This window comes from Amycolatopsis samaneae (genome assembly GCF_039541975.1).
Classification (GTDB): Bacteria; Actinomycetota; Actinomycetes; order Mycobacteriales; family Pseudonocardiaceae; genus Amycolatopsis; species Amycolatopsis samaneae.
This window is the reverse complement of record NZ_BAABHG010000014.1, coordinates 224,961-279,921: the sequence shown is the minus strand read 5'-3', so window position 1 is coordinate 279,921 and position 54,961 is coordinate 224,961. Positions and strand designations below refer to the sequence as shown.

Here is a 54,961-nt window from a genome sequence, read left to right as displayed (position 1 = left end):
GGGTGCGGGTCACCGCCCAAAACGCGGTGGGCTCGACGGCCGCGCCGAGTACCAGCGCCGCGCCCGCGAGGAGGGTGGCGAGCAGACCGGTGACCTGGGCGTCGAGCCGGAACAGCGGCAGGGTGCAGTAGCCGCGGTCGGCGGCGGTCAGCTCGTGGTCGCCGACGGTGGCCGCGGCGGCGCGCAGGAGCCCGTGCTCGGGGATCTCGGCGGCGCCCGGCCCGGAGAACGTGAGCACCGCGCCGGGGCCGGCCGGCTCCCCGGCTCCGGGCGGCCCCGGTTCGAGCACGCGGAGCCCGAGGTTCGCGCCGTGGTTCGGCCGGTCGCTGATGATCGCGAACGCGCCGGTCAGCGCCGCGGTGCCGGTCAGCTCGTCGAGCGAGGCGGCGGGGTCGACGGGGACCGCGCACCGCCCGGCGGCGAGTACACCGAGGAAGGCCGGGGCGAACACCAGCGGGTCGGCGACGTCGAGGAGCACCCGTGCCCCGGCGGGCGCCGCGGCGGCGGTCAGCGCGGCCAGCCAGCCGGCGACCTCGTCGGCGAGACCGCGGTAGGTGACCTTGTGCGGCCCGGGCGCCTCTTCCAGATAGCCGCGTTCCCCCGCGGCGTCCGCCCGATTCCTGATGGTCGTCGCGAGAAGTCCGCTTTCCGCATCGTGCTGGCTCACGATTGCCAGACTCGACGCGCTTTCTGTGAATTTCCCATGAGGCCGCTGAGAGGGCGCTGTCCGATCTTGCTCTAGGGGCCGGCACCGTCGGTGGCGCGGACGGCGTAGAGCCGGTGGTCCAGGCTGCCGACCAGGACGTACCCGGCCGCGAGCACGGGCGAGGAGTCGTCGATGGGGCCCCGGGTCGGGAAGGTCCAGCGCGCCTGCCCGGTCGTCGTGTCGACGGCGTGCAGCCCGCGGTCCCTGCTGCCGACGTACACCGTGTCGCCGCCGACGACCGGCGAGGACCGGATGCCGTTGCCGGTGCGGTAGCGCCAGTTCGGCCGCCCGGTCGAGGCGGACACGGCGTAGAGGCTGTTGTCGTCGCTGCCGACGTAGACGGCGTCGCCCTCCCGTGCCGGGCTGGACACGATCCCGCCCTCGGCGCGGAACTGCCAGATCCACTGGCCGGTGCGGGCGTCGAGGGCGTAGAGGCTCTGGTCGTCGGAGCCGACGCACACCATGGACCCGGACACCGCCGCCGAGCAGTCGACGGTGAGCGAGGTGGTGTAGTTCCACCGGCGGGCACCGGTGGCCGCGTTCAGCGCGTAGACGTTGTGATCACGGCATCCGATGTAGACGGTGCCACCGTCCGGACCGGACGCCGGGGACACGGTGGGCGAGGAGTTGAACCAGTCCCCGCCGGCGAACCGCCAGCGCTGCGCGCCGGTCGCCGCGTCGATCGCGTAGACGTGGTGATCGCGGCTGCCGACGTAGACGGTGCCCTCGGCGACGACGGGCGAAGAGTGGATGACCGCTTCGGTGGCGAAGGTCCAGCGCTTCCGGCCGGTGGCGGCCTCGACGGCGTGCACGTTGCCGTCGTTGCAGCCGACGTACACGACACCGCCCTCGACGGCGGGCGAGGAGGTGATGGGGCCGCCCGCGGCGTAGCGCCAGCGCAGGGTGCCGGTCGCGAGGTCGACCGCGTAGAGGCCGCGGTCGGTGCTGCCGACGAACACCGTCCCGCCGTCGACCGCGGGGGAGGAGTAGATCTCGCCGCCGGTCTCGAAGAACCACGGCCGCGGGCCGTCGCCGGCCAGCAGGCGCGTCACACCCCAGGCCCCGGCCCCGGCCACCGCGGCGCCCCCGGCGGCGTAGAGCAGTGTGCGCCGGGAGAACCGGCGTCCGGGTTTTCCCGTGGGGACAAGGGGAATCCGGGCCGGGGGCGGGGTGAGGGCGGTACCGGGCGAGCGCGGGTTGTTCGCGATGACGATCCGGCCCTGGACGTCCCACTGCCATTTGCCCGGTTGCTGCTGGGGCGCGACCTCACGCATCCGGTCGTCGACGTAGTCGTAGAGCTCGTCGACGTCCACGTAGCCGTTGTCGTCGCGGTCGGCGGCGCCGGTCCGGAGCCCTTCCACGATGAGCCCGGTGAACACCGACAGCGGCCGTTCGCCGTCCTTCCGGTCCCCGTCGAAGGAGAACTGCAGCGCGTCCGACGCGGTCAGCACCGCGCGGCCGCGGGCGGCGAACCGCTCGGAGGTGTGGATCGCCGGATCGCCCTTGGCCGCCCGGCTGGTCGCGAACGCGCCGCTGTAGCAGCAGTCCAGCACCAGCACGTCGCAGCGGGAGCGGGCCCGCTCCATGACGTCGTGCAGGAACGTCGCGGCGAGCGCGGTCGCGCCGGGATAGCGGCGTTCGGTGTCGGTCATCGCGAAGTACAGCCTGCCGCGATCGTCCTTCAGCCCGTGCCCGGTGAAGTAGAACAGCAGCATGTCGTCGCGCCGCCGGTCGGCGTAAAACGCTTCCACCGCACGGGACACCTCGTGCGCGGGCCGGTTCACGCAGGTCTGGACGGCGAACCCGCCGATCGCCGGATCCCCGAGCACCCGCCGCAGCGCCTCGACGTCCTCGGCGGGCGAGACCAGCCGCGCGAGCCCCGGATCCTCGAACCGGGAACTCGCGACCAGCAGCGCGTACCGGCCGCCGCTCATGCGGTCGACTCGCTCCGCGAGGCAGCGTCCACTTCCCTTTGGCGCCTGATTTCCATGGTTCGCTCGCAAGCATCGCTCATGCAGCCGAATGCCGGGCGACGAACGCTTCGAGCAGCAGCCGCCGTTCGTCGGAGGTGACGCCCTCGACGCGGAACTCGTCCCCGTCGATCTTGACGTCGACGACGACGCCCGGCTGCCGCTGGCGCAGCAGCCAGTCCCGCACCGCGCCGATCACGGTGGTGAACACCCCGCCTGAGGCGGCGAAGGTGAGCAGCACGGTGGACAGCGTGACCGCGTCGGCCTTCGAGCCCGCCGGGGCGGGGCCGCCCTCGGCGAACCCGGCGCCGTCCACGTCGAGTTCACGCAGCTCCGCGCACAGCCGTCCGGCCAGCTCGGCGCGTTCGGCTTCGTCGGGGTCCTCCAGCAGGGTCACCTCAAGGGTGAGCTGACGCTCTTCGATGGCCATGATTTCCTCTCCTCACCGGGATTTCAGAGCGGCTTCGCGATGACGGTGAAGGTGTGCTCGCGGCGCAGCGCGTCCACCACGCCCCGGACGATCCCGATGCCCTCCCACAGCACGAACAGCGGGATCAGGACCAGGAAACGCAGGGACTCGCCGAGGCGGAGGCGGGCGTCGGCGGACGAGCGGACGTTGATGCGGTAGCCCTCCCAGTAGAGCCACCAGCTGAACGCGGCGTTGAGCGCCCACAGCGGGGCGATCACCGGGGTCACCGGCGCGGCGTGGCCGTCGACCACCGCGTCGAGCGCGAGGACCACCGCCGGGTGCTGGGCTGGGCCGCACAGCCACACCGCGACGCTGTGCAGCAGCGGAAGCCGGTGACGCAACGGGATCGCGCGGCAGGCGACCAGCCGCAGCAGCCCGGAAACCCAGCGTTCGCGCTGCCGCAGGAAATCGCGCACGGTCGCCGGGGACGCGCCGTAGGAGCGACCGGCGAACCAGCCGCTGCGGCCGGGGTAACGCCGGCTGAACCGCAGGGCGAACTCGGCGTCCTCGACCGTCGAGGACGGGCCGAAGTCCCAGCCGATGGCGGCCTCGACCGAGGCACGCACGAGCAGCAGTTCGCCGTGCAGGCCGGTGCGGGGTGTCCCGCGCCCGGTGCCCGCCGCGAACAGGCTGACGTCGCAGGCGGGCCGGACGGCGTCGGCCAGCCACACCCACCGGTTCCTCGCGTGCTCGCGGGGATAGGCCAGCACGCCCTGCGCCAGGTGCAGCCCGGCCTCCCCGGCGGCGTGCTGATCGCGGACGAACCGGGCCAGGTCCGCGGCGGTGTCCGCGCCGACCCCGGTGTCGTCGTCCATGTGCAGCACCCACACGTCGGCGCGGTTCTCGCCACAGGTGGTCCGCACCAGGTGCGCGTAGTGGTTGGCGCGGGCCTTGAAGCGCGTTCCCCGCGCCGTGCGGAAGTCGGCGGGGATCTCGACGATCCGGACGAGGGGATGGCGGCCGGCGAGCGCCGCGATCGACCGGCGCGCCGCGCAGCCCTCCTCGGTCACGACGTCGATCCGCACGTCCGCGAACTCCGCCGGGAGGCGCGCGCAGCACGACGCGACGACCCGTTCGAGCGCGGGCAGGACGTCGCTTCGCCCGATGGTCGGGATCACCACGACCAGCCGCTGCGGCACGGGACCGGGCGACGGCCCGGCGGTGGGGTGTCCACGGGCCAGCAGGCCGCCGGACAGCCCGCGGAGCGTGACCGCGGTCGGCAGCGACCAGACGACGGTGGTGTACCAGGCGAGCGGTCCGGATCCGTGGCCGGGAGGCGCCACCACGACGATCGCGACGAGCACGGTGAACGGGACGAGGAAGGACACGAACCCCGGCCGGATGGTCCGGATCCGCCGGGTCCGCGCGGCGGAAACCGTCGTGGACGGCATCGCGACCTCCCCGTACTGGACTGCGCGGTATTCCCTGTGAGGAGCGCGTTCCAGCGGGCCGCTGATACAACGGCCGCGGGGGATTCACCAGAATGGCGGACCCGGTTTGTCCGTCCGGTTACCTTTTCCTGGTGTGGGCTATTCGCCGTGTGGCCGTCCGGGCGGGTCTTCGGTGATCGGATAGCCGGGGCCGGTGCGGCCGCCGGCCGAGAGCACCAGGCCCGCCGCGGTTTCGGCGATCTCGGCCATCGCCAGCAGACCGCCGAGCAGCAGTGCCGTGCCGAGGGTCCGCTCTTCGGGCGCCGGCCGTTCCAGTACGTCGTGGTCAGGCATGGGAACCCCGTCCGTGCGGATCGGGGCCGCCGGCGCGGGCGGGCCCGGTGTCGCCGCCGGGACGGCGGGCCGGATCCGGTCCGCTGCCGGTGCCCCGGCTCGTGCTCTGTGACGGGCGGCCGCGGCGCCGCTCGTCCGACGGCGTCGCGAACTGAATGCGTACACCCATGATCCCGTCGCCTCCTGTTCCCTTGCTGGGCGGACAGACCGACCGTCGGGGTCCAGAACGGCGACAGCCGGCCCGTCCGCTGCCACGGGACGGAGCCGACCGGCTACGCCCCGAATCCTAAGCCCCGGCCGGGCCCGCGTTCACCGCCGAACGGAGGCAAGCCGCGCGCGATGGGGAGGTCGCTTCGCGGATGGTGGAAAACGCGCACCGGTCGGCGGACGCGTCGCGTGCGGCGGGTCGGCCACAATGGCCCCGGTGGCCGCCGTCACCGCGACGACCCCGGAGGTGGACGCCATGCCGGACACACCGGGCGGGTCGCGTGTTTCCCGCGCCGGGGCACCCACCCGGGTGTTGCTGGTCGAGGACCACGCGATGGTCGCCGAGGCACTGACCGCGGCCTTCGCGGCGTATCCCGAAATCGAACTCGTGGGGTGCGCGCATTCCCTCGCCGAGGCGATTCCGGCGACCGCGCGGGAACGGCCCGACGTGGTGCTGCTGGACCGCAGGCTGCCCGACGGCGACGGGATCGACGCCATTCCGGTGCTGCGCGCGGAATCGCCGGGCACCAGGGTGCTGGTCTTCACCGGTGACGCGAACAGCGCGATGGCGGCGCGGATCCTCGAGGCGCGCGGGGCCGGGCTGCTGCTGAAATCCGGGCTGCTCGGGTCGCTGGTCGAGAGCATCCGCACGGTCGCCGGCGGCGAGATCGTCGTGCAGCCCGAACTGCTCGCGGACGCGCTGGCCGAGCTCGCCGGGAACTCCGGGGCGCCGGTGCTGACCGCGCGGGAACGGCAGGTGCTGACCCGGGTGGCGGAGGGGAAGGGAATCGACCACATCGCCGGGGAACTCGAGCTCGCGCGGAATACCGTGCGCAATCACGTGCAGCGAATTCTGACCAAGACCGGGACGCATTCGAAACTCGAAGCGGTCGCCGTCGCCCGGCGGGCCGGTCTCATCGAGTGATCTTTTTTCCGGTCGTTCGTTCGGCTACTCGGGTGAGAACCGGGAAAACGCCGGTGGTGCGTGGGAAAGTGCATTATGGCCACGTCATCGGGAAGGCCGGGCGCGGCGCCGCCGGACCAGGCCCTCTTCGAGCTGTTCATCCACAACGTCGTCGACTACGCCATCTTCACGACCGACGTACGTGGTTTCGTCGTCAGCTGGAACGCCGGTGCCGAACGGATCAAGGGGTATCGGGCGGACGAGATCATCGGACAGCATTTCTCGGTGTTCTATCCGCCGGAGGAAACCGCCGACGGAAAGCCCGAGGCGGAACTCGCGGCCGCGGCGGCCGAGGGCCGGTTCGAGGAGGAGGGCTGGCGGCTCCGGAAGGACGGGTCACGGTTCTGGGCCAACAGCGTGCTCACCGCCGTCCGGGACGAGCGGGGCGAGATCGTCGGATTCGGCAAGGTGGTCCGCGACCTGACACCCCGGCGGGACCGGCTGGGCAGGCAGCAGGTCTTCACCCATCTGGTGCGGGCGCAGGAAACCGAGCGACGGCGGATCGCCTGGGACGTGCACGACGACTCGATCCAGTCGATGATCGCGGTGAGCATGCACCTGCAGATGCTGGCCGCGCGCCAGCCGGAGGAGGTCCGCGCGGCGCTGGCCGAGCTGGACGAGTCCATCCAGGGCACCATCCGCAGGCTGCGCGCGCTGGTCGCCCAGCTGCGGCCGCCGGTGCACGACACCGACGACCTGGTCTCCGCGCTGCGCGGCTATCTCGACGACGTCGTCACGGGCTGGGGCCTCGAATACGGGCTGCGGCAGGACATCGACGTCACGGCGTTCACCCCGGAGGTCGTGGTCAACGTGTTCCGGATCGTCCAGGAGGCGATGGTGAACGTGCGCAAGCACGCGTCGGCCACCCGGGTCGAGGTCACCCTGACCGAACGGGACGGCGGGCTGCTCGTGCGGGTGTCCGACAACGGGGTCGGCATGGACGTCGCCGCGGCAGGCGCCGGACGCTGGGAACACGTGGGACTGTCGGCGATGCGGGAGCGGGCCGAGGCGGCACAGGGCTGGCTGACCGTGGACAGCGCGCCGGGCGCGGGCGTGACGATCGAGTTCTGGATGCCCGAATACCCGGATCGTGGCGAGAAAGGCTGATCGATGCGGAAACGCAATCGAGCTCCGCGGGGCCGGAGGCGGCCGGTCGTGGAACCATGTCGGGGAGCCCGGTCGCTGCTCAGCCAGTCCCGGCATTCCGGCGCTCCGCCCGGCGCGCGTGGAATGGACCCGTTCGTCACTCCGGCCCCCGGTGGCCCACCCCTCGGTGGTACCCGATCGCGGAGGCCCGAAATGACCACACAGCAAACAGTTCCCCGGTGCACCGGCACCCACTGGCCCGTGGTGGGCCGCGGCCGGATCGGCTGCGCGGAAGTACGGAAGGTGGAGGCGGAGACGAGGACGTTCCGCGCGCTGGACTACCGCTACGGCGGCGGCTGGTGCCGCGACGCGGTGGCCGCGCAGCTGGGCTGGGCGCTCCGGCTGCTCGACGCCGACTGCTCCGCGGCGGTACGCGCCGCGCTGTGTTCCGCGCTGGCGGATCTGGCCGGGCTGGCGGGATGGACCGCGTTCGACTCCGGACGGCCCGTCGTCGCGCACGCGTGGCTCGACCGCGCCGTGGCCCTCGCCACCGAGGGCGCCGACGACGCGCTGCTGTCCACCCTCCGCTACCGGCAGGGGCGGGTGTTCCTGCACCACGACGCCCCGCACGAGGCGCTGGAGTCCTTCGGCCGAGGGGTGGCCGCCGCCGAGTCGGGCGGGTGCGTGCTCATGCTGAGCGTGCTGGCCGCGAACCAGGCGTGGGCCCACGCCAAACTCGGCGACGTCCGGCCCGCGCTCGCCGCGCTCGGCCGCGCGGCCGACGCCTTCGAACGCGCGGACGCGGCGGACGCCCCGGCCTCGGCCCGGTTCTTCGGGGAGACCGACCTGGCCGCGATGGCGGGCACGGTGTACGTCGAACTGGCGGCCGCCGCCGACGCCGCGTACGCGGCGATGGCGGTCAGCGAGCTGACCCGGGTCGTGGCCCGGTACGGGGACGGCATGGCCCGCAGCCGGTCGCTGTGCGCGACGATGCTGGCGACGAGCCATCTGATCGCCGAGGACGTCGACGAGGCCGCCGTGACCGCCGACCGGGCGCTGACCGAGGCGATGACGCTGAACTCCCAGCGGTTCCGCGACCGGCTGGCGCCGCTCGAACGGCAGGCGCGCCTGCGGCGGGCGAACCCGGCCGCCCGTGATCTCGCCGGCCGCGTCGCGGAGTTCCGCGCCGCGGCCTGATCCGCACCGCGCGGCCACGGCGGCGCGACCACCCTGCGACACCCCTCGACCCCGGGAGCGCGCCATGGCCGAATCACGAGCGGTAAAGCGGAGCGGGACCGCGTTGGACGATCGAGGTCTGCAACGGCTGCTCGAAGGGCTGAAAGCGGTGCGGGACGGCGACTTCGGCACCCGGCTGCCCCGCGCGGAGGACGGCCTGGTGGACGAGATGGCCGCGGTGTTCAACGGGATGGTCGACCAGCTCGCGCTGTTCACCTCCGAGGTCACCCGCGTCGCGCGGGAGGTCGGCACCGACGGCAAGCTCGGCGGCCAGGCGGTGGTGCCGGAGGTTTCGGGCACCTGGAAGGACCTCACCGACTCGGTCAACGCGATGGCGGGCAACCTCACCGGTCAGGTCCGCGACATCGCCGAGGTGGCGACCGCGGTGGCGAAGGGCGACCTGTCGCAGAAGATCACCGTCGACGTCAAAGGCGAGATGCTCGAACTGAAGAACACGATCAACACGATGGTGGATCAGCTTTCGTCCTTCGCCGACGAGGTCACCCGCGTGGCCCGCGAGGTCGGCAGCGAAGGACGGCTCGGTGGGCAGGCCGAGGTGCCGGGGGTGGCGGGGACGTGGCGGGATCTGACGACGTCGGTGAACTTCATGGCGGGCAACCTCACCAACCAGGTGCGCTCGATCGCCGAGGTCACCACCGCGGTGGCGAAGGGTGATCTGTCGCAGAAGATCACCGTCGACGCGCGGGGCGAGATCCTGGAGCTGAAGAACACGATCAACACGATGGTGGATCAGCTGTCCGCGTTCGCCGACGAGGTGACGCGCGTGGCGCGCGAGGTCGGCACGGAAGGGATTCTCGGCGGCCAGGCGCAGGTGCCCGGGGTGGCGGGGACGTGGCGGGATCTGACGACGTCGGTGAACTTCATGGCGGGCAACCTCACCGCGCAGGTGCGCTCGATCGCGCAGGTCGCGACCGCGGTGGCGAAAGGGGACCTGACACAGAAGATCCGGGTGGACGCGCGGGGCGAGATCCTGGAGCTGAAGAACACCATCAACATCATGGTGGACCAGCTGTCGTCGTTCGCGGACGAGGTGACGCGGGTGGCGCGTGAGGTGGGTACGGAGGGGCGGCTGGGTGGTCAGGCGGATGTGAAGGGTGTTTCGGGGACGTGGAAGGGTTTGACGGAGTCGGTGAACGTGATGGCCGACAATCTCACCGATCAGGTCCGTTCCATCGCCGAGGTCACCACCGCCGTCGCCCGCGGCGACCTCTCGCAGAAGATCCGGGTGGACGCGCGAGGGGAGATCCTGGAACTCAAGGACACCATCAACACCATGGTCGGCCAGCTGTCGTCGTTCGCGGACGAGGTGACGCGGGTGGCGCGTGAGGTGGGTACGGAGGGGCGGCTGGGTGGTCAGGCGGATGTGAAGGGTGTTTCGGGGACGTGGAAGGGTTTGACGGAGTCGGTGAACGTGATGGCCGACAATCTCACCGACCAGGTCCGCTCCATCGCCCAGGTCGCCACCGCGGTCGCCCGCGGTGATCTGTCCCAGAAGATCACGGTCGAGGCGAAGGGCGAGGTGGCCGCGCTCGCGCAGACGATCAACACCATGGTCGACACCCTTTCGGCGTTCGCCGATGAGGTGACCCGCGTGGCACGCGAGGTCGGCACCGAAGGGATCCTCGGCGGCCAGGCCCGCGTGCCCAACGTCGCCGGGACGTGGAAGGATCTCACCGACAACGTCAACTCGATGGCGAACAACCTCACCGGCCAGGTGCGCAACATCGCGCAGGTGACCACCGCGGTGGCGCGCGGCGACCTGACCAAGAAGATCGACGTCGACGTCCGCGGCGAGATCCTGGAGCTCAAGACCACCATCAACACGATGGTGGACCAGCTGTCCGCGTTCGCCGCCGAGGTCACCAGGGTGGCGCGCGAGGTCGGCAGCGAGGGGCGGCTCGGCGGGCAGGCCGAGGTCGAGGGCGTGTCCGGCACGTGGAAGCGGCTCACCGAGAACGTGAACGAGCTCGCGGGCAACCTCACCCGGCAGGTCCGCGCCATCGCCGAGGTCACCGGCGCGGTCGCGACCGGCGACCTCACCCGGTCGATTTCCGTTGAGGCGCAAGGGGAAGTGGCCGAGCTGAAGGACAACATCAACGCGATGGTCCAGTCGCTGCGCGAGACCACCCGCGCCAACGAGGAACAGGACTGGCTCAACACCAACCTGGCGCGTATCTCCGGGCTGATCCAGGGGCATCGCGACCTGCGGGTCGTGGCCGCGCTCATCATGAACGAGCTGACCCCGCTCGTCGGCGCGCAGCACGGCACGTTCTTTCTCACCGAGCCCGCGGGGGACCGGCCGAGGCTGCGGCTGATCGCCGGGTACGGGCACAGCGAGGGCGCCGACGCCGTCACCCGGTTCGACCTCGGGCAGTCGCTGGTCGGACAGGCCGCGCAGGCCAAGAAGCCGATCGTCGTCGACCGGACGCCGCCCGAGTTCGTCAAGATCTCCTCCGGCCTCGGCTCCGCCGCGCCGGTGAACCTGATCGTGCTGCCGATCGTGTTCGAGGACCAGGCACTCGGTGTCATCGAACTGGCCTCCTTCAGCCGGTTCACCACGGTGCAGCGCGACTTCCTCGAACAGCTGATGGAGACCATCGGCGTCAACGTCAACACCATCATCGCCAACGCGCGCACCGATTCGCTGCTGGAGGAGTCGCAGCGGCTGGCGGCCGAACTCCAGGCGCGGTCGGAGGAACTCCAGGCACAGCAGGCGAAACTCCAGCGCTCCAACGCCGAACTGGAGGAGAAGGCCGAGCTGCTGGCCACGCAGAACCGCGACATCGAGGTGAAGAACTTCGAGATCGAGCAGGCGCGGCAGGAGATCGAGGAACGGGCGCAGCAGCTGGCGCTCGCGTCGAAGTACAAGTCGGAGTTCCTCGCCAACATGTCGCACGAACTGCGGACCCCGCTGACCAGCCTGCTGATCCTGGCCGGGGTGCTCGCGCAGAACTCCACCCAGAACCTGACGCCCAAGCAGGTCGAGTTCGCCAAGGTGATCCAGTCCGCGGGCACCGACCTGCTCCAGCTGATCAACGACATCCTCGACCTGTCGAAGGTCGAGGCGGGCAAGATGGACATCCACCACGAGCCGTTTCCGCTGCGGCAGCTGGTCGACTACGTGCGCACCACCTTCCAGCCGCTCACCGCGGAGAAGGGACTCGAGTTCCAGGTCACCGTGGACCAGGACGTGCCCGGCCTGCTGTTCACCGACGAGCAGCGGTTGCGCCAGGTACTGCGCAACCTGCTGTCCAACGCGGTGAAGTTCACCGAGGAGGGCGGCGTCGAACTGCGCGTCAAGCTGGCCGAGGAAGACGGGCAGGGCACGGAAAACTCCTCGCCCGCCGAGCGGGAGCTGGTCGCCTTCGCCGTGGCGGACACCGGGATCGGGATCGCGGAGGAGAACCTCGACTCCATCTTCGGCGCGTTCCAGCAGGCCGACGGGACCACCAGCCGCAAGTACGGCGGCACCGGGCTGGGCCTGTCGATCAGCCGCGAGGTCGCGTTCCTGCTCGGCGGGGAGATCCACGCGGTGAGCACCCTCGGCGAGGGCAGCACGTTCACCCTGCTCCTGCCGGTCGCGCCGTACACCACCGAGCCGAGCGTGGCGGGCCAGGACCGGTCGGGCGGCACCGACCAGCCGGGCCGTCGCCGGGTACTCGTGGTGGAGAGCCAGGAGAACAACCTGCTGACCCTGCTCGCCAGGGGCGTCGTGGCGGACCTCGCCTACACCCACGGCGCGCCGCCGGTCGTGGTGGAAGCGGTGTCCAACCCCGCCGAGGCGATCGACGCGCTGACCGCGCGCACGTTCCGCTGCATCGTGCTGGACACCAGCATGCCCGGCACCACCGCGCTGACCTTCCTCAAACGGCTGACCGAGGGGGCCGAGCCGATCGAGGTCCCGGTGCTCGCGCACGCGACCCGGAAGCTGTCCGCCGCGCAGGAACGGTTGCTGCAGGCGCATGTCCGGGTGCACCCCGTCGAGCTGCTGTCCTCTTTGGACTCCCTGCGGGAGCGGATCATGCTGCACCTGTCGGCGAACGAACTGGACGGGATTCTCCCGCTGATGCGCAGGCCGGAGACCGCGCCCGCACCGTCCACTGAGGACGAATGTGCCCCGCCCGCCACCTACCGGCTGCGTGGCCGCAAGGTCCTGCTCATCGACGACGACACGCGCAACGTGTTCGCGATCTCGGGGATGCTGGAGTTGCACGGGTTGCGGGTGGTGCACGCGCCCAACGGCCGCAAGGGCATCGAGATGCTACTGGCCGACGACGGGATCGACCTGATCCTGATGGACGTGATGATGCCGGAGATGGACGGCTACGCCACCACGGCCGCGATCCGGGAGATGCCGAGGTTCGCCGGGCTGCCGATCATCACGGTCACCGCCAAGGCGATGGAGGGCGACCGGGAGAAGAGCCTCGCCGCCGGCGCGAGCGACTACGTCACGAAACCGGTGGACACCGGTGAACTGCTCGCCTGCATGGAACGCTGGCTCAGCCGCTGACCCGCCTGCCGAGCCGCCGGATCGCGGCGATGATCTCGGTGTTGGGGCTGCCCTTGACGAGGTACTCGGTGACCCCGGCCGAGGCCATCTGCGCGATCGAGCCGCTGTCGCTGTGCGCGGAGAAGGCCATCAGCTTCAGCCCGGGGACCCGGTGGCGGAGCTCGCGCGCCATCCATGCCCCGCCACCGGGAATACGCACGTCCAGCACGGCCACCTCGGGAGCGCACCGCTGGGCGAGTTCCACCGCCTCGGTCGCGTCACCGGCGACCGCCACGACGTGCAGGTCCGGTTCGGTCTCCAGCAGCACCCGCAGCGCGTCGCGGACGATCGGGTTGTCGTCCGCGATCAGCACGCGGAGCCGGGCGTGCGGTAGTTCCTGACCCATCGGAACCCCCGGACCCGCATCAGCGGCGTAGTGGGCCGCCCACTGGCTGGACACGGCGCAGCTCAGCACGCCACGCGCCGCGGGGCCACACTCGTCTGGTCGATCAACGCCCGTGCGGCGTCGTGGATCTTGAGGTTGTGGTCGCGGCAGAAGGTCCGCAGCATGGCGAACGCCTCGTCGACGTCGATCCGGTAGCGCTCGGCGAGGATGCCCTTCGCCTGTTCGATCGGCAGCCGGTGATCCAGCGCGTACTGGAGCTGTTCCGCGCGGGTGCGGTAGTGACGCAGGTGGTGCCGCAGCGTTTCGAGCTCGCTGCCGGAGGTGTCGAGTGCCGGTGGCCGGGACTTCGTGGTGTCCATGCTCGAAGGATCACACAGGCGGCGCGGGCGGTGAAGGTGCGAAGGTCCCGGACCGGGTTGGTGCAAATGAACCTTCCGGTGCCGTGGCGCCGCCGGGTGGGCGCCCTCGCGATGGGTAGGATCGGCTGGGGTTTTCCTCTCCGGGAAGCCACTGGCATGCGGAAAGCCTGGAACAGCGTGGTTACGGTTCACGATGGAAGCAGGGACGACGCGCGGCTCACGGAACTCTGGGCTTCGCTGAGCGAACTCGCGCGGGCGCGGCACCGGCGGCTCACCGTGGAGTTCGTCTGCGAGGCCATGGCGGACCGGCTCGGGGCCGACGGCGCCTTTCTGGTGGTGGGCACCGGGACCGGCGCCGGCGAACTGCGGTGCGCGACGAGCGCGCTGGGCACGCGGCTCGCCGAGATCGAGGCGACCGTCGGCGAGGGGCCGGGGATCACGGTGCTGAGCATCGGGGCCCCGGTACTCGTCGCCGATCTCGGCGCACCGGTCAACGGCCGCCGGTGGCCGTTGTTCGCGCCGCTGGCCGTCGAGGCGGGTGTCCGCGCCTGCCACGTGCTGCCGTTGTCGGCAGGCGCGGTCCGGGCCGGAGCGCTGACGTTGCACCGTGCCGGGCCCGGTTCGCTGCCGCCCCCGGCGCTCGGCGCGGCGTTCTTGTTCGCCGAACTGGTGTGGATGCTGCTGCTCAATGAGCAGACGCGGGTACCGGATGGGATGCTGGTCGGGCCGGGCCACGGATTTCCCTTGCGGAGCCCGCAGGTGCACCAGGCGGCCGGAATGGTCGCCGCGCGGCTCGGGGTGAGCCTGGAGGACGCGTACGCCCGGTTGCGGGCACGTGCCTTCGCCGAGCACCGGGGGCTGGCGGACCTGGCGGCGGACGTGGTCGCGCGGCGGCTGAGATTCGAGCCCGGACGGGATGGCGGTTGAACCACAACGGGCGGTGGTGATCGCTGTAGGGTGTGCCGGGTGCGGAGGTGCGTGGGTCGATGCGTGACGACAGTCTGACCGAGGTACTCGTCGAACTGGCGGACACCCTGGTCGACGATTTCGACGTGCTGGACTTTCTTCATCTTCTCTCCCGGCGGTGTGTCGATCTGCTCGGGATCGACGCGGCGGGTGTGCTGCTCGCCGATCCGCGCGGCGGGCTCCGGGTGGTGGCCAGCGCGGACGAGGAACCCCGGCTGCTGGAGCTGTTCCAGCTGCAGATCGACGAGGGCCCGTGCGCCGACGCGTACCGCACGGGCGCCGCCGTCGGCCACACCGCGCTCCCCGAGGCCGAGTCGCGGTGGCCGCTGTTCGCGCCGAAGGCGGCCGCGGCCGGGTTCCAGGCCGCGTACGCGCTGCCCATGCGGCTGCGGTCGGACATCGTCGGCGTGCTGAACCTGCTGGTCGCCACCTCGGGAGAGCTCGACGGCCCGTCGATGCGCACCGCGCAGGCGATGGTGGACGTGGCCACGATCGGCCTGTTGCAGGCGCGGTCCGCGCGGCACTACGACGTCCTCATCGAACAGTTGCAGACGGCCCTGTCCAGCCGGGTGGTCATCGAGCAGGCGAAGGGTTTCATCGCCGAACGCCTCGGGCTCGACATGGGCGGGTCGTTTTCGGTGCTGCGCGGCTATTCGCGACGCAACAACCGGAAACTGACCGAGGTCGCCGCGGCGGTGGTCGCGCGTTCCGAAGACGTCCAGGATCTCTTCCGCGCCTGACACCGCGGAATTCACGTGCACGATGCGCATGCAGGATGCCGGGCGCGGATTCCCGTGCAGCGGAAAAGGCGTGCCGTGTCCGCTATCGAACGCGGTCGGTGAACACAGCGCCCGAACGGCGGATGGTCCCGCCACCCGGCTTTACTAACATCGATAAAGCTGTGGACGCCTGGATACACAGACGCGCCGTGACAGCGTATTCCCGTTCCGGTCCCCGACGGTGGTGCGATTCGTCCGGTGAAAGGCCAGGAGCGTGGAATTCATGGGATTACGGGAACAATTCGCGGGCCCGGGTGCCGGGCGAAGGCGGAATGATGGCCGCGAGCACCGATGAGGAGCCGCGGCCGGTACGGGTCGACGCGGGCGCCATCGACGACCTGGAAGCCGCGGTCGGCACGTTCCGGGCACTGGACTACCGCCTCGGTGGCGGCTACTGCCGGGACGCGCTGCGGGTGCTGAAGGTCAGCGGCCGCCTGTTGCGGCGCGGAATGGTACCGGAGCAGCTCCGGGCGAGGTTGTGCACCGCGCTCGCCGACACGCACAACCTGTTGGGCTGGACCGAATTCGACGCCGGGAACGCGCGGGCGGCCCGGCACCGGTTCGAGCGCGCGCTCGAACTGGCCACCGAGGCGGGCAACGACGACCTGGTGGCGAACATCTGCTACCGGCTCGGCAGGCTGCACCTGCACTACCACGCCGTCGGCCCGGCCATGGCCGAGTTCGCCCGTGGCCAGGAGGCCGCGCGGCGCTCCGGCTCGGCGCTCGCGCTGGCCATCCTCGCGGCCAACCAGGCGTGGGCGTTCGCGCTGTGTGGCGCCGCCGACGAAGCGATGGCGAACCTGGGCCGGGCGTCCGAGGAGTTCGCGAACGCCGGGGACGCGCCGCCCCCGCCGTGGGCCGCGTTCTTCGGGGCCACCGACCTGGCCGCGATGACCGGGACCGTGCGGACCGAGCTCGCCAGGACCGTCGACGTCCGGCACGGCGCGCGGGCGATCCCGGAGCTGACTCGGGCGATCGAGGCCTACGGCCCGGAAATGGCCCGCAGCCGCTCGTTCACGATGATCTGGCTCGCGGTGTGCCACGCGTTGCTGGGGGACGTCGACGAGGCAGGCCGCGTGGGCGCCGAGGCGATCGAGCTGGCGCGCGGGCTGCGGTCGGCGCGGGCACGGGACCGCCTGTGGCCCCTGGACGAAGCCGTCCGGCGGCAGGGGCCGAGCCCGCCCGGCAAGGAGCTGCTGGAGCGGATCGGCCGGTTCCGGGCGCCACAGGCTTCGTGATCACCGGGTGCCGAGCAGCGCGCGCTTCCGGTGCCCGGCGACCGGGACCGCCTGGCGCAGCTTGCTCAGCGCGCGGAACTGGGTGACCCGGACCGCCGCGGCGCTGGGCATGTTGAGTTTCGAGGCGGTTTCTTCGGCGGTGAACCCGAACAGCACGCGCATGCCGAGCACCTCGCGGTAGTTCCCGGGCAGCCGCTGGAGCATCCGCCTGAGCTGACGCTGCTGGTCGAGCCGTTCGACGGTGTCCTCCGTGGGGACCGGCGCCGGCGACACCACGGCGTCGGGGTCGGGCAGCGGCTCGCACCGTTCCCGGCCGCGCCGCCGGTGCAGATCGCTGATCTTGTGCGCCGCGACACCGAAAACGAAGGACAGGAAACGATCTTCACGGTAGCGGTAGCGGGGAAGCGCGACCAGTACCGCGACCAGGACCTCCTGGGTGCAGTCCTCGGCGTCGGCGCTGCCGGTTTCCTGCGTGCCGAGCCTGCTCGCGCAGTACCGCAGCACCATGGGGCGCAGCACCTCGGCGAGCGCGTTGAGTGCCGGCCGCTCGCCGGTGACCGCGGCCGTGATGAGCCGCGCGTCGGGGCGGGTGAATGTGCTCGCGGTGGGCGGAACGGGAGAAAATTTCTGGCTACTGCCGGACATTCGGGTACTCCCGGATGATGGTCGTCGGTCGGAATCCGCACGGATCACGCTCGACCATCGGGGACCGGGACAGCTCGGGCGTCGGCAGTCAACACTGCCGGAAGCGGGAGAGCTTGTCCACCACCGCGCTGCCCGGCACCCGTTTGCCCGAAAACGATGGTCGTGACCACGCTCGGCGACATTGTCTCCGCGCCGGAACCCGCGTGTGCCCGGTCGCGGGACTCGTGTTTCATTGTCCCGGCGGGAAATCCGGAATCGTGCTGGAGGGAGACCGATGGTCGGCGAGGCACTGCTCGATTCGATGATCACGGTATTGGACACGGCGGCGCCGGATTTCGACGAATCGAGATTCGGCCGTTTCTTCGTGGCACGGGCACGCGAGCTGGCGGGGGCCGACAGCGCGGTGCTGCTGCTCGCCGATGGGACCGGTCGTTTCCGGATGGTGGCGGGCATCGGCGCCCACGTGGCGCTCGCCCGGTCGTGGTCCGCGGAGTCCGCCGTGGTGCGCACGGTTCCCCTGCGCAGGAGGGCGGACACGGTGGGGCTGCTGCGCCTGGTGTGCGCGGATCGCGCGGACTCCGGCGCGCTGCGCGCCACCGCCGCGCTGGCCGACGCCGCGGCCATCGGCCTGCTGTACGAACGGCGGATCCGCGAGCGGAAGGCGCGGAGTTCTTCGCTGCAGGGACGGCTGGACCGCACGGTGGTGATCGAGCAGGCGACCGGCGTGCTCGCCGAGCGGTACCGGACCGGCCCGGCGGCCGGCCGCGCTTCGTTGCTGACCCTCGCCCGCACCCGGCGACAGCCGGTGGAGGTCGCGGCCGCCGAGGTGATCGCCTCCACGGTGCGCCGGGGGGAATGATCCGGTGACCGGGTGTGTCCTCAGTGGACTGTCGGGGGTGGATGGGCGGTGGCCAGGGCCCGTGGGGTTAGGTGTGGGTATGGAGATCTGGATCAACCCCGCGTGCTCCAAGTGCGCGTCGGCGCTGTCGCTGCTGGACGAGGCGGGCGCCACCTACACCGTGCGCCGCTACCTGGAGGAACCGCCCACCGCCGCGGAACTCGGCGAGGTGCTGCGCCGGCTCGGCCTGGAACCGTGGGACGTCGCCCGGCTGGGCGAGGAGGCGGCCGGGGCGCTGGGCCTCGGCTCCTGGGAAAGGACGGCCGCGACGCGCGAGCGCTGGATCGGCGCGCTGGTGGCGCACCCGATCCTGATCCAGCGGCCGATCATCACGGCCGACGACGGGACGGCCGTCGTCGGCCGCTCGGCGGAGGCGGTCCGCTCGGTGCTGCCCTAAGCCCGGTCTCCCGGCCTCACGGTTTGCGGCCGAGCGCGCCGAGACCGCAGGACTCGGCGGGGTTGCTCGTCAACGCCTCGGACGCGGGGGACGGCAGCTCGTCGAGGTGCCATTCCGGCAGCCAGACCAGACCGGGCTCGACGAGCTCGAACCCGGTGAAGAACCGGCCGAACTCGGTGCGGGAACGCAGATGCACGATATTGCCCGACTGGTTGTACTGCTCCCGCAGCTCGGCCCGTTTCGCCGCTTCGTCCCTCGGCGTGCCGTCTTCGGTGCCGTGTGAGGAAAGCAGGTAGGACCCGGCGGGGAGCAGGTCGCGATAGCGGCCGACGACGTCGTGCGGGCGGTCCTCGGTCGCGATGAAGTGCAGGACGGCGACGAGGATGAGCGCGATCGGCTTCGCCGGGTCGAGCACGCCGGTGTCCAGCGCGCGTTCCCAGATCTTCTCGACGTCCCGCAGGTCTCCCTGGACGACGGCGTGGCGCTCCGGGTCGCCGTGCCGCTCCAGCAGCACCTTGGCGTGCGCGACCGCGACCGGTTCGACGTCGACGTACACGCAGCGGCTGCGCGGGTTCACCCGGTCGGCGACCTCGTGCACGTTGCCCACCGTCGGGACGCCGGAGCCGAGGTCCAGGAACTGCTCGACGCCGAGGCTCGCCAGATGGTGCACGCCCCGGCCGAGGAACTCGCGGTTGGTCCTCGCCAGGATCGGCGCGAGCGGGAAGGTCTCGACCGCCTTCGCCCCGAACTCGCGGTCGATGGCCCAGTTCGCGGTGCCGCCGAGGAGCCAGTCGTAGATGCGGGCGGCGTTGGGCTTGTCGAGGTCGACCCCGTCCGGCGCGGGCTGGGAGTCGCTCATGCGGCGGCGCCCCGTCTCGGTGTCCGCGTGCCGCACTGGGTTCGCTCGCGAGCTTCGTCCATGGCGTCATCCTTCCGGCGCGGGCTGCCGTGCGGAAGCACCGGCCGGGCGTTTCGCCGGGACGGCCCTCGCGGTGTCCCCCGTACGGAGGCACCGTCCGGCGGTTTGCCCGGCGTGCCCGGCCGCTTACCCTGAGAGAGGGAAGCGCTCGGGAACCTCCGGTGCGACGCACCGGGAAGCCCCCAGACCTCGGGACCGGCGCGGGCCCAGTCGGGGAAGTCCGAGGAACGGGGAAAACCCATGCACACCTGGCACAGCGTGCTGACCGGATGGCACAAGAGCAGCTACACCCACCACGAGGAGAACGCCTGCGTCGACGTCGGCACCGGGCACGGGCTGGTCGGGGTCCGCGACACCAAGCAGGCCGCGGTACCCGAGCACCTCCGCCCGGTGCTCGTCGTCGGCGTGCCCGCGTTCGGCGCCTTCCTCGCGCACCTCAAGGCGGACCGGGCGTAACCGCCGCCGGTCAGATCCGCACCAGCACCTGGTCGAGGGACTTGCGGTGCAGGTCGGGCACGACGCAGTCCTCGGCGGGGTAGCCGACCGGGATCACCGCGAACGCCTTTTCGTTGCGGGGCCTGCCCAGCACCTCGGCGAGGAAGCGCATCGGCGACGGTGTGTGGGTCAGCGCGGAAAGCCCGGCCACCTGCAGCGCGGTGAGCAGCATGCCGACCGCGATGCCGACCGACTCGTCGACGTAGTAGTGCTTGTGCGTGCTGCCGTCCTCCAGCAGGTGATACCGCTGCTGGAACACCACGATCAGGTAAGGCGCCTCGGTGAGGTGGGGCTTGACCGCGTCCGTGCCCAGCGGGCGCAGCGCGGACAGCCACTCCTCACCGAGCCTGCCCTCGTACGAGACCCGCTCCTCCGCCTCGGCCGCGTCCCGGATCCGCTGCCGGACCTCGGGGTCGGTGACCAGGACGAACGTCCACGGCTGCTGGTGGGCACCGCTGGGCGCGGTCGACGCCGTCGCGATCGCGTCGAGCACGACCTGCTCGGGCACCGGGTCGGGGGAGAACATCCGCACGGTCCGCCGCCGCTCCATCCGGTCCCGCAGTTCGGCCGCGTGGGTGAGCGACTCGTCCTGCGGCATCCTCGACGGCCGGTAGGGGACGGGCTGGTAGGGCTCGCCGTAGTTGGGCATCCACCGCTGTGTCGTCGTCATGGCGACGATTCTGGCAACGGACGCGCCCGCGCGGAAGTCCCGGCGCCCGTTTTCTGGCACGAAGTGTCCGGATATCGAACACCTGTCGCGGCCGGTCGCTGCCCCGCCGCCGTGCTACACCGTGCCGAGGAGCGGGCCGAGCAGGTCGGCGACGTCGGCGCGGGGGAGTTCCGCCGCCAGCTTCTCCCCGGGCAGCCCGGCGGCGTTCAGCGCGTGGACGGCCTGGGGCCGTGGCAGCCGGTTCAGCCAGCGGGCGGTCAGGTCGTGCAGCGCCCGCGGGGTCGGGCGGCCGTAGAGGCGGAACCGGCCGATGCCCCCGTCGGGGTGACTGTCGATCCGGACGTGGGTGACCGGCCGGTCGCCGGCGAGCCGGAACCGGTGGGTGGTGTCTGGCTGGAGCTTCGTCTCCGGCAGCAGCGGGAACCAGGCGCCCTCGTCGTCGGGGGAGGCGGTCGCACCGTCCACACCGGACAGTGCGATCCGGTCCGGCGAGTTGCCCCGGTAGTGCGTGGTGGCCACCTCGGCCAGCAGCGGGACCGCCGCGCAGGTCAGCCCGAGCGTCGCCCAGTCGTGCCCGTCGTCGCGGCGGCGGGCGGTCTCCCAGCCGTCGGCCATGAACCGGGACTCGCCGGGCTGGAGCATGTTGGCGGGCGGGGAGAAGAAGCTGTCGCTGCACCGGAGCACGGTGCCGCCGTTGAGGGTCGCCGCGAGGTCGAAGGGAAGCACGGCCAGCTCGCGGGGGTCGGGCACCACCTCGCCGTGCACCCGCAGCCGCGCGACGCCGCCGTCGGGCAGGATGTGCAGCCGGACATGGGTGACCCGCCGGTCACTGTCCACTGTGAACACGTTGTGCGTGCCGCCGGCCAGCGGGCTTTCCGGCACCAGCTCGAACCAGTCGGCGGCCTCGAGTTCCGGGACACCGGGATAGCCCTCGACGCCGGTCGCCTCGATCCGGCAGCGCTGGGGGTAGTTGCCGAGGAAGAACGCGGTGTCGACGTCGATCGCGCGCACGGTGCCCGGGGCGCCGAGCCGGAGCAGGACCCAGTCGTGGCCCTCGGCCCTGCCGAAGCGCCTGCGGGTCTCCCAGCCGTCGTACTGCTGGCCCTTCGGGGTGAAGGTGTGCGGCTGGAAGACCGGGGTCTCGGCCTTGATGAGGTTTTCCTTGTCGGCGAAGAACTCGTCACTGGCGGCCAGCACCGTGCCGCCGTGCGGCCGGGACGCGAGGTCGGGCAGGGAGGTCGGTTCGGTGGTCATACGTTCCTCTCTCGGGACAACAGGACTCCGGTGGGCTCGCCGTCGATCTCCCGGCCGCGCAGCCAGGTCCGGTGGACCACGCCGCGCAGCCGCGCCCCGGCGTACGGCGTGATGGGGTGCCGGTGCCGCAACGTGCCCGCGTCGACGGTGAACTCCTCGTCGGGGGCGAAGGCGACGAGATCCGCGTCGTGGCCGGGGGCGATCCGGCCCTTGCGGGACAGCCCCGCGAGATCGGCGGTCGCGGACGCCATCCAGCGCACCACGGCCGCGAGCGGGTGCCCGCGCCGCCGTGCCTCGGTCCAGACCGCGGGCAGGCCCAGCTGCAGCGAGGACACCCCGCCCCACGCCTCGCCGAACCCGCCCCGCTTCAGCTCGGGCGTCGAGGGCGAGTGGTCGCTGACCACGCAGTCGACGACGCCGTCGGCCAGGCCCCGCCACAGCCGGTCCCGGTTGTCCTCGCCCCGGATCGGCGGGCAGCACTTGAACTCCGTCGCGCCGTCGGGGATCCGTTCGGCGGCCAGGGTCAGGTAGTGCGGGCAGGTTTCGGCGGTGACGCGCGCCCCGGCCGCGCGCGCCTCGGCGATCCGGGTGAGCGAGGCCGCCGAGGACAGGTGCAGCACGTGTGCCCGCGCGCGGTGCCGGGCCGCGCGGGTGAGCAGCCCGTCGATGGCCCGCGCTTCGGCGGATTCCGGGCGCGAGGCGAGGAAGTCCGGATAGGACGCGCCGGCCGCCGGTGCCGCGTCCAGCTCGGCCGCGTCCTCGGCGTGCACGATCAGCAAAGCGTCCATCGTGGACAGTGCGGCCAGCACGGCGTCGAGGCCCGGCCAGTCCAGCGGCGGGAACTCGTCGACTCCGGACGGGGAGAGGAAGCACTTGAACCCGAAGACGCCCGCCTCGTGCAGTCCGGCGAGATCGTGGAGGTTGCCGGGGATCGCCCCGCCCCAGAAGCCGACGTCCACCACGCACTGCCCGCCCGCCGCCGCGCGCTTGACTTCCAGTGCCGCCGCGGTCACCGTCGGCGGCAGGCTGTTCAGCGGCATGTCGAGGATCGTGGTGACCCCGCCCGCCGCCGCGGCCGCCGTCGCGGTGGCGAAGCCCTCCCATTCGGTGCGGCCGGGCTCGTTCACGTGCACGTGGGTGTCGACCAGGCCGGGGAGCAGGGCGAGGTCGCCGAGGTCGACGTCGCGCGCGGCGTCCACAGTGGAGGAACGGTCGAGCACGGCGGTGATCCGTCCATGGTGGACGCGGACGGCGGCGGGGCGCGGACCGTCGGGGGTGTACACCTGGTCCGAACGCACTACGAGGTCGGTCATGGGCTCCTCAACCAGTCTTCGGCCAGCCGCTTCGACACCGTGGTCAGCAGCGGTCCGGCGGCGGCGATACAGCGAGCCGGGTCCGGCTCGACGTCGGTCAGCGCGTACGCGGCCTCGAAACCCGCGTCCCGCAGCGCGCCGGGGGAGAGCAGGCAGCGGCCCGCGACCGCGACCACCGGGACGGCCGCCTTCCGCGCCTTCGCCGCGACACCCGCGGGTGCCTTGCCCCGCAGGGTCTGCTCGTCGAGCGAACCCTCCCCGGTGACGACGAGGCGGGCGTCGAGCAGCGCGTCGTCGAACCCGAGCAGTTCGGTGAGCAGCTCGATCCCCGGCCGGGACCGCGCGCCCAGCACGGCGAGCGCGGCGAACCCGACGCCGCCCGCCGCGCCCGCGCCGGGCCGGGACGCGTGCCCGGCGCCCACGATCCCGGCCCAGCGGCCGAGGCCGTCCTCCAGCGCCCGGACCGCCGCCGGGAGCGCGCCCTTCTGCGGACCGTAGACGGCGGCGGCGCCGTGCGGGCCGAGCAGCGGGCTGTCCACGTCGCAGGCCAGCTCGAAGTCCACTTCGGACAGTGCGGGATCGAGGCCGGACAGGTCGAGCCGGTCCAGGTCCCGCAGGGCGGCGCCACCGGGCGGCAGGTCGGCACCCGAGGAGTCGAGCAGCCGGGCGCCGAGCGCGGTCAGCAGGCCCGCGCCGCCGTCGGTGCAGGCACTGCCGCCGACGCCGAGCACGATCCGGCGGGCACCGGACCGCACCGCCGCGGCGATCAGGTCCCCGGTGCCCGTGCTGGACGCGGTCAACGGGGCAGGCACGTCGCCGGGAAGCCGATGCAGACCGGAGGCCTCCGCCAGCTCCACCACCGCCGTGGTGCCGGACACCGCGAACGACGCGGTGACCGGCTGCCCGGTCGGGCCGCGCGCGGGGACCTCGGCCCGGCGGAAGCCCGCGGCCACCGCCGCGGTCACGGTGCCCTCGCCGCCGTCGGCCACCGGCAGCGCGCGCACCGGGACCCCGGGCACGGCCGAGCCGATCCCGGCGGCGACGGCGTCGGCGACCTCGCCCGCGGTCAGCGAGCCCTTGAACTTGTCCGGCGCCACCAGGACATGCGGGCGGTTCACGGTTCCGTCGTGCCGGACCGGTAGGCCCGCCAGTCGCCGACCTCGGTGATGTCGGTGAGCCGGACGTGCGAGGTGTAGGGACGGCGCAGGAACATGGCGAAGGCCGAGCTGGCGTCGGCGAGTTCGACGACGCCCAGTTCCAGCTCGTGGGGCTCGCTCGGCAGGACACGGTCGCGCAGGACGTCCAGCGGGAGGTCGTACAGCTCACCGGCCACCGGCGCCCCGCCGTGCGCGACCGGGTAGAGCGCGGGGCAGGCGTCGCCGACGGAGTAGAAGCGGTACTTCGGCGCCGTCGTCGTCGCGGCGACGAGCGGGGCGCCGCCGAGCAGGTGATGCAGGGGTTCGCCACGCATGGCGCCGCCGTTGAGGAACATCAGGGCCATCTTCTCGCTCCTTACCTGAACAGGGCTTCGACGCCGGTGACGCCGAAGTAGACGCCGAAGACCAGTGCGAGCACCGTGAGCAGCCAGCCCGCCTCGCGCCAGCGGCCCTTGCAGATCTTGATCAGCACGAACGCGATGAGCCCGGCCCCGACGCCGTTGGTGATCGAGTAGGTGAACGGGATGACCGCGACCGTCAGGAACACCGGGATCACGTAGTCCGTGTCATGCCAAGGGACATTGCGGCACTGCGCCATCATCATCGCGCCGATCACCACGAGCGCGGGCGCCGCCGCCTGCGCCGGGACGACGTCGGCCAGCGGGGTGAACAGCAGCGTGGCCGCGAACAGCGCGCCGGTGACCACGCTCGCCAGCCCGGTCCGCGCGCCCTCGCCGACGCCCGCCGCGGACTCGAGGAACACCGTGTTGGGGGAGGAGCCGCTGACCCCGCCCATCACCGCGCCCGCGCCGTCGACGAGCAGGATCCGGCCCATCCTCGGCACCTTCCCGTCCCGGGACAGCCCGGCCTCGTCGGCGACGCTGGTGATCGTGCCCATCGCGTCGAAGAAGCCGGAAAGCACCAGGGTGAACAGGAAGACCGTCGCCGCGATGGGCCCCGCCGAGACGAAGCCGCCGAACAGGTCGACGTGCCCGAACAGCCCGAAGTCCGGCGCCGCGAACAGGCGGTCGGGCACCCTCGGCTCCACCAGCCCCCAGCCGGAGACGTGGAAGACCTGGTTGAGCACGATCGCGAGCACGGTGGCCGCGCCGATGCTGAGCAGCACCGCGCCGGGGACCTTCCGCGTGGTCAGCACGGTCATCAGCAGCAGCCCGAAACAGAACACCACGATCGGCCAGCCGGACAGGTGCCCGTCCAGGCCGAGCCGCACCGGCACGGTGGTGTGCGCGGAGTCCGGGGTCCTGGTGACGAACCCGGCGCTGACCAGGCCGACGAGTGCCAGGTAGAGCCCGATGCCGACGGTGATGGCGGTCTTCAGTGGCTTCGGGATCGCGTCCATGATCCGCTGGCGGATCCCGCTCGCGGCCATCAGCACGATGCAGACGCCTTCGAGCACCACCAGCCCGAACGCCTGCGCCCAGGTCATGGTGGGCGCCATCTGGAAGGCCACGATGCCGTTGATGCCCAGCCCGGCGGCGATCGCGAGCGGGGCGTTGCCGACCAGTCCCATGAGGACGGTCATCACCGCGGCGGCGAGCGCGGTGGCGGTGGTGACCTGTGCCGAGGTCAGCCGCGCGCCGGTGATGTCGGCCGACGCGCCGAGGATGAGCGGGTTGAGCAGCACGATGTAGGCCATCGCGACGAAGGTGGTGACGCCGCCGCGGACCTCGCGGCCGACCGTGGATCCGCGGCCGCGGATCGCGAAGAGACGTTCGAAGGGGGAGGCGCGGCCCGCGATCGCGGGTACGCCGGGGCGGGCCTCGGGCTGGGTCCGGGTCATGCGTCCTTCCCTTGCCGGTGGGCGTGCTTCACCACGCCCCGCGGGACGCGGGGCGGGGCGAGCGGGACGTTGGGGCTTTTCTGGTGCTCCGGTCAGCACCGGGTCGGCCAGGTCCTGGCGGTTTCCGGTGGTCAGTACTCGACGCGGGTGGTGTGGTCCAGCCAGGCCGCGAAGGGTTCGAATCCATCCACTGTGGACAGCCGGCGGACGGGTACGTCCCAGCTGTCCCTCGGCTTGTCGAACAGTTCGTAGAACGCGCGGTCGTCGAAACCGGCCTTGGCCGCGTCGTCGCGGTCGCCGGCGTAGACGACGTGGTCCACCCTGGCCCACAACGCCGAGCTGAGGCACATCGGGCAGGGCTCGCAGCTGGACACGAGCACGCAGCCGTCCAGCTTGAACGTGCCCAGTTCCCGGCAGGCCGCGCGGATCGCGGTCACCTCGGCGTGCGCGGTCGGGTCGAGGTTCGCCGTGACGCGGTTGATGCCGGTCGCGACGATCTCGTGGTCGCGGGCGATCAGCGCGCCGAAGGGCCCGCCGCCGTTCGCGACGTTCTCGGTGGCCAGCCGGACCGTTTCGGCGAGCCAAGCGGTTTCGGTGTCGCTGTGCACGAGCATGGGTTCTCCCAGGTTCAGGTGCCGGTGATGTGCTCGGGTTTGACCGGGACGCGGGGCAGCGCCAGCCCGGTGGCCGCCCGGATCGCGTTCGCGATGGCCGGGGTGGCCGAGATCGTCGGGGGCTCGCCGACACCGCGGACGCCGTAGGGCGCGTGCGGGTCGGGGCGCTCCAGCACGTCCACCGTCATCGGTGGCATGTCGAGGATGGTCGGGATGAGGTAGTCGGTGAACGACGGGTTGCGCACGACGCCGCCGGAGACCTGGATCTCCTCCATCACGGCCAGTCCGAGGCCCTGCGCGGACCCGCCGTGGATCTGGCCGAGCACCGCGTCCGGGTTGACGGCCTTGCCGACGTCCTGCGCGCAGTCCAGCTGGACGACCTTGATCAGGCCGAGTTCGGTGTCCACGTCCACCACGGCGCGGTGCGCGGAGAAGCCGTACTGGACGTGCGCGTTGCCCTGCCCGGTCTCGGGATCGAGCGGATATGTCCTGCGGTGGTGGTATTCCCGCGTCTCCTCGACGACCTCGTCGCCGAGCAGTTCGGCGAGGTCGGCCAGCACGGCGCCGTCGGCGGCGGTCAGCTTGCCCCCGCTCAGGCCCAGCCCGTCCGGGGACACGCCGAGCCGCCGCGCGGCCAGCGCGTACACCCGCTCGGCCACCGCGAGGCAGGCGTTGCGCACCGCGCCGCCGGTGACGTAGGTCTGCCGCGACGCCGAACTGGACCCGGCGTCGCCGACGCTCGTGTCGTGCGGGTGCAGGGTGACCCGCTGGACGCCGAGTTCGGTGCGCGCGATCTGCTGCTGCACGGTGACCAGTCCCTGGCCGACCTCGGCCGCGGCGGTGTGCACCAGCGCGACCGGCTCGCCACCGAGCACCTCCAGCCGCACCCGGGCGGTCGAGTAGTCGTCGAGCCCTTCGGCGTAGGAGATGTTCTTGATGGTCACGCCGTAGCCGACACCGCGGACCACGCCCTCGCCGTGCGTGGTGTTCGCCGCGCCACCGGGCAACCGCAGGATGTCGGCGTCGTCGTTTTCCGGCGGCAGCGGCAGATCCCGGACCCGCTGGACGAGTTCGCCGACCGGCGCGGGAAAGTCGACGACCTGGCCGGTGACGGTTGTCGACCCTTCGCTCAGCGCGTTGCGGATCCGCAGCTCGGCCGGGTCCATTCCGAGTGCCGCCGCGAGTTTGTCCATCTGGGACTCGTAGGCGTAGGTCGGCTGGACCGCGCCGAGCCCGCGCATCGCGCCGCAGGTCGGGTTGTTGCTGTAGACGCCCCAGCCCTCGATGTGCGCGTTGGGCACGTTGTACGGGCCGACGCTCAACGTCGTGCCGTTGCCGACCACGACCGGGGTCTTGGAGGCGTAGGCACCGCCGTCGAAGTACAGCCTCGCCCGGACGTAGACCAGCTCGCCCTCGCGGGTCGCGCCGTGCTCGTAGTACATCCGCGCGGGATGCCGGTGTACGTGGCCGAAGAAGGATTCCTCGCGGTTGTACGACATCTTCACCGGGCGCCCGGTCCGCAGCGCGAGCATGCACGAGTGGACCTGCATGCTCAGGTCCTCCCGGCCGCCGAACGCGCCGCCGACGCCCGACAGCGTCAGCCGCACCTTCTCCGGCGGCAGCCCGAGCGCGTGCGCGGTCTGCTTCTGGTCGACGTGCAGCCACTGCGTCGCGAGGTAGAGGTCGACGCCGCCGTCCTCGTCCGGCACGGCGAGCCCCGCCTCCGGCCCGAGAAAGGCCTGGTCCTGCATGCCGATCTCGTACACCCCGGAGACCACGACGTCCGCCTTCGCCGCCGGGTCGCCCTTGACGATCCGCTGGTGGCGCACCAGGTTCCCGCCGGGGTGCAGCTTCGGCAGGGTCTCGTCGTGCGCGGCGCGCTCCGGATCGGTGACCGGTTCGAGGACCTCGTACTCGACGTGGATCTTCTTCAGCGCCTGCCGGGCGATCTCCGGATGGTCGGCGGCGATCAGCGCGACCGGTTCTCCTTGGTAGCGCACGAGATCTTCCGCGAGCACCGGGGTGTCCCGGTGCTTGAGCCCGTAAGCGTTTTCGCCGGGGACGTCCTCGTGGGTCAGCACCGCGTGCACACCGGGCTCGGCCAGCGCGGCGGACACGTCGATCGCGAGGACACGCGCGTGCGGGTGCGGGCTGCGCAAGGTGGCGCCCCACAGCATGTTCTCGTGCCACAGGTCGGAGGCGTAGGCGAACTCGCCGCGGACCTTCAGCGTTCCGTCCGGCCGCAGCGGGCTGTCGCCGACGCCACCGGAGATGGTGTCGGACAGGTCCTGCGGGGAGCGGGCGGGTGCGCTCATCGGAGCGCCTCCTCGTCCCTGCGGCGGGCGGCGGCGAGCCGGACCGCGTCCATGATCTTCTCGTATCCGGTGCAGCGGCACAGGTTCCCGGCGAGCGCCTCCCGGATCTCCGGGTCGCTCGGCTCGGGGTTGCGCGCGATCAGATCGTGCGCGGCGACCAGCAGGCCGGGCGTGCAGAATCCACATTGGACGGCACCGGTTTCCACAAAGGACTCCTGGATCACGTCGAGCCGGTCGCCGTCGGCGAGTCCCTCGACCGTGCGCACCTCGCGGCCCTCGACCTGCCCGGCCGCGACCAGGCACGCGCAGGCCGGGACGCCGTCGAGGTACACCGTGCACGAGCCGCATTCGCCCTGCTCACAGGCGTTCTTCGAGCCGGGGAGGCCCAGTCGCTCCCGCAGCACGTAGAGCAGGCTTTCGCCCTCCCAGACGTCGTCGGCTTCGCGGCGTTCGCCGTTGACGGTCAGGTTCACGCGCATGTCCGTCCTCCTCGGATGTAGTCGGACCAGGCCCAGCCGAGGGTGCGGCGGGCGAGTACGGACAGCGCGTGCCTGCGGTAGGCGGCGCTGCCCCGGACGTCGTCGATCGGGTCCGCGGCCCCGGCCACCAGCTCGCCGAACCGGCGCAGCACCGAGTCCGCGAGCGGCTTCGGCGAGTCCCAGTCCAGTTCGCCGTCGAGGAACTGTTCGGCGGCGGTCGCCGCGCGGGGCGTCGGCGCGGCCGAGCCGAGCCCGGTCCCGGCGTGGCGCCGGGCGGGGTGCAGGGCCAGCCCGAACGCGCACACCGCGATGACCATGGCGTTGCGGGTGCCGACCTTGCTGAACTGCTGCGGCCCTTCGGCGGGCGCGAGGTGGACCGCGGTGATCAGCTCGTCGGGTTCGAGCACGTTCCGCTTCACCCCGAGGTAGAAGTCCTTCGCCGCCACGATCCGGGAGCCGCGCGCCGAGGAGATCTCGACGTCGGCGTCCGCGGCGAGCAGCGCGGGATGGGAGTCGCCCGCCGGGGACGCGGCGCCGAGGTTCCCGCCGACGCTGCCCCGGTTGCGGATCTGCGGCGAGCCGACCGTGCGCGCGGCCATCGCCAGCCCGGGCAGGTCCGCGCCCAGCTCGGTGATGATCCGGGTGTAGGGGACCGCGGCGCCGATCCGGATCCGGCCGTCCTGGCGGCCGTGCTCGTGCAGCTCGGCGACGCGGTTGAGGTCGAGCAGCGCGGCCGGTCGCCGGTGGTCGAAGTTCAGCTCGACCATGACGTCGGTGCCGCCCGCGATCGGGACCGCCTCGGGGTGCGCGGCCTTGGCCTCGATGGCCTCGGCGAGGGTGCCGGGACGCAGGAAGTCCATGGTGGTTTCCCCCTCAGTCCCAGGCCGGGCCGGCGGGCGGCGCGTCGTCGCGCAGCACGGTGCCCTCGATGAGCCCGTACGGGCGGTCCGCCGCGTAGAACACCTCGCCGGGGTTGTCCAGGCCGAACGGGCTCAGGTCGGTGAGGAAGTGGTGCTTGTTCGGCAGGCTCAGCCGGACCTCGGCGACGCCGGGGACCCGCTGGAGTACCCGCTCTCCCATGGCGTATAGCGTCTGCTGGAGCGAAAAACTGTAGGTCCCCGCGAACGCCTCCAGCAGCCCGGTCCTGGCGGTGCGGAAGCTCGCTTCCCAGTCGGTGTCCCCGGCCGCGGCGTGCCGCCAGGACGCGTTCACCGCGGTGGCGAGGATGCGGTCCTTGGTCTCGGCCAGCGTCGTGTACTCGTCGCGGGGGAAGCCCCAGAACTCGGAGTCGGTCGAGTTGAGCACGGTGAGGTCGGTGATCCCGGACAGCACCCACGAACGCTCCCCGTCGTGGCTCACCACGGCGGTGCGGGTGCCGTCGCCGGTGCGGGCGAACGAATGCCGCGCGGGAGCGCCGTCGATGCTCAGCCGCGACCACGAGTGCTGCTCGATGGCGACCCGCGCGAAGTGGATGCTCGGCTGGGTACCGACGAAGTGCCGGGCCAGCCGCAGCCCGAAGTCCTCGATGGACCCGATGCCGTCACGGGCGAAGGCGTACACGGTGTTCTTCTGCGTGTCGGTCGCCAGCACCTTGTCGTTCGTCCCGCGCAGGTGCGTGTCGGCCAGGTCGCCGGACAGCGCGACGCTGACGGTGAGGTCGGTGATCCCGTGCTCCTCGCCGTCCCGGTCGATGCGCACGAGCCGGACCTCGGCCTTGCCGTACCGGTTCCCGCCGAGAACGATCGCCATGCTCGGTACTCCTCGTCTCTGGTGTCTGTCTGGAGTGGACGGTCTCAGCTGCCGCGGTAGGTCGAGTAGGCGAACGGGCTCAGCAGCAGCGGGACGTGGTAGTGCTCGCCCTCGTCGCCGATCCGGAAGGTCACGGTGACCTCCGGGTAGAAGGCGTCCTGGCCGAGGTAGGCACCGGTGTCGAAGACCAGCCGGTGCGTGCCGGGCCCGGGGGACCAGCCGGTGATCCGGCCGTCGGCGTTCGTCCGGTCCTCGGCGAGCAGTGTCCACTCCGGACCGTCGGCGCGTTCGAGCCGGACGGCAACGCCCACGGCGGGGCGGCCCTTCGCGGCGTCCAGTACGTGGGTCGACAGGCTCAAGACAGCCACCTTTCCAGTCGCAGCCGGACGATCGCGCGCAGTTCCTCGCGGACGACCGCGCGTTCGGTCCGTTCGTCGTTGCCGAGGCGGGCCCGCAGCCGGGTGAGGATCTCGGCCGCCGGGAGCCCGTTCGCGCAGATCAGGAAGACGCGGTCGAAGACGCGCTCGTAGGCGGCGTTCGCCTCGGCGAGTTCCGCGCGGGCGGTGGCGTCCGCGCTCGCGGCGGACTGCTCCCGGGCCGACCACGCGGCCTCCCGGCCCGCGCCGGTGGCCCGCTCGCCGATCCGCGGATGCGCGGACAACGCTTTCTCGATCTCGGCCCAGCCGAGCGCGGCCAGTGCCGCGTCCGAGGCACTGAGCACCGCGTCGAGGCCGGGGTAGGGACGGCCCGCCGCGAGCGCGGCCGCCCAGACCGGCGAGGCGCAGCAGGCGAGCAGCTCACGCTCGGCCTCGTCGCCGGGGAGGGCGTGGAACGAGGCGAGTGCCTCGCGGGTGTCACCCGGCCGGACATCGTTCATGGTGCTGTCGCCTCCCGCCCGTCGCGTCGTCGCGATTCGCCCTGGATTTCCGGGCTGTGAAGCAGTACACACTGGTGTTCCACCGCGGGCCAGCGGTGGATTCACCGAAAGAGGAGGGGCGCGGTGACGAGGTTTTCGTGGTTTCCTCCAAAGACGGATACGAGGTGGAGGCACGGTGCGACTGAGCGCCCTCTTGGCGGCCGAGCAGCTCGGGCTCACCGTGCTGGTCGGGCAGGACCAGCTCGAACGGAGCTTCGAACGGGTCTTCACCGCCACGCTGCGTGATCCGCGGCGGTACCTCAGCGGCGGGGAACTGGTGCTCAGCGGCATGGAGTGGTGGCAGACCCCGGCCGAGTCGGAGGCGTTCGTCGCCGCGCTCGCCGAGGCCGACGTCGCCGCGCTGGGCGCGGGCACCGCGGAGTGGGGCGGTGGCCCGGTGCCCGAGCACGTGGTCCAGGCCTGTCGCAAACATCGGGTACCCCTGATCGAGGTACCGGTGAACGTCTCCTTCGCCACGATCAGCGAGCAGGCGATCCTGTGGCTGGCGGCCGAACGCGGCGAGGCCAAGGGCTCCGGCGCGTTCCTCGACCGCTACCGGCGGCTGGTGGCCGCGGTGGCCGACGGGGGCGGCGTCGCCGGCCTGCTCGCCGCGGGCTCGGCGGAACTGGGTGCCCGCTGCTGGGTGCTGTCCGCCACCGGGCGGGTGATCGCCGGGCCGGCGGGTGTGCTCGACGCGGAGCGCCGCGCGATGCTGGCCGGTCGCTTCCTGCGGGCCGACCGGCTCCCGGCGGTCGTCGGGACGGACGCGGGCCCGGTGACGCTGCTGTCCGCCGCCGCGCGGGCGGGTCACCGCGTGGTCAGCTGGTTCCTGGTGCTCGACGGCGACCACGAGGCCAGGGAGCCGGTCGATCGAGAGCTGGCCGCGGAGCTGGCCACCCTGGCCGGTCTCGAACGCACCCGGCTCGACGAGGCGAAGCGGGCGGAGGACCGCGCGGCGGTCCCGCTGTTCCGGCTGGCGCTCGCGGAGCACACCACCGCCGCCGAGGTGGCCGCGCGCCTCGGCGAGGCGGGCCTCGCGCCCGCCGACCCGGTGTGCGCGGTGTCGGTGAGCCTGGACGGCGGCGGCCCCGGCCTCGCCGCGGTGCTGCTGGCGGAGCTGCTCGCCCCGCTCGGGGACCGCGCGACCGTCGGCGATCTCGACAGCGAGACCTTCGGCCTCGCCCGGCTTCCCCCGGACGCGGGATTCGGCGCGGCGGACGCGCTCGTCGAGGAGGTGCGGGACGCGGTGCGGGCGCTGGAACCCGTGCTCGGGGCGGCGCGGCTGGCGGTCGGCGTGAGCCGGGCGCTCGACGCGGCCGGGCTGCGCTCGGCACTGCACGAGGCGCGGCACGCCCGCAAGCTCGCCGAGCTGTCGCCCGGCCGGGCGACCGTGGTGGCGGGTGACGACGTCGCGTCGCATCCGGTGCTGCTGGCCGCGGTGCCGGAGGAGCTGCGGCGCTCGTTCCGGGCCCGGGTGCTCGGGCCGGTGCTGGCCTACGACGCCGCGCACAAGTCCGAGCTGGTCCACACGCTGCGGGCGTTCCTGCGGAACTCGGGATCCTGGACACAGACCTCCGCCGAGCTGCACGTCCACGTGAACACCCTGCGCTACCGGATCAGCCGGATCGCGGAGCTGACCGGCCGGGATCTCGCGTCGTTCCCGGACCGGGTCGATCTCTATCTGGCACTGGACCAGGAGTGACCGGGGCCCTCGGGGACGCGGATGGCGACGCCGGTGGCGAGCAGGCGGCTGGGCCGGAGCCCGAACATGGCGTGGAAACTGTCACTGAGGTGCGACGGGCTCGCGAACCCGGCGTCGGCCGCGGCCTCGGTAAGCCCGCGGCGCGCGGCCAGCAGCGTGCCGGCGCGGAGCATGCGGGCCCACAGGCGGTAGCGGCGGAAGCTGGTGCCGGTGTGCTCGCGGAACAGGTGCAGGAACCGTGACGGGGACAGGCCCGCCTCGGCCGCCAGCCCGGCGGCCGGGAGCGTGCGGTCCGGATGCGCCAGAAGCCGCCGTGTGGCAAGGAGAACGCGTTCGTCCACTGTGACCGTCCGCAGTGGACTCACCAGCTCTGTCCAATGCTCCGGATCGGTGCCGGGCGCGAAGAGCGCACCGGCGGCGTGGACGAGCTCGGGTTCGTGCTCGTGGCCGTGGTGGACCGGGCCCTCGGCGGCGGTCATCGCGGCGCGGCAGCCGTGTTCGCGGGCGGACGCCGGATCGAAGTAGCAGAACACCATGCGCCCGGCGGACACGAGCCGATGGGGTGTCCGCGCCGCGACGAGCGCGCTGCGGACGGTGCGTTCGCGGCCGTCCGTCTCGACCGTGAACGCGCCGTCCACGCCGACGGCGAGGCACGAGACCGAGCCGGAATGCCGGGCCAGCCCGAGCGACGGCCCGGCGTACAGGGCCTCTCCCGGCCGGAGCCACAGCGTCGCGCAGCACGTTTCCGGAAGCGGCGGGGCGGGGACGGCGGGCACGGTGTCCTCCTGATCGTTGCCGGTTTCGAGGAGGGTACGTGGCCGAGGACATCATCGTCGGGGCCGTCGCGGTGTTCTTTCTGGGTATGGGCGTGCTGGGGCTGGTGGCGCCCGCGGCGCTGGTCCGGCCGTTCGGCATCGAGCTTCGCGCGCCCGAAGCCGTCTCGGAGATCCGGGCCGTCTACGGCGGCTTCGGCGTCGCGATGGCCGCGCTGCTGGGTGCGGCCGTGTTCGACGTCGGGGGCATCCGGACCGGGGCCGTCGTCGCGGTGGCGGCCGCGCTGGCCGGGATGGCACTGGGCCGGGTCGTGTCCCGGCTGGCCGGAACGCGGACCGGCGGCTGTCCGAACTGGTTTTACTGCGGGGTCGAGGTGGTGGCCGCGGCCTTGCTGATCATGACAATCTGAGTTACCCGAACTTGTGACGGGTGTCATAAAAGTGTCGCCTGTGGGTGAGAAAGAACGACGGATCACTGACCCTAACGTGTGAAAAGTTTTCACAGGGGATCCGAAAGTGACTCACCGTGCGTTATGTGTAGTGCAAGATCAACACAACCTCCCGTGGCACACAGATGGGGTGCATCGCACATGGCCGAAACGCACAGCGTCACCCGGGCGCGGATCGAGTTCGGGCTCCGCACCTTCGGGGCGAGCCCGCTGCCGGTCCCGGTCGAACTGGAACACGACACCGACGACCCGTACGCGATCGTCGCCGTTCTCCACGCCGGGGCGAACATCGTCCGCTGGATCTTCGGCCGTGACCTGCTCGCGGACGGCCTGCTCGCGCCGACCGGCGAAGGCGACGTGCGGGTGAGCCCGGCCGCCGACCGGTCGAAGGCCGTCGTGGAGCTGAACTCGCCGGACGGCGCGGCGGTACTGGAGGCACCGGCCCAGGAACTGGCGGCCTTCCTCGACCGCACCTACGAAAAGGTCCCGGTCGGCGAGGAGTCGCGGTGGTTCGACTTCGACGAGGAACTGGCCAAGCTGGCTCTGCTGGACTGAATCCCCGGTGCGGCGACGGTCAGTCGAACGACACTTCGCCGCGCAGCACCCGCCGCGCCAGCCGGTCCACCGCGATCCCCTCGGTGAACGCCCGCGCCCGCAACAGGGCCACCGCGTCGTCGGGCGAGCAGCGATGGCGCACCGACAGCATGCCCGCCGCCTGGTGGACCACGTCCTGGTACGAGGACTCGACGAACAGCCGCAGCGGGTCGTCGTCCGGGAACGGTGACGACGGCAGCAGTACCGTCCGCGCGAGCGCGTCGGCGACCCGGTTCGTGGCCGTCGCGAGCGCGGGGGAGATGGTGGGACCCCGCCGCAGGAGGCACAACGCGCCGACGCAGCTGATGGGCTGCCGCAGCGGCACCGCGAGGACGGCGCGCACCCCGGCCCGGCGTACGGACGGCGCGTAGTGCGGCCACCGGGTGCTGAGCACCTCGTCCGCGGCCGTGACAGCGGCGCAGGTCCGGACGGCGTCCGTGATGGGTCCTTCCCCCGAGACGAACTCGGCGTCGCGGGCGACCGTGGCGTCGCCATCCGACGCGGTGGACAACGCGACCTGGTCGTCCGTGCTCACCAGGGTGAGTACGATGCTGGCGTCGCCGAGCGCCGCTCCGACGGAAGTGGCGAATTCCGGTTGCCGTTCGACGCTGTTCTCGTCGATCCAGGCGGCCAGCCTCGTGGCGTGCAAGGCCTGGAGTTCGGCCGAGGTTCGGTGCCGTTCCGCCGTCCGGCGGTGCAGAGTCGCCATCCGTTGCCGGAGATCCCGCAACGCCACGGGATTTTCCTTGGCAAGTTTTTCATAGTGCGAGGCGAGGTCGGCCGCCCGGGCGGTGCGTCGCTGTTCACGGGCGACTTCAAGCCATAGCCTGGTGATGACCGCGTGTGTTGCCTCGAACCCGGGCACGGCTCTCAAAGTACTCCGAGAACCGGGGCGTGCATATGAACCCGCCTTGTTGGCGACGATCGAAGGGCCGGGTGTTGAACGACCGGGAACGCTGGATAGCCGACGCCCTGGTCGATCTGTCGGACACGCTCGACGCCGACTTCGACGAGGCCGACTACGTCCACACCGTCACCGCGCGGCTGAGCGAGCTGCTCGATCCCGCGGAGACGGGACTCCAGCTGACCGATCGCGCGGGCACGGTGACCACGACCGTGGCGAGTACGCCACGGCTGGGTGAGTTGCTGTCCGCGGAGGAGATACTCGACGAAGGTCCCTGTACCTCCAACCGCCGTGACGGCGAGGACCTCGTCAACGACGTGCTCGCGGCCGCGGACACGAAATGGCCCCGCTACGCCCCGGCCGCGCGGGAGCACGGATTCGTCGCGGTCTCGACGATTTCGTTGCGGCGCCGCGACGACGTGGTCGGCAGCGTCTGTGTGCTCAGCCCGGTCGGCAGCGCGGTCACCGAGGACGAGCGGAACTCGGCGGGGGCCGTGACCTCCGTGGCGACGATCGGCATCCTGCAGAACCGGAGGCTGCGGGACACAGCCCGGACGTCGAGCCAGCTTCAGCGCGCGCTCACCAGCCGGGTGCTCATCGAACAGGCCAAGGGCGCGGTCGCCACCCGGCTGGGTGTGCTCCCCGCCGAGGCGTTCGACCTCCTCCGCGCCTATGCGCGGCGGCACAACACGCTGCTCGACGAGGTGGCGAAGGCCGCGGTCGGCGGGGCGTTGTCCGGATACGACCTCATCGCCGACCGCGCGGCGCCGCGGCGGCGGCCCTCACGCGGGGCGGATCAGCTCCGGTAGGTCTCCTCCATCAGGAGCACCACACCGTCGCTCTCGGAGTCCAGCGGGGAACAGGTCACCGTGCAGGTGATGTGCCGCCCGATCCGGTTGACCGCCTCGATCTGCTGCGGGTCCGTCCGTTTGCCGCCCTGTGTGCACTGCTGGATGGTCTCCCGCAGCGACGCGGTCGGCAGCCCGAAGTCGAGGGTGAAGAACGACTGGCCGACCACCTCGTCCGAGCGCAGGCCCCAGAGCTCCTCGGCGCCCTTGTTCCAGCTCCGGACGAGCAGGTCCGCGTCCACGACCACGACACCGGCGGCGACACTGGAGAGCACGCCCTCCAGGAACGTCCGTGCCTCGTCGAGTTCGTCCGTGCGGGCCCGCATCTCCTCGTTCATCGTCTCCAGTTCCTCGTTCCCGGACTGGAGTTCTTCGTTGGTGGTCTCCAGTTCTTCGTTGGTGGACTGGAGTTCTTCGTTGGTGGTCTCCAGTTCCTCGATGCTGGACTGGAGTTCTTCGTTGGTCGTTTCCAACTCCTCGTTGGTGGACTGGAGTTCCTCGCGGGCGGTCTCCAGTTCCTCTCGCTGCCGCTTGACGTTCCGCTGGAGCTGCGTTATAGCCGTCGAGTCGTGGAAGGTGACGATGACGCCGGCCCCGCGCGAGTCGCTGCCCCACAACGGCTGGATGTGGATGTCGACGTACTGCACCTCGTTGGGGTCGATCCGCCGTTCGATGGAGTCGACGCGGACCACGCGGTGTTCGGTGTAGGCCTGCTCGATCAGCGAGCGCAGCTCGATCGGCCGGTAGGACACCTCCAGATCGCGGAACGGCCTGCCGACGTCGCGGGTGGTCAGAGCGAACATCGACCGCATCTGGCTGTTCGCCAGGATGACGGTGCCGTCGGTGTCGATGCCGAGCATCGCGACGGGCGAGCTCTCCAGCGCCAGCTCGCGCAGCTGCCGTTTCTTGCGGACCTCGTCGGGGTCGATCGTGACTCCCGCCTCGAGTTTCACCGGGGTGGTGCGGTACATCGCGGCCGCCTCGCCGGTACGCCGCTGGAAGATCCGCTGCCGCATGTTGACGACCTTGAACCGGTCACCGTTCGACAGCAGCATTTCGGCCTTGCCGAGGAACAGATAGGCCGCTTCGCGCAGCGCGAAGTGGAACCGGTCGATGATCTGCGTCTGCGCTTCGACGTTGAAGTACATCAGGGTGTTGCGGCAGACCAGGAGATCCAGCCGGGAGATCGGCGCGTCACGGGTGATGTCGTGGCGGCCGAAGATCACCCGGCGGCGCAGGTCGGGCCGGAAGGCGTGGAGCATGCCGTTCGGCTCGAAGTACTTGTTCCGGAGTTCCTCCGGCAGTGCTTCCAGCGCCCTGGACGAGTAGAGCCCCGCCCGCGCGTCGCGTAACGCTTCTTCGTCGACGTCGGTGCCGTAGATCTTGAGCCGCTTCACGCATTCCTGGATGCCCAGTGCCTCGGCGAACAGGATCGCCAGCGAGTAGGCCTCCTCGCCGCTGGCGCAGCCCGCGCTCCACACCCGGATCTCCTCACCGGACTCGATGTTCGCCAGAATGCCGGGCACCACTTCGCGCTGGAGGACCGACCAGGCCTCGGTGTCGCGGAAGAAGCTCGTGACGTTGATCAGGATCGTGTTGAACAGGAACCCGAACTCTTCGCTGCTGCTCTCCAGCCGGTCGCGGTAGTCGGTGTAGCTGTCGATGCCTACCTCCGCCATCCGTTTCCGGACGCGGCGGGTCAGGCTGGTGCGCTTGTAGCCGGTGAAGTCGAAGCCGCGGGAGTCGCGGATGAAGGCGAGCAGGCCTTCCAGATCGGTGTCCTCACCGTTCGAGGCGACGGCGTTGTGGTCTTGGTCGGTCATGACTTCCTCGCCTCGACGAGCCCGCGAAGCACAGGGGCGATCTCGTCGAGCTGGAGGACGAAGTCGACGGCGCCCACCTCGACGGCGGCCTCCGGCATGCCCCGGAACTCGGCGGTCTCCGGATCCTGGGCGATCACCGTACCGCCACGGGATTTGACTGCGGACACGCCCATCGTCCCGTCGCTGCCGGTGCCGGTGAGTACGCACGCGATCGCGCGCGGCCCGTAGGTTCCGGCGACCGATTCGAAGAGCAGATCGGCGGACGGCCGCAGGAAGTGGACGAGCTCGCTGTTGGACAGGGTCAGCCGCCCGCCGGGTTCCACGAGCAGGTGTTTGTCCGGGGGTGCGATGTACACCATCCCCGGCTCCGCCTCGTCACCGTCGCGCGCCAGCTGCACCGGGAGCTTGGCCCGGCGGGCGAGAACCTCCGCGATGATGGTCTGGTGCCTGCGGTCGAGGTGCTGGACGACGACCACCGGCACCGGCAGGCTGTCGGTGAGCCCGCCCAGTACCTGGCCGAGCGCGGTGATGCCCCCGGCCGAGGACGCCAGGGCCACGATGTCGAAGGGCGGCCGGATGGGGTCGTGACCGGGCGTGGACGTCATGTCCGGATGGCTTTCCGGAGGCTGCCGTGGCACCCCTACAGCCTAGCGAGCGGTGCCCCCGGGGCCCGTGTTCACCCGTCCGGGGGCATCTTGAGAGGCTGGGGCGGTGACCAGCCTGACCCGGATCCGCCGCTTCCTCGACGAGCGCGAACCGCCGACACCGTGCCTCGTCGTCGACACCGACCTGGTCGCGGCGCGCGCGGCGGAGGTCGCCGCCGCGTTCGGCACCGCGCGGATCCGGTACGCGGTGAAGGCGAACCCGGCGCCACCGGTGCTCGACACGCTGGTCGCGGCCGGGGCGGGCTTCGACGTCGCCTCGCCCGCGGAGATCCGGCTGTGCCTGGCCAGGGGCGCGGATCCGGCGGCGCTCGCCTACGGGAACACGGTCAAGAAGCCCGCGGACATCGCCTTCGCCTACGAGCGGGGAGTACGCGAGTTCACCACCGACGCCGAGAGCGACCTCGAAAACCTCGCCCGGCACGCGCCGGGGTCGGCGGTGTCGGTCCGGGTCCTGCTCGACGCGCCGGACTCGGTGACGCCGTTCGGCCGCAAGTTCGGCTGCGAGCCCTCGGTCGCGCTCGACCTCGTGCTGCGTGCCGCCGCGCTCGGCCTGCGGCCGGGGCTGGCCTTCCACGTCGGCTCGCAGCAGCCCGACCCGTCCGCCTGGGAGATCGGGATCGCGACCGCGGCCAAGCTGTTCGCGGAGGCCGCCGCGGCCGGTGTCACGCTCGACCGGCTGAACATCGGGGGCGGGTTCGCCGTCGGCTACCGCTCGGAGGTCCCCGCGATCGCCGAGTACGCGGCGAAGATCGGCGACGCGCTCCGCACGCACTTCCCGGACGGCGCGCCCGAGCTGACCATGGAGCCGGGCCGGGTGCTCGTCGCGGCGGCCGGGGTCCTGCGCACCGAGGTCGTGCTGGTCGCGCGGCGTTCCGCCACGGACGAACGGCGGTGGGTCTACCTCGACGTCGGCCGCTACAACGGACTGGCCGAGGCGGAGAACGAGGCGATCGCGTACCGCTTCGAGCCGCTGGAGGAGCGCGGCGGGCCGTCGGGGCCGGTGATCCTCGCCGGGCCCACCTGCGACGGCGACGACGTCCTCTACCAGCGCACGGCGTACGAGCTGCCCCTGTCGCTGCGGGCGGGCGACCGGTTCGACATCCTCGCCGCCGGTGCCTACACCGCCAGTTACTCGTCGGTCGCCTTCAACGGCATCGAGCCACTGCGGACCTACTGCGTGGGGAGGTACGGCGATGCCGCCTGAGGGGGAGATCGGCCGGTTCGCCGGCAGGCACGTGCTCGCCGAGCTGCGCGGGATCGACGCCGCGCTGCTGGACGATCCGGACCGGCTGCGCGCGCTGCTGACGGCCGCGGTGACCGAGGCGGGTGCCACGGTGTGCGACGTGGTGGCCCAGCGTTTCGTGCCGCAGGGCGTGACCGTGGTCGCGATGCTCGCCGAGTCGCACGCGTCGGTGCACACCTATCCCGAGATCGGCGCGATGTTCGTCGACGTGTTCACCTGCGGGGACCGCGCCGACCCGGAGCACGCCGTCCGGTTGTTCGCCAAGGCGCTCGACGCGAGCGCGCTCGAACTGTCCACCGTCCTGCGAGGGGAACGCCAGATGCCCGAGGTCACCGAAGTCACCGAGATCACCGAGCCGGTCGGTGCCGGGTTGCGCCGGACCTGGGAGGTCGGCGAAGTCCTCTACGCCGGGCGCACCGCGTTCCAGGACGTCCTGATCGGACGGACCACGCAGGGCGTCTCGCTGTTCTGCGACGGCGAGCGGCAGAGCACCGAGGCCACCCAGCTCGTCTACCACGAGGCGCTGATGGTGCCCGCCCTGCTGCTGGCCGAGCGGGTCCGCCGGGTGCTGGTCATCGGGTCGAGCGAGGGCGTGGTCTGCGAGCTGGCGCTGGCCGCCGGCGCGGAGCTGGTCGATCACGTGGACATCGACGAGCAGGCGGTGCGGGCGTGCGCCGAGCACCTGCCCTACGGCTACACGCCCGCCGAACTGGACCGCGCCGAACGCGGCGAGGGCCCGGTGCGGGTGCACTACCGCGACGGCTGGGAGTTCCTGGCCGAGGCGAGCGAGCGGGGCGAACGCTACGACGTCGTGGTCATCGACCTGCCCGACGAGAACGCCGACCCGGACGCCCAGCACAACCGCCTGTACGGCACGGACTTCCTGACGCGCTGCGCGGGCCTGCTCGCCGAGGGCGGCGTGGTGACCAGCCAGGCGGGGTGCCCGACGATGTGGCGCAACGAGACCCTGCTCGCGTCGTGGCGGCGTTTCCGCGCGGTGTTCGGCTCGGTGCTGTACCACGGCTCCGACGAGCACGAATGGGCTTTCCTGTCCGGCCGGGCGGACCGGATCGACGATCCGGCAGGCCGCGCGGCGGACCGGCTCCGCGAAGGCAGGCTCCGGCCGTCCACAATGGACGAGCAGGCGCTGCGCGGCTGTGCCGTGCCACCGTATTCGGTGCGCACCGCGGACCGCTAGCGGCGCCGGGAGCGCCGCTGGGCCGATCCCCTACGGACGAAGGTTGTTTTGGTCTGGACCTTCGGGCAACGATGGCCGTTGCTTGTTCAGCGCGCTGAACGTCGGAAGGGGCACGGCGATGACGCTGGAGAGTCTCGGCGTCAGCGGCGCCGAGCAACGGGTCTACGAGGTCCTCCTGCGTCATCCCGAGGTCACCTTCACCCGGTTGGCGGAGCTGACCGGGATGACGCCCAGCAGGCTGCGGCCGCTGGTGGCCTCGCTGGCGGGCAAGGGAATGCTGACCAGGACGACCGGCCGTCCCGCGCTGATCGTCGCCTCGCCGCCGGACATCGCGGTGGAGATCCTCGCCCAGCGGCGACGGGCCGAGATCGAGCAGGCACGGCTGTCCGGCGCGTCCTTCGGCGCGCGGCTGCGCCTGGAGCAGGGCCCGGTCCGCCAGGTGATCCGCGACCGCGGCGCCGCGGCCCAGCGTTACCGGCAGCTGCACCAGGTCGCCAGGACGGACCTGCTCGTGGTCCGCCGGTCGCCGGACGCGGTCCTGCCGCTGGACGCGCACCGCCAGCTCCAGCGGGAGGCGCGGGCCCGCGGGGTGCGGAGCCGGACGCTCTACGAGCAGGGCGAGCCCGCCAGGCCGGTGCCGCACGAGCCGGAGGCGGGGGAGCAGGCGCGGACGCTGCCCGCGCCGCCGGTCCGGATGGTGATCGCCGACGGGCGCCTCGGGCTCGTCTTCGCCGAGCCCGCGAGCGGGCACCAGGCCGTGGTGGTGTCCTCGGCGACCGTGGTGAGCGGCCTGGTGGCGTTGTTCGACCTGCTGTGGGAGCGGGCGAGCCCGCTGTGGCCGGAGAACGGCCGCGCCGGGACGGGGGAGGAGGACCGGCGGTTGCTCGTCCTGCTCGCCGCGGGCCTGACCGATCAGGCGATCGGGCGGAAACTCGGCGTCGCCCAGCGGACCGTGGAGCGCCGGGTCCGCAGGCTGATGGACGCGCTCGGCGCGCGGACCCGCTTCCAGGCCGGGCTCCAGGCGGCCCGGCGCGGACTGCTCGAACCCTGAGCCGTGGAAAAAGGTGCCGGTGCCATCGTGGGGCGATGGCACCGGCACCCGGACCGGCCGGAGAGAGTCGGGTCAGAATCCGGCGGTCACCCTGGTGAAGTCCCAGTCTTTCTGCGCGATGCCGCTACAGGTCGACTGCACGCCGCCGCCCGGGCAGGGGCGGTCGCGGTTGACCGCCCAGAACGCCAGCCTGCCCAGCCCGTTCGACTTCGCCCAGCCGGTGATCCGGGTCCAGGTCTCCACGCTGGTCAGTTCCTGCTGGTCGGACAGCCCGTTCATGCCGGAGATCCCGGTGCGGCGGAACGCCTCGGCGTCCGAGAGGCCGAACACCGACTTCAGCTTGTCCTTCAGCGCCGTCACGGCCTTGACGGTGTTGCCGTACATGTCCGCGCCGCCGCCGAAGTCGAACGGCATGAGCGTGAACACGTCGACCCCGGCGTCGAGCGCCTTCGCCCGCTCGACCAGCCGGTTGCCCCAGGAGTTCGGGCCGGAGGTCGTCGTGCCGAAGGTGAGGATCGTCTGGAGGCCGGGGTTGCGCTGCTTGAGGATCTTCAGCGCGCCGAGGACGCGGTCCTGCACGGTCGCGTTCTCGAACTCGTCGGTGTTCTCGATGTCGATGTCGATCGCCCTGAGCCCGTAGGCGCTGATCACCTTCTGGTACGCGCCGGCCAGTGACGCCGCGTCCGGGCAGTTCGGGCCGAGCTTGTTGCCGCTCCAGCCGCCGACCGACGGCACGACCTGCCCGCCCGCGCCCTGGATCGCCTTGATGGTGCGCGCGTCCACGCCGCCGGCGAGCGGCCGCTGGCCGTCCCACGCGGGGTTGCACCCGCCGGAGGCCAGCACGAACGCCATGGTGAACGCCTTGACCCCGGTCGCGTTCATCACCGACGTCGCCGACGGCGGGTTGCCCCAGCCCAGGAAGAGGTAGGGCGCGCCGGGCCCGGCCGCGGCGGGCCCGGCCGCGGCGGGGGCGGCCGACGCGGTGGGCGCCGTGACGAGAGTGGTGCCGAGGACGGCGGCCGTCGCCGCCAGGCTCATCGAGGAGCGCACTTTTCCGAGTAATCGCTTACGCATCGTGTGTCCTTTCAGGACAGACCGCCGCGGAGGGCGCTGATGAGTTCGCCATTGGCGGTGTCGCCGGTGAGTTCCCAGAAGAACGCGCCGCCGAGACCCTGTTCCTTCACGTAGCGTGTCTTGCCGCCGATCGTCGCCGGGGTGTCGTAGCTCCACCAGTTGCTCCCGCACTTGGCGTACCCGGTGCCCGCGACGGTGCCGGTGGACGGGCAGCTGTTCTTGAGCACCTTGTAGTCCTCGATGCCCGCCTCGTAGGTGCCGGGCGCGGGACCGGTGGCGGTGCCGCCCGGCGCGTCCTGGGTGACGCCGGTCCAGCCGCGGCCGTAGAAACCGACACCCAGCAACAGCTTGTTCGCCGGGACGCCCTTCGACTTCAGCTTCTGGATGGCGGCGTCGGTGTTGAAACCGTCCTTGGGGATGCCGGGGTAGGTCGTCAGCGGCGAATGCGGTGCCGTCGGGCCCTTGGCGTCCCAGCCGCCGAAGAAGTCGTAGGTCATCACGTTGAACCAGTCGAGGTACTGCGCCGCGCCGCCGTAGTCGGTCACGTCCATCTTGCCGCCGTTGCTCGCGTCCGCGGTGATCGCCGAGGTGACCAGGTACGAGGAACCGAACTTCGAACGCAACGCGCCGAGCAGGTTCTTGTAGGCGTCGGGACCGCTGGTGTCACAGCTGAGACCGCACGCGTTCGGGTACTCCCAGTCGATGTCGATGCCGTCCCAGATATCCGCCCAGCGCGGGTCCTTGAGCAGGTTGTAGCAGGACTCCGCGAACGCCGCCGGGTTCTTCGCCGCCTGGCCGAAGCCGCCGGACCAGGTCCAGCCGCCGAAGGACCAGATCACCTTGAGCCCGGGATGCATCTTCTTCAGCTTGCGGAGCTGGTTGAAGTTCCCGCGCAGCGCGCCGTTGTCCCAGGTGTCGGCCACACCGTCCACACTGGACCCGGCGTCGTAGAACTTGTCGTAGTCGGCGTAGGTGTCGTCCCTCGCGGAGCACGAACCGTTGGTGACGTTGCCGAAGGCGTAGTTGATGTGCGTCAGCTTCGAGGCCGAACCGCTGGTCTCGATGTTCTTGACGTGGTAGTTGCGGCCGTAGACGCCCCACTGCACGAAGTAACCGACGTTCTTCAGCCCGCCGGGATCCGGTGGGGTGGTGGTCGTCGGCGGGGTGCTCGTCGTGGGCGTGGTCGGCGCGGTGCTCGTGGTGGGCGGGGTCGTGCCGCCGTCACACGCGGCGCCGTTGACCTTGCAACCGCCGGGCGCGCTGTAGGTGCCGGAGTACTGGACGTTGAAGCCGAAGCTCACCGACGCGCCGGCGGCGACGGTGCCGTTCCAGGTGCTCTTGACCGTGACGTGCTGGCCGCTGGCGGTGTAGCTGCCGTCCCAGACCGACGCGATCTTCTGGCCCGCGGCGAGGTCGAACTCGACCGTCCACGAGCTGACCGGCGCCGAGGAGCCGTTGCTGATCGTGTATTTGCCTTCGTAGCCGGCGCCCCAGTCGGAGCCCTTGGTGAACGCCGCGGTCACCGTGCCCGCGGCGCTCGCCGGGGCCACCGCGAGCCCGGCGCCGAGCGCCCCCGCTGCCACCAGCAGTCCGAACAGGTGCCATCTCTTTCTGGACATCGTTCTCCTTGTCAGTGCGGGAAAATCTCAGTGCCGGGAAAGGTCAGCTCTGGTACTGCGCGACGATCTTGGCGAAGTCGTAGGGCTGCTGGGACACGCTGCTGCACTTGCCGTCGACCCAGCCGGTGGGCCGGGTGCACTCGCGGTCGCGGTTGAGCGACCAGAACGAGAACCGGCCGAGCCTGTGCTGTTGCGCGTATCCGAGCAGGGTGCGGAAGGTGGCGGCGGTGAACAGCTCGCTGGGCTGGTCGGTGTGCCCGTTCATCAGGATCAGCCCGGTGCGGGCGTAGGTGGCCGCGTCGTCGAGGTCCGGCCGCAGCGCGCGGAGCTGCCCGTGCACCTGCGCCATGATCTTCTGGACGTCGGCGGCCATGCTGCCGCCGGGGCCGCCGTAGTCGAAGGCCATGATCTTGTAGAGGTCGATCTCCGCGCCGAGGTCACGGGCGCGCTGGATCTCGTCCCTGCCGAGACCGGACAGCCCGACCGTGGTGGTCGGCAGGGTGAGCGAGACGTGCAGGCCGGGGTTGCGCTGCTTGAGCGTCTTGACCGCCTGGAAACGCCTCGTCTCGCCCGCGACGTCGCCGAGGTCGTCGCCCTCGATGTCGAGGTCGATGTGGGTGAGCGAGTACTTGGTGATGACCCGCTGGTACGCGTCGGCGAGCGAGCCCGCGTCCCGGCAGGCCGCGCCGAGCTCGCGGCCGTTGTACCCGCCGAAGGACACCGAGACGTCGCCGCCCGCCTGGCGGATCTGGGCCACCTTCCCCGCCACCACGGTGTCGGAAGCGACCGGCTGGGCGGCGTTGCCGTCCCACACCGGCGTGCAGCCGCCGCCGTCGGGCGCCAGCACGAACGCGAGGATGTAGCTCTTCTGCCCGCTGGCCGCGATCGCCGCGCCGATGTCCTGCGGGTCGTTGTCGAGCGGCATGTAGTACGGCGCGGCCGTCAGCCCGCCCGCCGCCGCGTGCGCGAGGTGCGTACCGGCGAGCACCGCCGTGGCGGGCAGCAGGAGCGCGGCCGCGCTCAGCGTGACCGCTCGGCGGATACGGCGAATCGTCGTCCTCATTGACGGCCTCCCGGGAAGCGTGGTCCTCACGACGCTACGTGGTCTGGACCAATTGTGGGAGGCGGAATGCCGACGTGTCGGTATTCCGACACCGTGCGCTAGACGGTGGTTTTCCGCCGGGCGGCGGTGATCGCGGCGGTCGCGAGCAGCGCCGCGGCGAGGGTGGCCAGCCCGGCGCCGAGCCCGGCGAACGCGGCGACACCACCGGCGAGCAGCGGGCCGCCCGCGTCCCCGAGTTCGCGGCCGACCTCCGCGCTGCCCATCGTCTGGCCGAGCCGTTCGGGCGGGGTTCCCGCGGCGAGCGCGGCGAAGGCGAGTGGGGTGACGAGCCCGGTGCCGGCGCCGATCGCGACCGCGCTCACCAGGATCCCGGCGACCCCGGGAACGGCGGCGGCGACCACGAAACCGGCGGCGGCGAGCACCAGGCCCGCGGTCGTCCCGATCCGGTCCGGCAGGCGCCCGGCGTCCCTGGCCCGCCCCGCCCACGGCTGGACGAGCGCGGCGGCCGCCGCCAGCAGCGAGACCGCGACGCCGGTGACGAGCGGGCCGAGGCCGGTGGCCGCGCCCCGGACGGGGAGGAAACCGACCCCGGTCGCGACGGCGGCGGTGGCCGCGGCGAGCGTCAGCGTCGGCAGCAGGAAACCCGGACGGGCCAGGCGACGGGCGAGGTCGAGCAGCGTCTGGCGAGTACGGGGCAGCGGCGGGGCCGCGGGCACCGCGAGCGCGGCCCACCCCGCGACGGCGGCGGCGAGCACGGCGAGTGTGGCGAAGAGCAGGGCGAACCCGCCCAGTGCGATCAGCGCCCCGCCGAGCACCGGGCCGAGGGTGTAGCCCAGCCCCTTCCACGCGCCGTACCGGCCGAACGCGCGGCCGTGCCGGGACGCGGGGGAGAGCCGGGCGACCATCGCGCTCGCGGCGGGGGAGAACGCGGCGGCCGCGGCGCCCTGCCCGAACCGGGCCAGCCCGACCAGCGCGGGGTCGTCGGCGAGCGCGAACGCCGCGGACGCCACCGCGAAGGCGGCCAGCCCGCCCAGCAGGACGGGCCGGGGCCCGATCCGGTCGGCCAGCGAGCCGAAGACGGGCTTGAGCACGACCTCGGCGCCGTCGTACACCGCGAGCAGGATGCCGAGCGTCAGCAGGGAGGCGTGCGCGCCGCCGAGGTACCCGCCGAGCCCGGCGGCGATGCCGTGCGCGCCGAACGCGGTGACGAATCCGGCGCCGTACAAGGGAAGTACCCGGCGGAGCGGAGTGTCCTCCGGCGTTGTCACGGCGCCTCCCGGTCTCGCCCGACACTCTAACCCGGACGCGCGGCCGTCCCGTTACCCTGGCGAAGAGACCCGGACAGTACGGAGCGCATATCAGATGAGTCCCACATCTTCTCCGCGTACGGCCGCCGCGCGTCGGCGACGGTCCACAGTGGCCGTGAAGGAGTCGATGCGGGAGCTGCGCAGACAGCTTTCGCTACTCAACCACCAGGTCGGCGTGCGGCTGGAGCTCAAGGACGTCGATCTGGACTGCCTCGCGCTGATCGGCGCGGACGGCCCGCTGAGCCCGAGCGCGCTGGCCCGGCGGGCCGGGCTGCACCCGGCGACGGTCACCGGCATCCTGGACCGGCTCCAGCGCGGCGGCTGGATCGTGCGCGAACGGGACCCGGACGCGGCCGACCGGCGGGCGGTCACGGTGCGCGCGGTGCGTGACCGCACCGCCGAGATCTTCGGGCTCTACGCGGGCATGAACACCGCGATGGACCGGCTGTGCGCCGGGTATTCCGAGGCCGAGCTCGACCTGCTCGCCGGGTTCCTCCGGCGCGCCACCGAGGCGGGCCGGGAGGCCACCGACGACCTGGCGGCCCGCTGAGCCCGCCGGGTCAGCGCGGGGACACCGGGGCGAGCTCGGGCCGTTTCGCGGTGCGCCCGTCCCCGGACGACCGGCCGAGCAGCCGCCGTCCGAGCCAGGGCCCCAGGAAACCCGCCGCCCAGCTCAGCTCGGTGGCCGCGCGCCGCCAGGGCACCGGTTTTTCTTGCGGGGCAAGGGGAATCGACCAGGAATCGTCGCTGCCCGGGAGGCCGAGGGTGTGCGCGACGGCGTCGGAGAGCCGGGCGTGGCCGAGCGCGTTGAGGTGTAGCCGGTCGGTGCTCCAGAGACGCGGGTCGGTGCAGACCGGGTAGGCGGACAGGTCGACGACGAGCACCCCGTGCCGCGCCGCGGCGGCCCGGACCCGAGCGTTGAAGTCCGTCACCCGCGCGCTGAGCGGCTTGGCCGCCGGGACGAGCCGGGCGGGGTCGGGCAGCGCCACGGTGACCACGGTCGCGCCGATCCCGGTGAGCCCGGCGAACATCCGCTCGACCTCGGCCGCGACGGCGGCGGGATCGCACCGCGGCCGGATGAGATCGTTCATCCCGGCCAGCACGGTGGCCAGGTCCGGCCGCAGGCCGACCGCCGCGGCGAGCTGCCCGGCGCGCACCTGGTGGGCGAGCCGTCCGCGCACGGCGAGGTTGGCGTAGCGGAAGTCCGGCGCGGCGGTCGCCAGCCGCTCGGCGAGGCGGTCGGCCCAGCCCCGGTAGCCGAGGACGTCGTCGCCGTCGTTGAGTCCTTCGGTCTGGCTGTCGCCGAGGGCTACGTAGCGGGCGAACACCCGGTCGTCAGCGGACACCGGCGGCCACCCTCGCGCGCAGCACCGCCGCGGCCCGGACGCACCAGGCGCGGTGCCCGGCCTCGAACTCGCGGCCCCGCAGGCAGGTCAGGTACGGCCCGACGCGCGCGCCCTCGCGCAGGAACGTCTCCTCGTCGAGCTCGCCGCGCATCCGCCGCAGCAGCTTGCCGAAGACCTCGATCTTGGCGTCGGCGACCAGCACCCGCTCGTCGAGCTGCCGGATCACCTCGTCCGCGCCCGCCGCGTCGGCCGCCTGCACCTTCACCATGAGGTCGTCCCGGATGAACGACGGTTTGGCCGGCGAGGCGGCGAACCGCGCCAGCTCGTCGACGCCCGCGCCGGTGACGGTGAACAGCCGCTTGTTCGGCCGGGTCTCCTGGATGACCTGGCGGCCGGCGACCAGGCCCTCCTTCTCCAGCTTCGCCAGTTCCAGGTAGAGCTGTTGGGGCAGCGCGTGCCAGAAGTTCGCGACGCCGACGTCGAACGCCTTGGCCAGCTGGTATCCGCTGCACTCCCCGTCCAGCAGCGCCGCGAGTACGGCGTGTCGCAGAGCCATCCGGTCCCGGCCTCCCTTGTGTGATAGTCACAAAGCACTATAGTCAATTTTATGACTAATGGTAGCCACCCCTTCCGGGCCGCCGTCGAGGCGGGCGACCACGAGGCGATCGCCGCGCTGCTGGCCGAGAACGTCGTGTTCACCAGCCCGGTGGCGTTCAAGCCCTACGAGGGCAAGCCGCTCACCGCGGCGATCCTGCGCGCGGTGTTCCGCGTGTTCGAGGACTTCCGCTACGTGCGCGAATTCGGCGACGGCGCCGACCACGCGCTGGTCTTCCGGGCCACGGTGGCGGGCAAGGAGATCACCGGCTGCGACTTCCTGCACACCGATGCGGACGGCCTGATCGACGACTTCATGGTCATGGTCCGGCCGCTCTCGGCCGCGAAGGCGCTGTCGGAAGCCATGGCGGCGGAGTTCGACCAGGTCAGGCGTGAGGTCGCCGGGGTGTGACGCGGTAGCGCAGCAGGACGACGCCGTTGCCGAAGGCGCGGGTCTCGGCGAGTTCGAGCTCGTCCCCGGTGTCCGAAGCGGCGAACAACGGCTTGCCGCGGCCGAGCAGGAGGGGGTTGACGTAGACGCGGTACTCGTCGACCAGTCCGAGCCGCCGGAAGGTCGCGGTCAGTTCGGCGCCACCGAGCGCCAGATCGCCGCTCGTCCGCTCCTTGAGCGCCCTGACCTCGTCGGCGACGACCTCCCGCACGACGGTGGTGTTCCAGTCCGCCCGCGCCAGCGTCCGCGAGTACACGTATTTCGGCATGTCACGCCAGATCGCGGCGAACTCGGCCTCCGGGGCGGTGCAGCCGGGGGCCGTGTCGGCCGTCGGCCAGTACCCCGCCATCAGCTCGTAGGTGACCCGGCCGTCGAGGAAGGCGCCCATCGTCCGGAGATGGTCGTTGAAGTGGGTGTGCAGTTCCTCGTCGACCCGGTGCCAGCCGATGTCGCGATCCGGCCCCTCCATGAACCCGTCGAGCGAGACCGACATGGACACCACGATGTCTCCCATGCGGGGAGCGTACGGGGATGGTACGACAATAGCAGACTTTTAGGTTAGCCTAACCTTGCAAAATGGGCTCGGCCTGCGGTCCAATGAACCGATGGAGCCTGTCCCGATCAGTACCGTCACGCGTCACTTCGATCTGCCCGCTTCGACCCTGCACTACTGGGAGCGCCGGGGGCTGCTCAGTTCGCACCGGAGATCCGGCTGGCGGTACTACGACCGCGACCAGTTGTACCGCGTCGCGCAGATCCGGCTGTGGCGTGACCTCGGGCTGCTGAGCCTCGACGACATCGCCGTCGTACAGGCCGGTCCCGCCGAGGGCCGCGACTGGCGGGAGACCGTGGCCGCGCGGATCGACGTGCTCGAGGAGCAGATGGACCGGTTGATCGCCGCGCGGACCTATCTGCGCCACCTGCTGCTGTGCCGGCAGGAGGGACCGCTGCACGAGTGCCCGTACTTCCGCGCGGGCGTGGTGCTCCCGGAGCCCAGCCGTTCGGGTGCTTGACATCCGGGGGAATTCCCTTGACCTCAAGTTAGCTTGAGGTGGCAGGCTGGACGCATGACTGCGGAAGGCCTGATCGACACCACCGAGATGTACCTCAAGGCGGCCTACGAGCTGGAAGAGGACGGCGTCGTCCCGCTGCGCGCCCGCATCGCGGACCGGCTCGGCCAGAGCCCGCCGACGGTGAGCCAGACCGTCTCCCGGCTGGCGCGTGACGGCCTGCTCGAACTCGACGACGACCGCCATCTCGTCCTGTCCGCCGAAGGGCGGCGCCGCGCGGTGCGGGTGATGCGCAAGCACCGGCTCGCCGAGGTGCTGCTGGAGCGCGTGATCGGGCTGGACTGGGCGACGGTGCACGTCGAGGCGTGCCGCTGGGAGCACGTGATGTCCGAACAGGCCGAGCGCCGCATCTTCGCACTGTGCGGCAAGCCGCGGTACAGCCCTTACGGCGCACCGGTTCCCGGGCTCGCGGAGTTCGACGCGACCGCCGGGCAGGCACCGGAACCGGGCGGGGTGCGGGCGCTGGCCGAAGCCGCGCCCAGCGGGCGGGCCCGGCTGTACCGGATCAGCGAACGGATCCAGGAGGACGTCGCGTTCCTGCGCGCGCTGCACGAGGCCGGGGTCGTGCCCGGCGCCGAGCTGGAGTTCGCGCCCGAGGGCGACCGGATCGGGATCCGCACGGCCACCGGCACGCTGACGCTGGATCGGCGTCGGGCCGCGATGCTGCTCGTCGGGGGCCCCGCCGACGGTGACGTGCCCGCCACGACAGCGGATTCACGACTCGCCTCGTCCCGCTGAGCGCCGGGGGTTGATCTCAACCGAGGTTGAGAACGCAGGCTGGTGCCGACCCTGTTCACGGGACCCGTTCGTCCCGGTCCGGATTGGAGCCGAGCCATCAGCACGACATCCCCGCACCCGTACACCCTGACCGACGCCGCGGCCGCGTTGCGCGCGGGCACCGTCACGAGCACCGGCCTGCTCGAAGCCGCCATCGCCGCCGCCGATCGCGGAGACCCGGTGTACGGCGCCTATCTGCGGCGGTTCGACGAAGCCGCCCGCGAGTCCGCGGCCCGCGCCGACGCCGAACTCGCCGCCGGGCAGGATCGCGGCCCGCTGCACGGGATTCCGGTGGGCGTCAAAGACGTCTTCGCCGCCGCCGGCGGCCCGACGACCGCGCAGAGCCGGGTGCTCGACCGCGCGTGGTGGGCGGGCCGGGACGCCACGGTCGTCACCCGGCTCGTCGCGGCGGGCGCGGTCCTCACCGGCAAGACCACCACGATGGAGTTCGGCTGCGGGCTGCCGGAGGAGCGCGACCCGTTTCCGTTGCCGCGCAACCCCTGGCGGCCGGACCACTGGGCGGGCGGGTCGAGTTCGGGCACCGGGATCGGTGTGGCGACGGGCATGTTCCTGGCCGGGCTCGGTTCCGACACCGCGGGCAGCATCCGCATGCCCGCGGCGTTCTGCGGCGTCAGCGGGCTGATGCCGACCTACGGCCGGGTGCCGGGGACCGGGTGCGTGCCACTGGCCTACAGCGTCGACCGGATCGGCCCGCTGGCGCGGAGCGCGCGGGACTGCGCGGCGGTACTGGGGGTACTCGCCGGGCCGGACCCCGTCGACCCGGAGTGCGCGTCCGCGCCGTTCCACTGCCCGGACTTCGACGGCGATCTCACCGGTCTGCGGATCGGCGTGGTCCGCGAAGGACATTTCCCCGACGGGCGGGATCCCGCGCTGGACGGTGCTTTCTCGGCCGCGCTCACTGTCCTGTCCGGGCTGGGCGCCGCGGTGCGCGAGGTCGTCCTGCCGTATCGGGCGGAGTTGACGACCGCGGTCGTGGCCGTGATCACGAGTGAGGCCCTGGCCCACCATCGCGGCGGGCTGTCGCGCCGGTGGCACGAGTACGGCAGGGGATTCCGGGGCGAGGTGGCGAACGGCGCGTTCGTCAGCGGCGCGGACTACGTGCAGGCACAACGGGTCCGGCGGATCGCCCAGGCGGCGGTCGACCGGATCTTCGGAGAGGTCGACGTCATCGTGTGTCCGACGGCTTCGGGCGGCGCGCCCCACGTCGACGAGCTGGCCGGGCCCGACGGCGTGCCGGACAGCGGTGTGCTGTTCCGCCTGCTCACCACGCCCTACTGGAACGGGGTGGCCAATCCGGTGCTGGCGGTGCCGATGGGCTTCACCGCCGACGGGCTCCCGCTGTCGCTCCAGCTGGCGGGGCGCCCGTACGCGGAGGCCGAGCTGGTCCGGGTCGGCGAGGCGTACCAACGGGTCACCGGCTGGCATCTGCGCACGCCGCCGGTCGTGGCGGAGGTGGCGGCGTGACCGCGGAGATCCGGGTGCTGCTCGCCGCCGCGGCACTGCCCGCCACCGAGGCCGAAATCGCCACGCTGGCCGCGCGGTACCCGGCGTTCCGCGCCGCGGTCGACGCGCTCCACGAGGTCCCGGCCGCCCGGGACCTCCCGCCGGTGCTCGGCCTCCGGGTGCGCACCGAGGTTTCCGGGCCGGGTGCGTGACAGTCCATTGTGGATTGTGGCCCGGGGTGGTCCTGGCTCAGCCGATGAAACCGGCGGCTTTCAGCCAGTCGTGGGCCACCACGTTGGGCTTCTGCCCGTCGACGCTGACCTTCTTGTTCAGGTCGGTCAGCGTCTTGGTGTCGAGCTTCGCGGCGATCCCGGCGAAAACCTGTTCGAGCTGTGGGTACTTCTGCGCGAGCGGAGTGGCGATGGTGATGGCCGGGTTGTAGATCGGGAAGAAGTGCTTGTCGTCTTCCAGTACGGTCAGCTGCTGTCCCGCGACCCGGCCGTCGGTCGAGGCGACCTCGCCGAACCCGCAGGTGTCGCCCTTGCCGACGGTCGGGTAGATCACTGCGTCGTTGACGAGATGTTCCTGCGCGGCCGGCAGGTCGAAGCCGTAGGTCTTCTCGATGCCGGGGAACCCGTCGTCGCGGCTCTTGAACTCCGGGCCGATGCAGGTCGACGCGGCGGCCGGGTTGGACTTCACCAGCG

At 71.9% G+C, this 54,961-nt stretch carries 58 protein-coding genes and 1 pseudogene (2 of these 59 only partly in view); 24 read left to right on the top strand and 35 right to left on the bottom strand.

The features are described 5' to 3' along the window. From ABD987_RS33250 to ABD987_RS33225, 6 genes are all read right to left on the bottom strand, one after another. Positions 1-667, bottom strand: the 5' portion of a protein-coding gene (locus ABD987_RS33250; RefSeq protein WP_345403236.1) for an acyl-CoA synthetase family protein. It extends 77 nt beyond the left edge of the window; the window shows 667 of its 744 coding nt (coding positions 1-667); the start codon lies at positions 665-667; the stop codon falls past the left edge of the window. A gap of 71 nt (positions 668-738) precedes the next feature. After that, on the bottom strand, positions 739-2,640 hold the full coding sequence (locus ABD987_RS33245) for a caspase, EACC1-associated type (RefSeq protein ID WP_345403233.1): 1,902 nt from the start codon (positions 2,638-2,640) through the stop codon (positions 739-741). Positions 2,641-2,716: 76 nt separating this feature from the next. Then, positions 2,717-3,106 (bottom strand): hypothetical protein, encoded by a 390-nt coding sequence (locus tag ABD987_RS33240; RefSeq protein ID WP_345403230.1) that lies wholly within the window; start codon positions 3,104-3,106, stop codon positions 2,717-2,719. Between the two features lie 23 nt (positions 3,107-3,129). Then, complete coding sequence (locus ABD987_RS33235) at positions 3,130-4,536, bottom strand: glycosyltransferase family 2 protein (protein WP_345403228.1); 1,407 nt, start codon at positions 4,534-4,536, stop codon at positions 3,130-3,132. Between the two features lie 138 nt (positions 4,537-4,674). Then, positions 4,675-4,869 (bottom strand): hypothetical protein, encoded by a 195-nt coding sequence (locus ABD987_RS33230; RefSeq protein WP_345403225.1) that lies wholly within the window; start codon positions 4,867-4,869, stop codon positions 4,675-4,677. Beyond that, positions 4,862-5,038, bottom strand: a complete 177-nt coding sequence (locus ABD987_RS33225; RefSeq protein ID WP_345403222.1) for a hypothetical protein — start codon at positions 5,036-5,038, stop codon at positions 4,862-4,864. Before ABD987_RS33225 ends, ABD987_RS33230 begins: the two co-directional genes overlap by 8 nt. Before the next feature lie 255 nt (positions 5,039-5,293). Here ABD987_RS33225 and ABD987_RS33220 point away from each other — a divergent pair, with 255 nt between their 5' ends. From ABD987_RS33220 to ABD987_RS33205, 4 genes are all read left to right on the top strand, one after another. After that, a complete protein-coding gene (locus ABD987_RS33220) occupies positions 5,294-6,001 on the top strand; it encodes a response regulator transcription factor (protein ID WP_345403219.1) in 708 nt (235 codons plus the stop codon). Between the two features lie 75 nt (positions 6,002-6,076). After that, entirely contained in the window at positions 6,077-7,147 is a 1,071-nt protein-coding gene (locus ABD987_RS33215; RefSeq protein WP_345403216.1) for a PAS domain-containing sensor histidine kinase, read from the top strand. Positions 7,148-7,339: 192 nt separating this feature from the next. Continuing rightward, the gene (locus ABD987_RS33210) at positions 7,340-8,323 is read left to right on the top strand and encodes an NsdA family TPR-like regulatory protein (RefSeq protein WP_345403213.1); all 984 of its coding nucleotides are present in this window, start codon (positions 7,340-7,342) and stop codon (positions 8,321-8,323) included. A gap of 64 nt (positions 8,324-8,387) precedes the next feature. Next, positions 8,388-12,893, top strand: coding sequence for a HAMP domain-containing protein (locus ABD987_RS33205; RefSeq protein WP_345403210.1), 4,506 nt, complete (start codon positions 8,388-8,390; stop codon positions 12,891-12,893). Here ABD987_RS33205 and ABD987_RS33200 read toward each other — a convergent pair. Beyond that, positions 12,883-13,278 (bottom strand): response regulator, encoded by a 396-nt coding sequence (locus tag ABD987_RS33200; protein WP_345403207.1) that lies wholly within the window; start codon positions 13,276-13,278, stop codon positions 12,883-12,885. The genes ABD987_RS33205 and ABD987_RS33200 overlap by 11 nt on opposite strands. Positions 13,279-13,340: 62 nt before the next feature. Continuing rightward, positions 13,341-13,637: an ANTAR domain-containing protein gene (locus ABD987_RS33195; RefSeq protein WP_345403204.1), complete on the bottom strand. Its 297-nt coding sequence runs from the start codon at positions 13,635-13,637 to the stop codon at positions 13,341-13,343. Positions 13,638-13,814: 177 nt separating this feature from the next. On the opposite strand from ABD987_RS33195, the gene ABD987_RS33190 reads away from it, so the two are divergent. The 3 genes from ABD987_RS33190 (at position 13,815) to ABD987_RS33180 (ending at position 16,620) form a co-directional block, all read left to right on the top strand. Next, positions 13,815-14,564: a GAF and ANTAR domain-containing protein gene (locus ABD987_RS33190; RefSeq protein WP_345403201.1), complete on the top strand. Its 750-nt coding sequence runs from the start codon at positions 13,815-13,817 to the stop codon at positions 14,562-14,564. Positions 14,565-14,623: 59 nt separating this feature from the next. Continuing rightward, positions 14,624-15,343 carry a GAF and ANTAR domain-containing protein gene (locus ABD987_RS33185; RefSeq protein WP_345403198.1) on the top strand — a complete coding sequence of 240 codons (720 nt, stop codon included), beginning with the start codon at positions 14,624-14,626 and terminating at the stop codon, positions 15,341-15,343. A gap of 314 nt (positions 15,344-15,657) precedes the next feature. Continuing rightward, positions 15,658-16,620 carry an NsdA family TPR-like regulatory protein gene (locus ABD987_RS33180; RefSeq protein WP_345403195.1) on the top strand — a complete coding sequence of 321 codons (963 nt, stop codon included), beginning with the start codon at positions 15,658-15,660 and terminating at the stop codon, positions 16,618-16,620. Here the strand turns inward: ABD987_RS33180 and ABD987_RS33175 are convergent, their stop codons facing one another. Next, on the bottom strand, positions 16,621-17,265 hold the full coding sequence (locus ABD987_RS33175; protein WP_345403191.1) for a sigma-70 family RNA polymerase sigma factor: 645 nt from the start codon (positions 17,263-17,265) through the stop codon (positions 16,621-16,623). It lies immediately after the preceding gene. Between the two features lie 274 nt (positions 17,266-17,539). Between ABD987_RS33175 and ABD987_RS33170 the strand changes: the two genes are divergently transcribed. Both ABD987_RS33170 and ABD987_RS33165 read left to right on the top strand, forming a co-directional pair. Then, positions 17,540-18,124 (top strand): ANTAR domain-containing protein, encoded by a 585-nt coding sequence (locus ABD987_RS33170; protein ID WP_345403188.1) that lies wholly within the window; start codon positions 17,540-17,542, stop codon positions 18,122-18,124. A gap of 79 nt (positions 18,125-18,203) precedes the next feature. Continuing rightward, on the top strand, positions 18,204-18,560 hold the full coding sequence (locus ABD987_RS33165; RefSeq protein ID WP_345403185.1) for an arsenate reductase family protein: 357 nt from the start codon (positions 18,204-18,206) through the stop codon (positions 18,558-18,560). A gap of 16 nt (positions 18,561-18,576) precedes the next feature. On the opposite strand, the gene ABD987_RS33160 is transcribed toward ABD987_RS33165, so the two are convergent. Beyond that, entirely contained in the window at positions 18,577-19,419 is an 843-nt protein-coding gene (locus tag ABD987_RS33160) for an SAM-dependent methyltransferase (RefSeq protein WP_345403182.1), read from the bottom strand. A gap of 300 nt (positions 19,420-19,719) precedes the next feature. On the opposite strand from ABD987_RS33160, the gene ABD987_RS33155 reads away from it, so the two are divergent. Next, a complete protein-coding gene (locus tag ABD987_RS33155) occupies positions 19,720-19,935 on the top strand; it encodes a DUF397 domain-containing protein (RefSeq protein ID WP_345403179.1) in 216 nt (71 codons plus the stop codon). A gap of 10 nt (positions 19,936-19,945) precedes the next feature. On the opposite strand, the gene ABD987_RS33150 is transcribed toward ABD987_RS33155, so the two are convergent. The 13 genes from ABD987_RS33150 to uraD all read right to left on the bottom strand — a co-directional run bounded on the left by ABD987_RS33150 (position 19,946) and on the right by uraD (position 32,203). Next, positions 19,946-20,644, bottom strand: a complete 699-nt coding sequence (locus ABD987_RS33150; RefSeq protein ID WP_345403176.1) for a nitroreductase family protein — start codon at positions 20,642-20,644, stop codon at positions 19,946-19,948. A 114-nt stretch (positions 20,645-20,758) separates the two neighbouring features. Beyond that, on the bottom strand, positions 20,759-21,898 hold the full coding sequence (gene alc, locus ABD987_RS33145) for an allantoicase (protein ID WP_345403173.1): 1,140 nt from the start codon (positions 21,896-21,898) through the stop codon (positions 20,759-20,761). Further along, positions 21,895-23,211 carry an allantoinase AllB gene (gene allB, locus ABD987_RS33140; RefSeq protein WP_345403170.1) on the bottom strand — a complete coding sequence of 439 codons (1,317 nt, stop codon included), beginning with the start codon at positions 23,209-23,211 and terminating at the stop codon, positions 21,895-21,897. The genes alc and allB overlap by 4 nt, the downstream gene beginning before the upstream one ends. Beyond that, complete coding sequence (locus tag ABD987_RS33135) at positions 23,208-24,329, bottom strand: glycerate kinase (RefSeq protein WP_345403167.1); 1,122 nt, start codon at positions 24,327-24,329, stop codon at positions 23,208-23,210. Before ABD987_RS33135 ends, allB begins: the two co-directional genes overlap by 4 nt. Beyond that, positions 24,326-24,712: an allophanate hydrolase-related protein gene (locus tag ABD987_RS33130; RefSeq protein WP_345403164.1), complete on the bottom strand. Its 387-nt coding sequence runs from the start codon at positions 24,710-24,712 to the stop codon at positions 24,326-24,328. Before ABD987_RS33130 ends, ABD987_RS33135 begins: the two co-directional genes overlap by 4 nt. Before the next feature lie 11 nt (positions 24,713-24,723). Beyond that, positions 24,724-26,169 (bottom strand): NCS2 family permease, encoded by a 1,446-nt coding sequence (locus ABD987_RS33125; RefSeq protein ID WP_345403161.1) that lies wholly within the window; start codon positions 26,167-26,169, stop codon positions 24,724-24,726. A 131-nt stretch (positions 26,170-26,300) separates the two neighbouring features. After that, positions 26,301-26,783: a nucleoside deaminase gene (locus ABD987_RS33120; protein WP_345403158.1), complete on the bottom strand. Its 483-nt coding sequence runs from the start codon at positions 26,781-26,783 to the stop codon at positions 26,301-26,303. 14 nt (positions 26,784-26,797) lie between these two features. Further along, complete coding sequence (gene pucD / locus ABD987_RS33115; protein ID WP_345403155.1) at positions 26,798-29,098, bottom strand: xanthine dehydrogenase subunit D; 2,301 nt, start codon at positions 29,096-29,098, stop codon at positions 26,798-26,800. Continuing rightward, positions 29,095-29,577, bottom strand: coding sequence for a (2Fe-2S)-binding protein (locus ABD987_RS33110; protein WP_345403152.1), 483 nt, complete (start codon positions 29,575-29,577; stop codon positions 29,095-29,097). The genes pucD and ABD987_RS33110 overlap by 4 nt, the downstream gene beginning before the upstream one ends. Further along, the gene (locus ABD987_RS33105) at positions 29,568-30,437 is read right to left on the bottom strand and encodes an FAD binding domain-containing protein (protein ID WP_345403149.1); all 870 of its coding nucleotides are present in this window, start codon (positions 30,435-30,437) and stop codon (positions 29,568-29,570) included. Before ABD987_RS33105 ends, ABD987_RS33110 begins: the two co-directional genes overlap by 10 nt. Before the next feature lie 13 nt (positions 30,438-30,450). Then, complete coding sequence (gene pucL / locus ABD987_RS33100) at positions 30,451-31,326, bottom strand: factor-independent urate hydroxylase (protein ID WP_345403146.1); 876 nt, start codon at positions 31,324-31,326, stop codon at positions 30,451-30,453. Positions 31,327-31,370: 44 nt separating this feature from the next. Beyond that, positions 31,371-31,679, bottom strand: a complete 309-nt coding sequence (gene uraH / locus ABD987_RS33095; RefSeq protein ID WP_378214230.1) for a hydroxyisourate hydrolase — start codon at positions 31,677-31,679, stop codon at positions 31,371-31,373. A gap of 2 nt (positions 31,680-31,681) precedes the next feature. Continuing rightward, complete coding sequence (gene uraD, locus ABD987_RS33090) at positions 31,682-32,203, bottom strand: 2-oxo-4-hydroxy-4-carboxy-5-ureidoimidazoline decarboxylase (RefSeq protein ID WP_345403140.1); 522 nt, start codon at positions 32,201-32,203, stop codon at positions 31,682-31,684. A gap of 175 nt (positions 32,204-32,378) precedes the next feature. Here uraD and ABD987_RS33085 point away from each other — a divergent pair, with 175 nt between their 5' ends. Continuing rightward, on the top strand, positions 32,379-33,944 hold the full coding sequence (locus ABD987_RS33085) for a helix-turn-helix domain-containing protein (protein ID WP_345403137.1): 1,566 nt from the start codon (positions 32,379-32,381) through the stop codon (positions 33,942-33,944). Here ABD987_RS33085 and ABD987_RS33080 read toward each other — a convergent pair. Then, the gene (locus ABD987_RS33080; RefSeq protein WP_345403134.1) at positions 33,920-34,720 is read right to left on the bottom strand and encodes a helix-turn-helix domain-containing protein; all 801 of its coding nucleotides are present in this window, start codon (positions 34,718-34,720) and stop codon (positions 33,920-33,922) included. The two genes, ABD987_RS33085 and ABD987_RS33080, sit on opposite strands and share 25 nt — an antisense overlap. Positions 34,721-34,758: 38 nt before the next feature. Here ABD987_RS33080 and ABD987_RS33075 point away from each other — a divergent pair, with 38 nt between their 5' ends. Both ABD987_RS33075 and ABD987_RS33070 read left to right on the top strand, forming a co-directional pair. Continuing rightward, complete coding sequence (locus tag ABD987_RS33075; protein WP_345403131.1) at positions 34,759-35,127, top strand: DUF4345 family protein; 369 nt, start codon at positions 34,759-34,761, stop codon at positions 35,125-35,127. A 180-nt stretch (positions 35,128-35,307) separates the two neighbouring features. Then, on the top strand, positions 35,308-35,721 hold the full coding sequence (locus ABD987_RS33070) for an SsgA family sporulation/cell division regulator (RefSeq protein WP_345403128.1): 414 nt from the start codon (positions 35,308-35,310) through the stop codon (positions 35,719-35,721). Positions 35,722-35,740: 19 nt separating this feature from the next. On the opposite strand, the gene ABD987_RS33065 is transcribed toward ABD987_RS33070, so the two are convergent. Beyond that, on the bottom strand, positions 35,741-36,496 hold the full coding sequence (locus ABD987_RS33065) for a GAF and ANTAR domain-containing protein (protein WP_345403125.1): 756 nt from the start codon (positions 36,494-36,496) through the stop codon (positions 35,741-35,743). A gap of 203 nt (positions 36,497-36,699) precedes the next feature. Here ABD987_RS33065 and ABD987_RS33060 point away from each other — a divergent pair, with 203 nt between their 5' ends. Then, on the top strand, positions 36,700-37,473 hold the full coding sequence (locus ABD987_RS33060) for an ANTAR domain-containing protein (protein WP_345403122.1): 774 nt from the start codon (positions 36,700-36,702) through the stop codon (positions 37,471-37,473). Here the strand turns inward: ABD987_RS33060 and ABD987_RS33055 are convergent. Together ABD987_RS33055 and ABD987_RS33050 are read right to left on the bottom strand one after the other, a co-directional pair. Continuing rightward, positions 37,461-39,335 (bottom strand): CheR family methyltransferase, encoded by a 1,875-nt coding sequence (locus tag ABD987_RS33055; protein ID WP_345403119.1) that lies wholly within the window; start codon positions 39,333-39,335, stop codon positions 37,461-37,463. The two genes, ABD987_RS33060 and ABD987_RS33055, sit on opposite strands and share 13 nt — an antisense overlap. Further along, a complete protein-coding gene (locus tag ABD987_RS33050; RefSeq protein WP_345403116.1) occupies positions 39,332-39,973 on the bottom strand; it encodes a chemotaxis protein CheB in 642 nt (213 codons plus the stop codon). The genes ABD987_RS33055 and ABD987_RS33050 overlap by 4 nt, the downstream gene beginning before the upstream one ends. A 73-nt stretch (positions 39,974-40,046) precedes the next feature. Here ABD987_RS33050 and ABD987_RS33045 point away from each other — a divergent pair, with 73 nt between their 5' ends. The 4 genes and pseudogenes from ABD987_RS33045 (at position 40,047) to ABD987_RS33030 (ending at position 43,492) form a co-directional block, all read left to right on the top strand. Beyond that, entirely contained in the window at positions 40,047-41,204 is a 1,158-nt protein-coding gene (locus tag ABD987_RS33045) for a type III PLP-dependent enzyme (protein WP_345403113.1), read from the top strand. After that, positions 41,194-41,559, top strand: a pseudogene (gene speD / locus ABD987_RS33040) (adenosylmethionine decarboxylase); the annotation flags it as partial. The gene ABD987_RS33045 and the pseudogene speD, both read left to right, overlap by 11 nt. A gap of 3 nt (positions 41,560-41,562) precedes the next feature. After that, positions 41,563-42,441 (top strand): spermine/spermidine synthase domain-containing protein, encoded by an 879-nt coding sequence (locus tag ABD987_RS33035; protein ID WP_345403292.1) that lies wholly within the window; start codon positions 41,563-41,565, stop codon positions 42,439-42,441. A gap of 118 nt (positions 42,442-42,559) precedes the next feature. Further along, positions 42,560-43,492, top strand: coding sequence for a helix-turn-helix transcriptional regulator (locus ABD987_RS33030; protein WP_345403110.1), 933 nt, complete (start codon positions 42,560-42,562; stop codon positions 43,490-43,492). 72 nt (positions 43,493-43,564) lie between these two features. Here the strand turns inward: ABD987_RS33030 and ABD987_RS33025 are convergent, their stop codons facing one another. The 4 genes from ABD987_RS33025 to ABD987_RS33010 form a co-directional block, all read right to left on the bottom strand. After that, complete coding sequence (locus ABD987_RS33025; protein ID WP_378214225.1) at positions 43,565-44,566, bottom strand: chitinase; 1,002 nt, start codon at positions 44,564-44,566, stop codon at positions 43,565-43,567. Positions 44,567-44,577: 11 nt separating this feature from the next. After that, the gene (locus ABD987_RS33020) at positions 44,578-46,185 is read right to left on the bottom strand and encodes a glycosyl hydrolase family 18 protein (RefSeq protein ID WP_345403107.1); all 1,608 of its coding nucleotides are present in this window, start codon (positions 46,183-46,185) and stop codon (positions 44,578-44,580) included. 43 nt (positions 46,186-46,228) lie between these two features. Next, positions 46,229-47,248 carry a chitinase gene (locus ABD987_RS33015; RefSeq protein WP_345403104.1) on the bottom strand — a complete coding sequence of 340 codons (1,020 nt, stop codon included), beginning with the start codon at positions 47,246-47,248 and terminating at the stop codon, positions 46,229-46,231. A 98-nt stretch (positions 47,249-47,346) separates the two neighbouring features. Beyond that, positions 47,347-48,516, bottom strand: a complete 1,170-nt coding sequence (locus ABD987_RS33010; protein ID WP_345403101.1) for an MFS transporter — start codon at positions 48,514-48,516, stop codon at positions 47,347-47,349. 94 nt (positions 48,517-48,610) lie between these two features. On the opposite strand from ABD987_RS33010, the gene ABD987_RS33005 reads away from it, so the two are divergent. Further along, a complete protein-coding gene (locus tag ABD987_RS33005) occupies positions 48,611-49,105 on the top strand; it encodes a MarR family transcriptional regulator (RefSeq protein WP_345403098.1) in 495 nt (164 codons plus the stop codon). Between the two features lie 10 nt (positions 49,106-49,115). Here the strand turns inward: ABD987_RS33005 and ABD987_RS33000 are convergent, their stop codons facing one another. Both ABD987_RS33000 and ABD987_RS32995 read right to left on the bottom strand, forming a co-directional pair. Then, positions 49,116-49,901 carry an SGNH/GDSL hydrolase family protein gene (locus ABD987_RS33000; protein WP_345403095.1) on the bottom strand — a complete coding sequence of 262 codons (786 nt, stop codon included), beginning with the start codon at positions 49,899-49,901 and terminating at the stop codon, positions 49,116-49,118. After that, positions 49,891-50,457, bottom strand: a complete 567-nt coding sequence (locus ABD987_RS32995; protein ID WP_345403092.1) for a PadR family transcriptional regulator — start codon at positions 50,455-50,457, stop codon at positions 49,891-49,893. The genes ABD987_RS33000 and ABD987_RS32995 overlap by 11 nt, the downstream gene beginning before the upstream one ends. Before the next feature lie 51 nt (positions 50,458-50,508). Between ABD987_RS32995 and ABD987_RS32990 the strand changes: the two genes are divergently transcribed. Continuing rightward, positions 50,509-50,907, top strand: coding sequence for a nuclear transport factor 2 family protein (locus ABD987_RS32990; RefSeq protein ID WP_345403089.1), 399 nt, complete (start codon positions 50,509-50,511; stop codon positions 50,905-50,907). Here ABD987_RS32990 and ABD987_RS32985 read toward each other — a convergent pair. Beyond that, positions 50,882-51,460, bottom strand: a complete 579-nt coding sequence (locus tag ABD987_RS32985; RefSeq protein WP_345403086.1) for a dihydrofolate reductase family protein — start codon at positions 51,458-51,460, stop codon at positions 50,882-50,884. The two genes, ABD987_RS32990 and ABD987_RS32985, sit on opposite strands and share 26 nt — an antisense overlap. Positions 51,461-51,551: 91 nt before the next feature. On the opposite strand from ABD987_RS32985, the gene ABD987_RS32980 reads away from it, so the two are divergent. From ABD987_RS32980 to ABD987_RS32965, 4 genes are read left to right on the top strand one after another with little or no spacing between them, the layout of a single operon-like run. Next, positions 51,552-51,959: a MerR family transcriptional regulator gene (locus ABD987_RS32980; RefSeq protein WP_345403083.1), complete on the top strand. Its 408-nt coding sequence runs from the start codon at positions 51,552-51,554 to the stop codon at positions 51,957-51,959. Positions 51,960-52,013: 54 nt separating this feature from the next. Continuing rightward, on the top strand, positions 52,014-52,754 hold the full coding sequence (locus ABD987_RS32975; protein WP_345403080.1) for a metal-dependent transcriptional regulator: 741 nt from the start codon (positions 52,014-52,016) through the stop codon (positions 52,752-52,754). Positions 52,755-52,796: 42 nt separating this feature from the next. Beyond that, the gene (locus ABD987_RS32970) at positions 52,797-54,278 is read left to right on the top strand and encodes an amidase (RefSeq protein ID WP_378214221.1); all 1,482 of its coding nucleotides are present in this window, start codon (positions 52,797-52,799) and stop codon (positions 54,276-54,278) included. Continuing rightward, positions 54,275-54,469: a hypothetical protein gene (locus tag ABD987_RS32965; protein WP_345403077.1), complete on the top strand. Its 195-nt coding sequence runs from the start codon at positions 54,275-54,277 to the stop codon at positions 54,467-54,469. Before ABD987_RS32970 ends, ABD987_RS32965 begins: the two co-directional genes overlap by 4 nt. A 37-nt stretch (positions 54,470-54,506) precedes the next feature. Here ABD987_RS32965 and ABD987_RS32960 read toward each other — a convergent pair whose 3' ends face one another. Further along, positions 54,507-54,961 carry the 3' end of a glycine betaine ABC transporter substrate-binding protein gene (locus ABD987_RS32960; protein WP_345403074.1) on the bottom strand. Its footprint extends 520 nt past the window's final position, so only the last 455 of its 975 coding nucleotides appear in the window; its start codon lies beyond the right edge, outside the window; it ends in the stop codon at positions 54,507-54,509.

Coding starts and splice junctions, on each gene's coding strand:
- alc (WP_345403173.1), bottom strand. CDS start 21,898: ATGACCACCGAACCGACCTCCCTGCCCGACCTCGCGTCCCGGCCGCAC.
- ABD987_RS33240 (WP_345403230.1), bottom strand. CDS start 3,106: ATGGCCATCGAAGAGCGTCAGCTCACCCTTGAGGTGACCCTGCTGGAG.
- ABD987_RS33185 (WP_345403198.1), top strand. CDS start 14,624: ATGCGTGACGACAGTCTGACCGAGGTACTCGTCGAACTGGCGGACACC.
- pucL (WP_345403146.1), bottom strand. CDS start 31,326: ATGGCGATCGTTCTCGGCGGGAACCGGTACGGCAAGGCCGAGGTCCGG.
- ABD987_RS33155 (WP_345403179.1), top strand. CDS start 19,720: ATGCACACCTGGCACAGCGTGCTGACCGGATGGCACAAGAGCAGCTAC.
- ABD987_RS33175 (WP_345403191.1), bottom strand. CDS start 17,265: ATGTCCGGCAGTAGCCAGAAATTTTCTCCCGTTCCGCCCACCGCGAGC.
- ABD987_RS33015 (WP_345403104.1), bottom strand. CDS start 47,248: ATGAGGACGACGATTCGCCGTATCCGCCGAGCGGTCACGCTGAGCGCG.
- ABD987_RS33170 (WP_345403188.1), top strand. CDS start 17,540: ATGGTCGGCGAGGCACTGCTCGATTCGATGATCACGGTATTGGACACG.
- ABD987_RS32980 (WP_345403083.1), top strand. CDS start 51,552: ATGGAGCCTGTCCCGATCAGTACCGTCACGCGTCACTTCGATCTGCCC.
- ABD987_RS32990 (WP_345403089.1), top strand. CDS start 50,509: ATGACTAATGGTAGCCACCCCTTCCGGGCCGCCGTCGAGGCGGGCGAC.
- ABD987_RS33200 (WP_345403207.1), bottom strand. CDS start 13,278: ATGGGTCAGGAACTACCGCACGCCCGGCTCCGCGTGCTGATCGCGGAC.
- ABD987_RS32985 (WP_345403086.1), bottom strand. CDS start 51,460: ATGGGAGACATCGTGGTGTCCATGTCGGTCTCGCTCGACGGGTTCATG.
- ABD987_RS33120 (WP_345403158.1), bottom strand. CDS start 26,783: ATGCTCGTGCACAGCGACACCGAAACCGCTTGGCTCGCCGAAACGGTC.
- ABD987_RS33110 (WP_345403152.1), bottom strand. CDS start 29,577: ATGCGCGTGAACCTGACCGTCAACGGCGAACGCCGCGAAGCCGACGAC.
- ABD987_RS33030 (WP_345403110.1), top strand. CDS start 42,560: ATGACGCTGGAGAGTCTCGGCGTCAGCGGCGCCGAGCAACGGGTCTAC.
- ABD987_RS33025 (WP_378214225.1), bottom strand. CDS start 44,566: ATGCGTAAGCGATTACTCGGAAAAGTGCGCTCCTCGATGAGCCTGGCG.
- ABD987_RS33165 (WP_345403185.1), top strand. CDS start 18,204: ATGGAGATCTGGATCAACCCCGCGTGCTCCAAGTGCGCGTCGGCGCTG.
- ABD987_RS33210 (WP_345403213.1), top strand. CDS start 7,340: ATGACCACACAGCAAACAGTTCCCCGGTGCACCGGCACCCACTGGCCC.
- ABD987_RS33205 (WP_345403210.1), top strand. CDS start 8,388: ATGGCCGAATCACGAGCGGTAAAGCGGAGCGGGACCGCGTTGGACGAT.
- ABD987_RS33160 (WP_345403182.1), bottom strand. CDS start 19,419: ATGAGCGACTCCCAGCCCGCGCCGGACGGGGTCGACCTCGACAAGCCC.
- ABD987_RS32995 (WP_345403092.1), bottom strand. CDS start 50,457: ATGGCTCTGCGACACGCCGTACTCGCGGCGCTGCTGGACGGGGAGTGC.
- ABD987_RS32975 (WP_345403080.1), top strand. CDS start 52,014: ATGACTGCGGAAGGCCTGATCGACACCACCGAGATGTACCTCAAGGCG.
- pucD (WP_345403155.1), bottom strand. CDS start 29,098: ATGAGCGCACCCGCCCGCTCCCCGCAGGACCTGTCCGACACCATCTCC.
- ABD987_RS33125 (WP_345403161.1), bottom strand. CDS start 26,169: ATGACCCGGACCCAGCCCGAGGCCCGCCCCGGCGTACCCGCGATCGCG.
- ABD987_RS33235 (WP_345403228.1), bottom strand. CDS start 4,536: ATGCCGTCCACGACGGTTTCCGCCGCGCGGACCCGGCGGATCCGGACC.
- ABD987_RS33130 (WP_345403164.1), bottom strand. CDS start 24,712: ATGGCCCTGATGTTCCTCAACGGCGGCGCCATGCGTGGCGAACCCCTG.
- ABD987_RS33180 (WP_345403195.1), top strand. CDS start 15,658: ATGGCCGCGAGCACCGATGAGGAGCCGCGGCCGGTACGGGTCGACGCG.
- ABD987_RS33150 (WP_345403176.1), bottom strand. CDS start 20,644: ATGACGACGACACAGCGGTGGATGCCCAACTACGGCGAGCCCTACCAG.
- ABD987_RS33020 (WP_345403107.1), bottom strand. CDS start 46,185: ATGTCCAGAAAGAGATGGCACCTGTTCGGACTGCTGGTGGCAGCGGGG.
- ABD987_RS33055 (WP_345403119.1), bottom strand. CDS start 39,335: ATGACCGACCAAGACCACAACGCCGTCGCCTCGAACGGTGAGGACACC.
- ABD987_RS33215 (WP_345403216.1), top strand. CDS start 6,077: ATGGCCACGTCATCGGGAAGGCCGGGCGCGGCGCCGCCGGACCAGGCC.
- ABD987_RS33035 (WP_345403292.1), top strand. CDS start 41,563: ATGCCCGAGGTCACCGAAGTCACCGAGATCACCGAGCCGGTCGGTGCC.
- ABD987_RS33225 (WP_345403222.1), bottom strand. CDS start 5,038: ATGGGTGTACGCATTCAGTTCGCGACGCCGTCGGACGAGCGGCGCCGC.
- ABD987_RS33070 (WP_345403128.1), top strand. CDS start 35,308: ATGGCCGAAACGCACAGCGTCACCCGGGCGCGGATCGAGTTCGGGCTC.
- uraD (WP_345403140.1), bottom strand. CDS start 32,203: ATGAACGATGTCCGGCCGGGTGACACCCGCGAGGCACTCGCCTCGTTC.
- ABD987_RS33230 (WP_345403225.1), bottom strand. CDS start 4,869: ATGCCTGACCACGACGTACTGGAACGGCCGGCGCCCGAAGAGCGGACC.
- ABD987_RS33005 (WP_345403098.1), top strand. CDS start 48,611: ATGAGTCCCACATCTTCTCCGCGTACGGCCGCCGCGCGTCGGCGACGG.
- ABD987_RS33195 (WP_345403204.1), bottom strand. CDS start 13,637: ATGGACACCACGAAGTCCCGGCCACCGGCACTCGACACCTCCGGCAGC.
- ABD987_RS33105 (WP_345403149.1), bottom strand. CDS start 30,437: ATGGACTTCCTGCGTCCCGGCACCCTCGCCGAGGCCATCGAGGCCAAG.
- ABD987_RS33245 (WP_345403233.1), bottom strand. CDS start 2,640: ATGAGCGGCGGCCGGTACGCGCTGCTGGTCGCGAGTTCCCGGTTCGAG.
- allB (WP_345403170.1), bottom strand. CDS start 23,211: ATGACCGACCTCGTAGTGCGTTCGGACCAGGTGTACACCCCCGACGGT.